Source organism: Nocardia sp. NRRL S-836, from assembly GCF_001279525.1.
Classification (GTDB): Bacteria; Actinomycetota; Actinomycetes; order Mycobacteriales; family Pseudonocardiaceae; genus Lentzea.
In genome coordinates this window covers 1-55,450 of sequence record NZ_LGDY01000094.1, presented here as the reverse complement: position 1 = coordinate 55,450, position 55,450 = coordinate 1, and the positions used below count along the sequence as shown (strand labels likewise).

Sequence of the window (55,450 nt, the reverse complement as noted above, 5' to 3'; positions counted from 1 at the left end):
ACAAGCTGGCCGAGCAGTTCGAGGGCCGCGAGAAGGAGATCGGCGCGGCGTTCCGCTCGCTCACCAAGAAGCTGGTCCGCCAGCGGATCCTGCGCGACCAGGTGCGCATCGACGGCCGCGGTGTCACCGACATCCGCGACCTGGGTGCCGAGGTCGCCGTGATCCCGAGGACGCACGGCTCGGCGCTGTTCGAGCGCGGCGAGACCCAGATCCTGGGTGTCACCACGCTGAACATGCTGCGCATGGAGCAGCAGATCGACTCGCTGTCCCCCGAGACGCACAAGCGCTACCTGCACCACTACAACTTCCCGCCCTACTCGACCGGTGAGACCGGCCGCGTGGGTTCGCCGAAGCGCCGCGAGATCGGCCACGGTGCGCTCGCCGAGCGCGCCCTGATGCCGGTGCTGCCGAAGCGTGACGAGTTCCCGTACGCGATCCGCCAGGTGTCCGAGGCCCTCGGCTCCAACGGTTCGACGTCGATGGGCTCGGTCTGCGCCTCGACCCTGTCGCTGCTCAACGCCGGTGTGCCGCTGAAGGCCCCGGTCTCCGGCATCGCGATGGGCCTCGTCTCGGACGAGGTCGACGGCGAGACCCGCTACGTGGCGCTGACCGACATCCTCGGTGCCGAGGACGCGTTCGGCGACATGGACTTCAAGGTCGCGGGCACCAAGGAGTTCGTGACGGCGCTGCAGCTCGACACGAAGCTCGACGGCATCCCGTCCGAGGTGCTGGCGGCGGCGCTGGGCCAGGCCCGCGACGCGCGCTACACCATCCTGGAGGTCATGGCCGAGGCCATCTCCGACCCGGACGAGATGAGCGCCTTCGCTCCGCGCGTGACGTCGGTCAAGATCCCGACCGACAAGATCGGCGAGGTCATCGGCCCGAAGGGCAAGATGATCAACTCGATCACCGAGCAGACCGGTGCCGACATCTCCATCGAGGACGACGGCACGATCTACGTCGGTGCGGCGGACGGCCCCTCGGCCGAGGCCGCGATCGGCATGATCAACGCGATCGCGAACCCGCAGCTGCCGAAGGTCGGCGAGCGCTTCCTGGGCACCGTGGTGAAGACCGCGGCGTTCGGCGCGTTCGTCTCGCTGCTGCCCGGCAAGGACGGCCTCGTCCACATCTCGAAGCTGGGCAACGGCAAGCGCATCGCGAAGGTGGAGGACGTCGTCAAGGTCGGCGACAAGCTCCGCGTCGAGATCGCCGACATCGACCAGCGCGGCAAGATCAGCCTGGTGGTCGTGAACGAGGACGCCGCCGAGGCGCCCGCGTCCGACGCCGCCGAGGCGCCCGCTGCCACCGAGGCCGCTGAGGCGGCTCCCGCGCAGTGAGTACGACTGACAACAACGTGACGGCCGCGGGTGCATCCACCCGCGGCCGTCCGCGTACTCCAGCGCTGGGGCACCTGCAGAAGCCGGGCAGCACGCGGGTGCTCGAGAACTCGCTGGGGTCCGAGGTGCGGCGCAGCATGCTGCCCTCGGGCCTGCGGGTCATCACCGAGCGCATTCCCGGCGTGCGGTCCGCGTCGGTCGGTCTGTGGGTGCAGGTCGGGTCCCGTGACGAACGGCCCGAGGTCGCGGGTGCCGCGCACTACCTGGAACACCTGCTGTTCAAGGGCACCGCGCGGCGGTCGGCGGCGGCGATCGCGGAGGAGATCGACGCGGTCGGCGGCGAGCTGAACGCGTTCACCGCCAAGGAGCACACGTGCTACTACGCGCACGTCCTGGACGAGGACCTGCCGCTGGCGGTCGACCTCGTGACGGACGTGGTGTTCGAGGCGTTGTGCGCGCCGCGTGACTTCGAGACCGAACGCGGTGTCGTGCTCGAAGAGATCGCGATGCGCGACGACGACCCCGAGGACCTGCTGCACGACGCGTTCATCGAGGCGTTGTTCGGCGGTCACGCGCTCGGGCGTCCCGTGCTGGGCACCGAGAAGTCCATTCAGGACATGGAGCGCGACGCGCTCTACACGTTCTACAAGCGGCGCTACACGTTGCCGCGCATGGTGTTCGCCGTCGCCGGCAACATCGAGCACAACGCCGTCATGCGCCTGGTGCGCAAGGCGGTCGGCGACCGGCTGGCGCGGGAGGGCAGCGCGGTCGCACCTCGCACGGGTCGTGCGCGCATCGCCGACGCGCGCAAGCTGGTGCTGCACACCGACGACACCGAGCAGGCGCACCTGATGCTCGGCATGCGCGGCCTCGACCGCCACGACGAACGCCGCTTCGCGCTGAACGTGCTGAACGCGGCGGTCGGCGGCGGCATGAGCTCGCGGCTGTTCCAGGAGGTCCGCGAACGGCGTGGCCTGGCCTACCAGGTCTACTCGTCGGTCGGCATGTACGCCGACACCGGCACGTTCGCCGTCTACGCGGGCTGCCAGCCGGACCGGCTCGGTGACGTGGCCGGCGTGATCCGCGAGGTGCTCGTGGACGTCGCCCGCGGCGGCCTGTCCGACGCCGAGGTGGCGCGTGGCAAGGGACAGCTGCGCGGCGGCCTGGTGCTGGGCCTGGAGGACACGAGCTCGCGCATGTCGCGGATCGGCAAGTCCGAGCTGAACTACGGCGACCACCTGAGCGTCGAGGCGACGCTCGCGCGGATCGACGCCGTCTCCCCCGAAGAAGTGGCGCTGCTCGCACGTGATCTGCTGCGCCGTCCCGTCGCCGCCGCCGTGGTCGGGCCCTACGATCACGCCGACGATCTGCCGGACCAGGTACACGAGGTGATTGCATGATCCGCGTCGGTGTTCTCGGCGCGCGGGGCCGCATGGGCTCCGAGGTGGTCCGCGCCGTCGAGGCGGCCAAGGACATGGAGGTCGTGGCGGCCATCGACGCCGACGACCCGCTGTCGGCGTTGGTGGACGCGGGCGTGCAGGTCGTCGTCGACTTCACGCACCCCGACGTCGTGATGGGGAACCTGGAGTTCTGCATCGGCGCCGGAATCCACTGCGTGGTCGGCACCTCCGGGTTCGACCAGCCGCGGCTGGACGCCGTCGCGGCGCTGCTCGCGGACAAGCCGGAGGTCGGTGTGCTGATCGCGCCGAACTTCGGCATCGGCGCGGTGCTGCTGATGCGCTTCTCCGAGATCGCGGCCCGCTACTACGAGTCGGCCGAGATCATCGAGCTGCACCACCCGCGCAAGGCCGACGCGCCTTCGGGCACGGCGGCGCACACGGCCCGGCTGATCGCGGCGGCGCGGGAGGGCATGGACCCCATGCCCGACGCGACGACGCAGGAGGAACCGGGCGCGCGCGGTGCCGTCGTCGACGGCGTGCGGGTCCACTCGCTGCGGATCTCCGGGATGATCGCGCACCAGGAGGTCGTGTTCGGTGGCGAGAGCGAGACGCTGACGTTGCGTCAGGACTCGTTGCACCGCACGTCATTCATGCCCGGTGTCGTGCTCGGTGTGCGGGAGATCGTGTCGCGGCCGGGGCTGACGGTCGGACTCGACAAGTACCTGGACCTGTGAAGGTCCGGATCACCGTCGGGCTGCTGATCGCGGCACTGGCGGTCTACTTCGTGCTGCTCGCCGAGCGTGCGGTGGCGTTGCTGCGCACCGGGGACGTCGTCGCGGTGCTGCTCGGCGTCGGCGTGCTGATCCTGCCGCTGCTCGGGGTGTGGCTCGTGTACTCCAACCTGCGGTTCGGGTGGGAGACCGAGAAGATGGCCCGCGAGCTCGACGCCGACGGGCTGCTGCCGGATGTCTCGCACCTGCCGCGGCGGCCGTCCGGGCGGGTGGATCGGGACGCCGCGGACGCGTGGTTCGAGGAACGGCGGGCTGAGGTCGAGGCTTCGCCCGACGACTGGCGGGCTTGGTTCCGGTTGGCTTACGCGTATGACGTGGCGGGGGACCGGGGGCGGGCTCGGGAGACCATGCGGAAGGCGATTCAGCTGCGCGGCTGATCTTGTCGGGGGTGCTGAGTACGTTGTGATGTAGGGGTTCCCGGAACGGGGGGACCCCTGCGTCAGCATGGGCTGGGGGTTGCTGGGCTGCTTGGGACTGCTGGGCTGCGGGGTGCGGGGTGCGGGGAAAGAGCAACGCCTTCGGCGTTTCGGGGGGACTCCGTCCCCCTCGACCCCCTGACAACTGATCAAAGACTGGCCAGCGCCGTGTGTGGGTAGATGGCACGCCTGGTGCTTTGGGCGGCTTGCTGTTGCGTTGGTGCTTGCGTTCGGTGGTCAGTCCCGTCACGAGCAGCACCAGAGGCGGCCACACCAAGGAGGGGACGTCAAGTCCGAAAAGCGTGGACTTGACGTCCCCTCCTTGGCGCGGCAGGGCTTCGCCTGCGGCTCGTGACGGGACTGACCACCGGGCGGTTCGTTCGAAGGACGGCTCGGGCCTGCGGCCCTCGATCACCTGGACAGCCGGGCCTTCGGCCCTCCAATGCGGTTGAGAGTTGGGTCGGTGTGCGTCATTGACAAAAAAGCTTTGAACGTTCAAAGTTGTTTTTGCGATGAGAGACGTGATCTACCTGGATCGGATGGAGCAGGCCGAGACCCTGCTCAAGCCGCAGCGCGTGGAGGTGCTGCGGCAGCTCGCCGCGCCGCGTTCGTGCACCGAGGTTGCCGAGGTGCTCGACCAGACGCCGCAACGCGTGCACTACCACGTGAAGCAGCTGGTCAAGGCCGGGTTGGCCCTGCAGGTGGCCGAGCGGAAGGTGCGGGGGGTGCACGAGGGGCTCTATCAGGCGGTGGCGCGGTCGTACTGGCTGTCGCCGCGTCTGGTGGGGCGGATCGGGAGCAAGGACGAGCTGGCGCTCGGGCACCTGGTGGACCTGGCTGAGCAGGTGCAGGCGGATGTGGCCGCGCTGGACCGGGACATGGAGCTGCCCTCGGTCGGGGTGTCCGGGGAGATCCGGGTGCGGCCGGAGGAGCGGCAGCGGTTTCTCGCCGAGTTGCAGACGACGTTGCAGGACCTGTTCACCCGCTACGGCGGGGCTGAGGGTGACGCGTTCCGGATTGCCCTGGCCTGTTATCCGAAGGGAGACGAACGATGAGCACGGGAGTGGTGCGCGTCCGCACGCGGGCGTCGGTCGAGCGGGTGTGGGAGGCGTTGACGCGGGCCGAGGAGTTGCGCGTGTGGCTGGCCGAGCACGCGGAAGTTGACCTGGAGCAAGGGGTTTACGAGTTCTGGGGGCGGTTCGCGCCGGAAGGGGAGCGTGGGCGGCAGAAGTTGCTGGAGGTCGGCGAGGGCGCGGTGCGGTTCTCGTGGTTCTTGCACGGCACGGACTACACGGTCGGGCTCGGGGTCGAGACCAGGGACGGGGAGACCGTCGTCGCCGTCTCGCAGTCGCCGTACCCGGCGTGGGGTGAGGGCATCACGGACGAGGCGCACGCGGGGGTCGTGCAGACGTTCTGGCCGTTGGTGCTCGCGAACCTGGTCGAGCACGTCGAGGGGCGGCCGGTGTTCGGGTTCTGCGACTTCAGCACGCCGGAGCAGCGGCTCGAGGTGGACATCGCGGCGTCGGCGCGGGAGGTCCTCGACGCGTTGACGGACATGGACAAGTTCCAGCGGTACTTCGGGGCGCGGGCGTCGATCGAGCCGTTCGTCGGCGGGCGGTGGGCGATGGGGAGCTTCGAGGACGAGCCGAACCCCGCGAAGATCCTCTCGCTCGACGAGAGCCGGTTCGCCATCGAGTTCCCGGACGGGATGGTGTCGTCGTGGGAGCTCGCCGAGTCCGGAGGCAAGACGCACCTGACGTTCGTGCAGAGCGGGTTCGACTCCGCGCGGCCGCCGTACGGGTCGTGGATGGGGTGGCTCAGCGGGTTCGCCGACATGCGGCGGATGCTGGAGATCCCGGACTGGAAGCCGATGTGGCACTCCATGGAGCTGCCGGGGCTGCCCGAAGGGGTGCTCGTGCTCGAATGATCGGGTGTCGAACGGCGGGTGAGAGCCAGATCATCCGGCTCTCACCCGTTTGCGCGTGGCTTTGTCCGGTGGACGATCGATATTTTGACCCACGTGCTGCTGGAGACCCGTGTTGCGTTCGCCGCGCTCGTGATCGCCTTCTCGGTGGCGGTGTCGATCGTGTTCGGCTAGAACCAGGCCATGATCAGGCCGGGTGAGGCGCACAGGAAGCTGAACCTGGCGAAGCGACCGACCATGCCGGTGACCACGAACATCAGCGTGGACATCCCGGCCAGGCCGGCGAGGACGCTCGTCGCCATGAACGGCGGCAGGCCGACCAAAGCGCTCAACGCGTGCGTGCCGGCCATCCAGTTCGGGTGTGCCTTGCACTTCACGTGGATCCAGTCGGTCCAGCGGTGCATGCGGGTGCCCTCGCCGAACCAGCGCTGCGCGAGTGACGGCTTGGCGCGCTCCTTCTTCTTGCGGTGCAACCACTTCGGCAGCTGGATGTCGCCGCGCGCCGCGTAGAAGTACAGCAGCTTGCCCAGCACCTGGCCCACGGCCACGACGAGGCCGACGACCCAGAACGGGACGCCGGGCCAGCGCGCGCCGAGACCCACCACCCACGCTTCGACACTGATGAAGGGGAGGATCGCGGAGCCGAGCGCGACCCCGAAGGTGAGGCCAACCAAGCCGAACACCCAGCCGAGGCTACACAGGTCTCAGTGGTCGAGCCGGACCTCGAGAGGGCCGGACATCCGGACCTCGCGCAACGGACGCCCGCCCGCGTCCAGAGTGCGCACCGTGCCGTCGCCCGTCCAGCCCAGTCGCTCGTAGAAGTTCTGCGACGCCTTGTCGGCCTCGGGGATCCACGCGATTCCCCTGGTGGCGCCCGCAGTCACCAGTTCCCGGCACGCTTGCGCGACCAGGCGCGTGCCGTGGCCCCTGCGGCCCCAGCGCGGTTCGATGAGGACGCTGACGAGCGCGGTGGTGGCGGCGTCCTCGGGAAGTGAGCCGTCCGCTTTGGCCACCTCCTCGTCCGGTGCCCTGCTCGCCACGAGGAAACCGACGGTCCACCCGCCCTCGCTCGCCACGAGCACCGATCCACTGTGGACGGCCAGTGACCACGCCTCGTCCGTGTCGAGCGTGCTGAGCACTTCCTCCGGCAGCAGCTGCGCGTAGGCGAGGCGCCAGGTCTCGCGGTGGATGCGGATGATCTCCGGAACGTCGTTCGCGGTGGCGGTGTGCACGCCGGCGTCGGCCATTGCCGCACCTTATCGGCCGTCCGCCGGAGAATTGTCAGGGGTGCGTGGCAGCATCGGGGACGTGCAGAGGATGAGTGCGGACGTCGCCCGCCGGATCGCCCTGGGTGCGCAGGGCTTCACCGACGCGCGGCCGTCGGGGGCCACCCGCAGGCACCTGCAGCGGGTGCTGTCGCGGGTGCAGCTGTTGCAGATCGACTCGGTGAACGTGGCGGTGCGCGCCCACTACATGCCGTTGTTCTCCAGGCTGGGCGCCTACGAGCCGGGGCTGCTGGACGAGGCGGCGTGGACGCACTCGTCACGCAAGCCGCGGCTGCTGGTGGAGACGTGGGCGCACGAGGCGTCGCTGGTGCCGGTCGCCGACTGGCCGCTGTTCCACTCCGGCGCGAAGAAACGCGGCTGGTGGCAGAACTACCAGACGATCCTGGAGCGCTCGCCCCAGCTCGTCGACGAGGTGCTGGCCGCGGTCAAGGAGCTCGGCCCGATCGGTGCGGGCGCGCTGGAGAAGGCGCTGATGGGGGAGCGGGGCCGGGCGAAGGGTCCGTGGTGGGACTGGTCGGAGGTCAAGCGGATCTGCGAGGTGCTGTTCGGGGTCGGCGTGCTGACCACGGGCACCCGGCGCGGTTTCGAACGGCTCTACGACCTCACCGAGCGGGTGATCCCTGCGGACGTGCTGGCGCAGCGGTGGACGGCAGAGGAGGGCGCGCGGGAGCTGGTCACGCGGGCGGCGGTGGCGCTGGGCGTCGCCACGGAGCCGGACCTGCGCGACTACTACCGGCTCGACCCGCGGCGGTCGCAGGCGGCGGTGGCGGCGCTGGCGCAGGACGGCGTGCTGGAACCGGTCGCGGTCGACGGCTGGCGCGGGCCCGCGTACCGGCACGTCGACGCGAAGGCGCCGCGCCGGGTGACCGGGCGGGCGTTGCTGTGCCCGTTCGACCCGCTGATCTGGGAGCGCGCCAGGACCGAGCGGATCTTCGGCTTCCGGTACCGCATCGAGATCTACGTGCCGGAGCCGCGGCGGGTGCACGGGTACTACGTGTTCCCGTTCCTGCTGGACGGCGAGCTGGTGGCGCGGGTGGACCTCAAGGCGGACCGGGCGGCGGGTGTCCTGCGGGTGCAGTCGGCGTTCGCGGAGGAGGGCGTGGACCGGCCACGGGTGGCGGCGGAGCTGGCGGGCGAGCTGGCGCACATGGCGGAGTGGCTGGGGCTGGAGGACGTGCTGGTGATGCCGAAGGGAGATCTGGCCGGCGAGCTGCTCACGGCACAAGGGTGATCTGCGGTGCAACCGTCGTGACGGCCGAGGGCAGCAGCGTCGGACAAGTAGGGACTGACAGATGTTGAAATCTGTCAGTCCAAGGTGCATAGTTGAACTCATCCCGGAGATGAGGAGTTCGTCATGCAAAAGCGTCAGCTCGGCAGCACCGGTCCTGTCGTGTCGGCCATCGGGTTGGGCTGCATGGGCATGTCCAACGTGTACGGGCCGGCCGACCGGGACGAGAGCATCGCGACGATCCACGCCGCCATGGACGCGGAGGTCACGCTGCTCGACACCGGTGACTTCTACGGTCAGGGCCACAACGAGCTGCTGATCCGCGAGGCCATCCAGGGCCGCAGGGACGAGGTGCGGCTCAGCGTCAAGTTCGGTGGCATGAGGGACGCGGCCGGTGCGTTCCTCGGGTTCGACAGCCGGCCGGCGGCGGTCGCCAACTTCCTGGCGTACTCGTTGCAGCGGCTGGGCACCGACCACGTCGACATCTACCGGCCGGCGCGGCTCGACCCGGCCGTGCCGATCGAGGACACCGTCGGTGCGATCGCCGAGCAGATCGAGAAGGGCTGGGTGCGGCACATCGGGCTGTCCGAGGTCGGTGCGGAGACGCTGCGCCGGGCGCACGCCGTGCACCCGATCACGGACCTGCAGATCGAGTACGGCGTGCTCAGCAGGGGCATCGAGGCGGAGATCCTGCCGACGGCCAGGAAACTGGGCATCAGCATCACCGCGTACGGCGTGCTGTCCCGCGGCCTGATCTCGGCCACGCCGAACCTGGAGCTCGCGGCGGGCGACTGGCGCAGCCACACCCCGCGGTTCCAGGGCGACAACCTGACCCACAACCTCGGCCTGGTGGCGAAGCTGAACGAGCTCGCCGGGAAGAAGGGCGTCACCGTCGCCCAGCTCGCCATCGCGTGGGTCGTGGCGCAGGGCGAGAACGTGGTGCCGCTCATCGGCACGACCAAGCGTGCGAGGCTGAGCGAGGCGATCGACGCGCTCGACGTCGAGCTGACCGAGGCGGAACTGCGGGAGATCGACGCCGTCGTCCCGGTCGGGGCCGCGGCGGGCACGCGGTACGCCGCGGAGCAGATGGCGATGCTGGACAGCGAGAGGTGAGGACGTGGCGGAGACGTTGACCGGCGAGGCGATCCTCGTGGCGACCGAAGAGGTGCTGCGCAGGTACGGGCCGGCCAAGGCGACCGTGGTCGACGTCGCCAAGGCGCTCGGGGTGAGCCACGGCAGCGTCTACCGCCACTTCCCGACCAAGGCGGCGTTGCGGGAGGCCGTGACGCGGCGCTGGCTCGACGTGGTGCACGACGAGTTCGAGGCGGGTCTCGACCGGGAGGGCACCGCGGGCGACCGGGTGCGGGCCTGGTTGCAGGCGCTGTTCGAGCAGAAGCGGCGCTCGCACCTGGAGGAACCCGAGCTGTTCGAGACCTTCCAGGTGCTGGTCAGGGAAAGTGACACCATCCCCGCCTACCACGTCGGGAAGATGGTGGGGATCCTCGCGCGCATCATCCGCGCGGGAGTGGAAACCCAGGAGTTCGTGACGGACGACGTCGACGTGACGGCGCAGGCGGTGTGGGACGCGACGGACCGGTTCCACCACCCGTCCCACGCCGGGGAGTGGGGGAATCCTCACATCCAGGCCGAGTTCGACGCGGTCGTCTCCCTGGTCATCGCTGGACTGCGGTACAACCGAGGTCCGAGTACCACAGGCGATGCTTGAGGGTGCGGAGGTGAGCGGTGCCGCCTGACGAGTGGATCGACCTGCTGGGAGCGCCCGAACGGCGCCCGGACCCGGTCGACTGGGACGCGGTCAGGGCACGGGTCGGTACGGCGTTGCCGAGCGACTACGTGCACCTCGCGGAGGCCTACCCGCCGCTGGTGGTCGGTGGCTACGTCCGCATCCTGCACCCCACGGCCCGTGCGGCGTTCATGAACTGGATGGCGCAGGCGCCCAAGATCATGCGGGCGTTGCGGCGCCAGCCGGGCCTGCGGGTGCACCCGGACGAGCCGGGGCTGCTGCCGTGGGGCACGACGCTGAACGGCGACCACTGCCTCTGGTACACCACCGGTGCGCCGGACGAGTGGACCGTCGTGATCACGGACCTGCGGCAGAGCTGGTCCTACCGCGGCAACTTCTCGAGCTTCGTGCGGAAGTTCCTGACCGGGGAGATCCGCTGCCCGGTCTTCCCGGACGACGTCCCCGGCGGCTCGAAGCCCTTCCAGGAGCCCTGACCGACCGCGGTGAAGGTGTCACGCGGGGCCCCGCGTTCCCCTGTGGGCAACGCGGGGCCCTCGCGTGACCGACCGACCCCCCGGTCAGCTCGTGGCGGCGGTCACCAGCGCGGTGCCGCTGCCGGTGCGGCCCGTGACCGTCAGCGCGGCGTCACCCAGCGGCTCCGCGGAGACGTCGAGGTCGCTGCGGGCTCCCCCGGACGTGGACGCCAGGTCGATCCTGGCGAGCGTGCCGGAGCGGACGCCGACGCGGATGTTGCCGGAGCCGGTGCCGAGCTGGATCTCGCCGGCCGCGGCGTCGGCCACGGTCAGGTCACCGCTGCCGGTGCGCACCATGACGTCACCCTGCACCGCGCCCAGCCACACGTCACCGGTGCCGGTGATGAGCACGGCGTTGCCGCCCACCGACGACACCTCGACGTCACCGCTGCCGGTCTTGGCCTTGAGGCGCGCGAGCATCGTGCCGAGGCGGACCGTGCCGGAGCCCGAGTTCACCTTGGCCTCGCCGGTCGCCCGGTCCACGCTGACGTTGCCGGTGCCGGTGTTGAGGTCGACCCGGCCGGCCTCACCGGTCACCGACACGTCGGCGGCACCGGTCTTGGACAGCACGTGCGACCCCGCGGGTGCGGTCACGACGACCGACAGCGGCATCGCGCGCAACGGCAGCGCCTTCGACGACTCGATGCGCAAGCGGTTGCCCAGCAGCTCCACGCGGGCGTCCCGCACGGCCTCCTCCGGCCCGGCGGGCGCGGTGCCCCTGTCGGGGCCGAACTGGCCGCTGACCCAGCTCAGCACGCTGGACAGGCCCTCGGTCCAGGTGTTGCCCGCGCCGGGGTCGTGCCGCACCTCGACGTGCACGCCCGGCTCGTTGACGAGGTGCACCTGCACCCGGCCGCTGAGCAGCGAGACGTCGATCTCCGCGACGCCCGCGAGCTCGAAGCTCTGCTGGCGCACGACGCCGGTCGGTTCGTTCGGTTCGGTCATCCCGCTCACCCCTGCACCCATCCGCGGACGCGCGAGCCCGACCCCTGGCCGCCCTGTCCGCTCGACCCCTTGTGCTGCTGCTTCCAGTGCTCCCGGTGCTTGCCGTGCACCGCTCCGCCCACGGCCTGCTGGATGAACGAGTTCAGCGACACGCCCTGAGCGGCGGCGGCCGCCTCGGCCTTCGACTTGAGCTCGTTGATCATGCGCAGCGTGATGCGGCTGATGTCACCGGTGGCGTCACCGGTGCCGTACTGCGGCGGCACGTCCTGCTGCGGGCCGGGGTCCTGCTCCGGTGCCGATCCGGTGACGACCACCTGGACGTCCCGGCCGGCCAGCCTGACCTCCACGACCTGGCCCTCCAGCGAGGCGGTGACCTCGGCTGCCAGGTCCGACAGTGCGTTCATGATTGCCAGTCGCGCGGCTGGTTCGAGCGCTGCGGACAACGCGGCGGCCGTTCGACGGGTGTTCTCGTCCCCCGCTGATGCGGCCGTCGCCAGGTCCTCGCGCAGTGACGCGATGTACGGCGACAGATCCATGACACCACTATGACGTCACCCATGCTGTCACGCAACCGCCAGTTGGTGTCAGGACTAATGTCGGTGCCATGCCCAGAGTGCGTTTGGTGGCGAAAACCGAGTTCATCCCGCCGGACGACGTGCCGTGGACGACCGACGCGGACGGTGGCGCGGCACTCGTCGAGTTCGCCGGACGGGCCTGCTACCAGTCCTGGGACCGGTCCAACCCCATGACGAACACGAACGCGACGTTCCTGCACCACCTGCTCGACGTCGGGCACCTGGCCGCGTTCGAGCACGGCAGCGCCACGCTCTACCTGACCGAGCTGCCCCGCTCGCTCACCCACGAGCTGATCCGCCACCGGCACTTCTCGTACTCGCAGCTCTCCCAGCGCACCGACCCGACCGACGTGGTCGAGCCCTCGCTGATCGCCGAGAACCCCGAGCTGCACGCGCGGTTCGTCGCGGCCACCGAGGCGAGCCTCAAGGCGTACGAGGACCTCGTGCAGAGCCTGGAGCGGACCGTCAACGGGCGGCGCGCGCGGCAGATCGCACGGTCCGTGCTGCCGAACGCGACCGGCACCGAGATCGTCGTCACGGGCAACTACCGGTCGTGGCGGCACTTCGTGGCCATGCGCGCGACCGAGCACATCAACGTCGAACTGCGCGAACTGGCCGTGGCGTGCCTGCGTGAGCTGACGAAGGCGGCGCCCAACGCGTTCGCCGACTTCGTCATCTCGACACTCCCGGACGGCACGGAGGTTGCTTCCAGCCCGCTCGTCGTTGAAGGCTGACGTCATGAAGCGGCTCATCGTGGACGTCCAGCCGGGCGAGTACACAGTCACCCGTCTGGCGCTTGGCGCCCAGCTCCCCGCCGGGCTGTTCGACCTCACCGGCGTCCTGGTGTCGGTGACCAGGACGCCCGACGAGGTGTCGGTCATCGCGCCGTCGTCGTTCGCGCTGCCCGCCGAGTCCGCCGAGAAGGGCTGGCGGCTGCTCACCGTGCGCGGGCCGCTGGAGTTCACGCTCACCGGCATCATGGCCGCGCTGGCGGGCGAGCTGGCCGCCGCGGGCGTCTCGCTGTTCGCACTGTCCACCTACGACACCGACCACCTGCTGGTGAAGCAGGCGGACCTCGAACGGGCCGTGGTGGCGTTGCGTGCCGCAGGTCACGAACTGGTGGTAGCGCCGGAGGCCTAGGAACCGATCACCTGTTCGGCGGGTCTGAAGTACCGTCAACGCCCTTGGTGCCGTTTCGGTAGGAGAGCACGTTGCACGGACAGGCTGTGGAACCGCGGATCATCGCGGGCAGATACGCCCTGATGGCCGAGCTCGGCCGCGGTGGCATGGGCATCGTGTGGCGCGCACAGGACCGTCACATCGGTCGGTTCGTCGCCATCAAGGAACTGCACCTGCCGGACGGCATCGCGCACGAGGAACGCCGTGTGCTCGAAGAGCGCGCTCTGCGTGAGGCGCGCACCGCGGGCAAGCTCAACGATCCCGCCGTCGTGACGGTGTACGACGCGATCAACGAGAACGGCCTGACGTACATCATCATGGAGCTGGTCGAGGCGGCGACGCTGTCGACGTTGATCAGCACCCACGGCCCGATGCCGCCGAACCAGGTCGTGTCGATCGCGCTGCAGGCGTTGTCCGCGCTGGAGACCGCGCACGCGGCCGGGATCGTGCACCGCGACGTCAAGCCCGGCAACCTGATGGTCCGCCCGGACGGCAAGGTCAAGCTCACCGACTTCGGCATCGCCCAGGCCGTGGACGACCCGCGCCTGACCACCAGCGGCAGCCTCATCGGCTCACCCGCCTACATGGCGCCGGAACGCATCCACGGCCACGAGGCGGGCCCCGCCTCCGACCTGTGGGCGCTCGGCGCGACCCTCTGCTACGCCGTCGAGGGCTGGAGCCCGTTCGAACGCTCCTCCACCGCCTCGACGCTGCACGCGATCATGAGCGAGACCCCGCGGCTGACCCGCGCCACCGGCGTGCTGGGCGCCGTGATCACCGGTCTGCTCATCGCCGACCCGAACGCCCGGCTGTCCGGCCCGCAGGCGCGCGCCATGCTCGCCAGCATCGGCAACCAGCCCACGCCGCCCACCGGCATCCCGCCGGCCGCGACGCAGCAGTACCAGCAGAACGCGGTCGCCGCCGACCCCGCGAAGAAGAAGCGCAACCGCGTCATCGCGCTGGTCTCCGCCGCGGCCATCGCCGTCGCGGCGTTCGTGGGCGGCATCTACGCGCACAGCTGGTTCACCTCGCCCACGAGCAGCGGCACCACCGCGCTGACCTACGGCGAGGGCGGCGAGGTGCCCGTCTTCTCCCTGTACGAGAACTACTGCGGCGTGGGCGACGTCGCGCCCACCAAGCAGCTCGACTCCGACGCCCGCGAGGAGTGCGACAAGCCGCACGACTTCGAGGTGTTCGACGCGATCGACCTGCTGCCCGTGTCGTCGAACCTGCCCGACGCCGCCTATCCGGGCGTGGAGACGTTGAAGGACGTCGGCATCCCGCGCTGCCAGCTCATGCTCGACTCCCAGTGGATCAAGGACGGGTCGAAGCTCAAGATGTCCGTGCTGGTGCCCTCGCAGTCGGCGTGGGAGAAGGAGAAGGGCGGCAGCGCCCAGCGCAAGGTCTTCTGCATCGCCGGCAGCAAGGACGGCAGCAAGCTCGACGGCACCATCAGCGCGAAGAAGGACAGCTGACGGTGAGAAGACGCGTTGTTCCACTCCTGCTGGTCCTCGGCTGTGCGGCCACCATGACGGCGTGCGCGAGCAACGAGGACAAGTTCGTCTCCGAGCTCAAGGCCGCCGGCTTCGCCAACCCCGGCGAGCCCAGCACCGAGAAGGAGAAGAAGTCCAAGAAGGTCGGCAAGCGCACGGTCAAGTCCTCCGAGAAGACCATCGAGGTGGTGGTCCGGGTGAAGGGCTGCGACCTGGAGTTCGCCAAGATCTCCGGCCAGTCCGGCTACTGGCTGGACGAGCTGCACGTCAACGGGCAGGAACCGGACTGGCCGAACTACCCGGAGAACCTCACCCGCGACCAGACCGTCACCCTGCTGGCCGGCAGCTCCGCCAAGCCCGCCGGCTTCACCGGCTGCTACAGGCCCAACGACCCCTGAGCCGCCTGTGGTGCAATGGTGGTGTCGTGCCGATCTCGGCCAGGAGGACAACTGACGTGGGTCTCGCCCGCGACGAACGCAAAGCGCTCGTCGACCTGATGACCGAGCTCGGCCCGGACGCGCCCACGCTGTGCGGCACCTGGTCGACCAAGGACCTCGCCGCGCACCTCGCGATCCGCGAGCGGCGCCCCGACACCGCGCCCGGCATCATGCTGCCGGTGTTCGCGAAGTGGACCGAGAAGGTCCAGCAGGACTACACGCACAAGGCGTGGGGCGAGCTCCTCGACCTCGTGCGCACGCCACCGTTCTGGATCCAGCCGGTCGACGAGCTGATGAACACCGCCGAGTACTTCGTGCACCACGAGGACGTGCGCCGCGCACAGGCCGACTGGGAACCACGCCCGTACGACGCCGCACGGGAACGTGCGCTGTGGAAGGTGCTGCCGTTCACCGCCCGCATGACCTACCGCTCGTCGCCCGACGGTGTGACTTTGGTGCGCCCCGACGGCGCCCACGTCGTGGCCAAGCCGGGCGCGAACGGCGTGGTGATCACGGGTGAGGTGACCGAGCTGGTGATGCTCGCGTTCGGGCGGGACCAGGCCAGGGTGGAATACAGCGGTGATCCCGACGCCGTGGCACGTGTGCGGTCGTTGAACCGAAGTGTGTGACCTCGGGTAACGTTCCGCGCATGTCCGGAAGCCCGTGCGCTGCGCCGAACCGCCCGTTCGGCCGCGTTCTCACCGCCATGGTCACGCCCTTCGACGCGCGTGGCGAGGTCGACCTCGTCAAGGCACAGGAGCTGGCGAAACACCTGGTGGACTCCGGCAACGACGGGCTGGTCGTCAACGGGACCACGGGGGAGAGCCCGACGACCACCGACCGGGAGAAGGCCGCGCTGATCACGGCGGTCGTCGAGGCGGTGGGCGACCGGGCGAGCGTCGTGGCGGGTGCGGGCACCTATGACACGGCGCACAGCATCCACCTCGTGCAGCAGGCCGAGAAGGCCGGCGCGCACGGGGCGCTGGTGGTGACGCCGTACTACTCGCGGCCGCCCCAGGAGGGGTTGCTGGCGCACTTCACGGCCGTGGCGAACGCCGCGGAGCTGCCGATCATGCTCTACGACATCCCGCCGCGCGCGGTGGTGCCGATCGAGGTCGACACGCTCCTGCGGCTCGCGGAGCACCCGCGGATCCTCGCCGTGAAGGACGCGAAGGGCGACCTGCACGCGGGCAGCCGGGTCATCGCCAGCACGGACCTCGCCTACTACTCGGGCGACGACCCGTTGAACCTGCCGTGGCTCTCCGTGGGCGCGGTCGGGTTCGTGAGCGTCATCGGCCACCTCGCCGCCGACCGCCTCCGTGACATGGCCGAGGCCTACGAGAGCGGCGACGTGGCCAGGGCCAAGCAGATCCACGAGTCGCTGCTGCCGCTGCTGCGACCGTTCCGCCGGGTACCCGGCGTCACCTATACGAAGGCTGCGCTGCGCCTGCGCGGACTCGACGTGGGCGATCCACGTCTTCCGCTCGTGCCGGCCGCCGCCGAAGACATCGAGGCCATCGCGGCCGAACTGGGAGTCAACGCGTGACCCAATCGACCGAACTGCCGCCCGCACTGCCGGAAGGCGGCCTCCGCGTCGTCGCACTCGGCGGAATTGGCGAGGTCGGCCGCAACATGACCGTCTTCGAGCACGCCGGACGGCTGCTCGTGGTCGACTGCGGCGTTCTTTTCCCCGAGGACGACCAGCCGGGCGTGGACCTGATCCTGCCCGACTTCCGTGCCATCGAAGACCGTCTCGACGACATCGACGCGATCGTCCTGACGCACGGCCACGAGGACCACATCGGTGCGGTGCCGTTCCTGCTGAAGCTGCGCCCCGACGTGCCCGTGGTCGGTTCGCGCTTCACGCTGGCGCTGCTCGCGGCCAAGTGCAAGGAGCACCGCCAGAACCCGCGCCTGGTCGAGGTGAAGGAAAGCGAACGCCGCTCGTTCGGGCCGTTCGAGCTGGAGTTCTTCGCCGTCAACCACTCGATCCCGGACGCGCTGGCCGTCGCCATCCGCACCGCCGCGGGCCTGGTGCTGCACACCGGTGACATCAAGCTCGACCAGCTGCCGCTGGACGGCCGCCTGACCGACCTCGCCGGCTTCTCGCGGCTGGGCGACGAGGGCGTGGACCTGTTCCTCGTCGACTCGACCAACGCCGAGGTGCCCGGTTTCGTGGTGCCCGAGCGCGAGATCGGCCCGGTGCTGGAGAACGTGATCCGCAAGGCCGACCAGCGCGTCATCGTGGCGTGCTTCGCCTCGCACGTGCACCGCGTCCAGCAGGTCCTCGACGTGGCCGTGCAGTACAAGCGCAAGGTCGCCTTCGTGGGCCGCTCCATGGTCCGCAACATGGGCATCGCGTCCGAGTTGGGCTTCCTGAAGGTGCCGGACGGGCTGTTCGTCGACCTCGACGTCGCGATGCGGATGGACGAGAACGAGGTCCTCTTCGTCTCCACCGGGTCGCAGGGCGAGCCGCTGTCGGCGCTGTCGCGGATGGCACGCGGCGAGCACCGGCAGATCTCGATCCGCGAGGGCGACACGGTGATCCTCGCGTCGTCGCTGATCCCCGGCAACGAGAACGCGGTGTTCAACGTCGTCAACGGCCTGGCCAAGCTCGGCGCGACCGTCGTGCACCAGGGCAACGCCAAGGTCCACGTCTCCGGCCACTCACCGGCCGGTGAGCTGCTGTTCCTCTACAACGCCGTGCGCCCGTCGAACGTGATGCCGGTGCACGGCGAGTGGCGCCACCTGCGCGCGAACGCGGCGCTGGCCGTGGCGACGGGTGTCGCCGAGGACCACGTGGTGATCGCCGAGGACGGCGTCGTCGTGGACCTGGTGGACGGCAAGGCCGCCGTCAGCGGCCGTGTCGTCGTCGGGCACGTGTACGTCGACGGCCTGTCCGTGGGTGACGTCGGCGAGTCGACGCTGTCCGACCGGCTGGTGCTGGGCGAGGGCGGGTTCATCTCGATCTCGGTCGCCATCGACCGGACGACGGGCAGGGCCGTGACGGCGCCGACGATCTCCGGCCGCGGGTTCTCCGACGACCCCAAGGCGCTCGAAGCCGTCGTGCCGCTCGTGGAGATGGAGCTCGCGCGGACCGAGGCGGAGGGCATCACGGACACGCACCGCATCGCGCAGGCCGTCCGGCGCGTGGTGGGACGTTGGGTCGCGGAGGCCTACCGCCGCCGGCCGATGATCGTGCCGACGGTCATCCCGGTGTGAGCGCCGAAGCCGTGACCCTTCTGTGACCTGGGTCCCCCTCGTCCGATAAGGTTTGGTCCCAGACCTTGGACGAGGGGGACGCCCATGGCCGATGTCGTGTTCAACCCACCCGGCAAAGACGACGTCTTCTTGCCGCCGATCTTCACCTGGCACCACCCGTTCGGGGTGCCGTTCGATCTTGAGATCACCAAGCCGATGGTGCTGCTGGTGCTCTCCGTCGTGATCATCACGGTGTTCTTCCTGGCCACGACCAGGAACCTGAAACTCGTGCCGACCAGGTGGCAGTTCGCGGCCGAGTCGGTCTACGACTTCGGGCGCAACACCATCGCACGCGAGCAGATCGGCGCGAAGGAGTTCGCGCCGTACGTGCCGTTGATCGTCAGCATCTTCTGCTTCGTGCTGGTGAACAACCTCTACGGGCTGGTGCCGCTGGTCCAGTTCCCGACGATGACGCACATCGGGTTTCCGGCCGCGGTGGCGTTGATCATCATCTTCCCGCTCTACCACTTCGTGGGCATCAGGAAGTTCGGGCTGCGCGGCTACCTGCGCAACCAGTTCATCATCCCGGACGTGCCGAAGCCGGTGCTGTGGGGCCTGCTGATCCCGACCGAGGTCATCCTCAAGTTCTTCTTCGACCCGGTGAACCTCGCCATCCGGGTGTTCGCGGCGATGTTCGCGGGCCACCTGCTGGTGCTCGTGTTCACGCTCGGCGGCGAGTTCCTGTTGTTGCAGACCAACGTCTGGCTCAAGCCGGTGTCGGTGCTCGGGTTCGCGCTCGCCATCGCGATCGTGTTCCTGGAGGCGTTGATCCAGGTGCTGCAGGCGTACATCTTCGCCACGCTGTCAGCGCACTTCATCGGCCGCGCACTGGCCGAACACCACTGACCGTCAGGGGCGTTGGCACACCAGGTGCAGCGACTCCTCCGGCATGGCGCCGGGGTAGGACGGGGTGAACACCGGCCTGCTCCGGCGCACGACCCGCAGCCCGACCTCGCCGAGGTGCTGCTCGTAGTTCTCCTCGGAGAACGACGACACCACGATCTCCTGACCCATCCACGGCAGGGTCGCCTGCTCGACGTCGAACGCCACGGTGGCCAGGAAGAAGTGCCCGCCGGGACGCAGCCACGTCGACACGCGGCCCAGGACGTCGAGGATCTCGGCCTGCGGCATCTGCAGCAGCGAGAAGACGGCGCAGATCACGTCCCAGGAGCCGGGCGGTGACTCGAAGTCACGGATGTCGATCTTGTGGAACGCCGCGTCCGGGACCTGCTCGGTGGCGAGGTCGACCATGACCGGCGAGACGTCGAGGCCGGTGACCTTCATGCCGGCCTTCGCGAGCGTGCGGGCGACCGGGACACCGGTGCCGCAGCCGATGTCCAGCACGCGCGAGCCCGCGGGCTGCGTCGCTGCGAACCAGGCGAGGGTGCCGTGCAGGGCCGGCTGGTGCGACCAGGCGCGTTGGTATTCCAGTCCCAGCGTGTCGAACACCTCGGCCGCGTTCATCTCCGCCCCCTCATTTCGGCCCAATCCACCTGTTGTGAAGTGTGGAGAAGGCCTCTGCACGGACTCTGGATGGCCTCTGGACGAAATCTGACGGTAGGTTGCTAGGTGACTGCGGACAGCGACGAAGTGAGACAAAGGGTGCAGAACGAGTTGCGCGTCAGCCTGCTGGGCGCGCTCGCGGCGACGGTGGACGGCCAGGAGCTCACCCTCGGACCACCGAGGCAGCGAGCGGTGCTGGCGGTGCTCGCGTTGCGCGCCAACCACGTCGTCTCCCGCAGCGAGCTGATCGACGCGGTCTGGGGCGACGACCCACCGGCCAGCGCGGACAACGGCATCCACACCTACGTGGCCGGCCTGCGCCGGCTCTTCGAACCGGATCGGGCCTCGCGCGCACCCAGCTCGGTGCTGCTCTCCACGGACGCCGGGTACCTGTTGCGCCTGCCGTCCGACGCGAGCGACGTCGCGCTGTTCCGCACCCACCTGGACGATGCCGGGCGATTACGCCACAACCCCACGGCCGCTGTCAGCGCGTTCGACGCCGCGCTGGGGTTGTGGCGTGGCGTCGCACTGGACGGCGTGCCGGGACCGTTCGCCGCGGTGGAACGCGCGCGCCTGGCCGAACTGCGGCTCACGGCCGTGGAGCAGCGCGCCGCACTGATGTTGTCCGTGGGGCGTGAGACCGAGGTGGCCGCGGAGCTGACGACGCTGGTCAGTGCGCACCCGCTGCGGGAGAGGCTGCACGGCCTGCTCATGTCGGCCCTGTACCGCGCCGGACGGCAAGCCGAGGCGTTGGCCGTCTACACGGACCTCCGCCGGCTCCTGATCGAGGAGCTCGGCATCGAACCCGGCCCCGAACTGCGCCAGCTGCACGAGCAACTGCTGGTCGGCGGCCACGAACCCCAGCCGGAGCCCGCGGCCCCGGTGCTGGTACCGGTCCAGCTGCCGCACGGGATCCGCGACTTCACCGGCCGAGCCAAGGAGCTCGCGAAGCTCGCCGAGGTCGTGCCGCACGACCACTCCCCGGTGCTCGTCGCGATCACCGGCACCGGCGGCGTCGGCAAGACCGCCCTCGCCGTGCGGTTCGCCCACCAGGTCGCGTCCCGCTTCCCCGACGGCCAGCTGCACGTCGACCTGCGCGGCTTCGACGCCTCCGCACCGCCCGTCCAGCCCTCCGCCGCGTTGCACCAGCTGCTGCAGAGCCTCGGCGTGCCGGCCGAACGCGTCCCGGAGGACCTGTCGGCGAAGTCAGCGCTGTACCGCAGCGTGCTGGCCGGCAAGCGCGTGCTGGTGCTGCTGGACAACGCCCGCCTGGCCGAACAGGTCCGCCCGCTGCTGCCCGGCCGCTCGTCGTCGATGGTGCTGGTGACCTCGCGCAACCACCTCGGCGGCCTCGTCGCCCGCGACGGCGCGCACTCCGTGACGCTGTCGACGCTGACCCGCGACGAAGCCCTGGCCCTGCTCACCTCCGCGGTGGGCCCCGACCGCGTCGCCGCCGAACCCGACGCGGCCGCCCGCCTGGTCGAACTGTGCGGCCACCTGCCCCTGGCCGTGCGCATCGCGGCCGAACGCGTCGTCACCCGCCCGCACCTGACCCTGGCCGACCTGGCGAACGACCTCGCCGACGAACGCGACCGCCTCAACGTCCTCGCGACCGGCGACGACGAGGACACCGCCGTCCGTGCCGCGTTCTCGTGGTCCTACCTGGCCCTGAAACCCGACGCGGCAAGGATGTTCCGCCTCATCGGCCTGCACCCCGGCGCCGAGATCAGCCTCGCCGCGGCCGCCGCACTGGCCGGCGCACCCGAACCCCGCGCGCGCACCCTGCTCGACGTGCTGGCCGGCGGCCACATGCTGGAGGAGGTCGCCCGCGGCCGCTACCGCCTGCACGACCTGCTCCGCCTGTACGCCACCGAACTCAGCGCCACCGAGGAGTCCGCCGACGGCCGCGCCGAGGCCGTGACCCGCCTGCTGCGCTGGTACGCCGACACCGCGAACGCCGCCGGCCTCGTCATCGCCCCGCCCGACCACCCGTCGTTCCTGCTACCCCCACCGTCCACTCAGGACTTCACCTCGCACGACGATGCCTTCGCCTGGTGCCGCACCGAATCGGCGAACCTCCTCGCCGTCACCCGCCTCGCCGAGGACGAACACTCCCCGGCAGCCTGGCAAATCCCGGTAGCCCTGTGGAACTACTTCATCGTCTCCAGCGCACTGGACGAGTGGACCCGCACCTACCGCATCGCCGAACGCGCCGCCGCCACCGACGGCAACCAGGCCGCCCGCGCCTGGGCCATCCACGGCCAGGCCCTGGCCGCCTGCCGCGGCCAGCGCTTCGCCGACGCCCTGGAACTCTTCGACCGCGCACTGGCGATCCGCCGCGCCATCCCCGACCCCGTGGGCGCCGCGTGGAGCCTCACCGGCCTGGGCATGGCCTACGGCGGCCTGCGCCAGTTCGACCTCGCCGTGGACCGCTTCAGCGAGGCCCTGCACCAGCACGCCGCGGTCGGCTCGTGGTTCGGCGAGGGCGGCACCCGGCTGTTCCTGAGCGACATCCTGCGCTCCGCCGGCCAATACTCGGCTTCTCTCGAATCCGCCCGGACAGCATTCGAGATCATGGACTCGCACGGCGCCATGCACGGCAAAGCGATGGCGTTGGTGAGCATCGGGTGGGCGCAGCTCAAACTCGGCGCGCGCATCGAGTCACGCGAGTCGTTCCGGCATGCGCTGGAGTTCCTGCGGGTGCTGGGGGATCGGAAGAGCCTCGCCGAGGCGTTGCACGGGATGGGGGAGACGAGCCTCGGGCAGCCGGAGGTGGCGCGGATGCACCTGCTGGAGGCTTTGACGATCTACGAGGATTACGATCATCCGTTGACCGCCGAGGTTCGGGCGCGGTTGCACGAGCTGGCTTAGCTGGGTGGGGCGTGGGTTTCCCGCGTTGGTTTGGCGAGTCTTGGTGGGGCGTGGGTGCGCGCGTCGGCTTGGCGGGGTTTCGGCGGGCCGTGGTTGTGTGCCGGCTTGGCGGATTTCGGTGGATCGTGATTGCGCGTGCCGGCCAAGCGGTTTCAACGGGGCGGCTTCCTAGACCGGTTTGGCGAAGTCGCGCAGCGGTTTGCGCGGATCAGCGGGGCGAAGTCGCGGCGGCGGTTGCGTGATTGGCCGCGCCGAACCGTGCGGGGTCGCGCGGATCGGCGTGCGGAACCTCTTGCACGGTCACATGGCCGGTCGCGCAACCCAGGCGAGCCGACCGAACCGGAGTAGAAATGCGGCGTGCATTTCGTAGAAGTCGGCACGGGAATCCCGGTGCTCGCAATCCACGGCTGGACCCCTGACCACCGGCTGATGCTCGGCTGCCTGGAACCGGTGTTCGCGGCGCGGCCCGGCTACCGGCGGCTGTACCCGGACCTGCCCGGCATGGGCAGGTCGCCGGCGGGTGACGTGGCCTCGGCGGACGACCTGCTTGCCGCGCTTGAACAGTTCGTCGACGCGCAGATCGGCTCCGAGCCGTTCCTGGTGGTGGGGCAGTCGTACGGCGGCTACCTCGCGCGGGCGTTGGCGCATCGGCGGCCGGGGCAGGTGTCGGGGCTGGCGTTGTCGTGTCCGGTGGGCAAGTTCCTGCGGCGGTCCGAGAGCACGGTGCCGGAGTTGGAGGTGCGGTGGCCGGATGCCGGGGTCGAGGAGCTGGATCCGGTGCTGGTCGAGGAGTTCGTGCCGATGGCCGTGGTGCAGACGCCCGAGGTGGCACGGCGGTTCGCCGACGAGGTGCTGGTGGGGTTGCAGGTCGCGGATCTCGCGGCGATGGAGCGGGTGCAGCGGCGGTGGGACCTGAGCGAGGGGCCGGAGCTGGGGGTGTTCGAGCGGCCGGCGTTGTTCCTCACCGGGCGGCAGGACAACATCACGGGGTACGCGGATGTCTACGCGTTGTTGCCGCACTATCCCCATGCCTCCTTTGCCGTGCTGGATTGTGCGGGGCACAACCTGCAGATCGAGCAGCCGGTGTTGTTCGGTGCGCTGGTCGGGGAGTGGCTTGATCGGGTTGAGCGGGAGGGCCGGAACGGGAGGACTGAGCGGGAGGGGTGAGCGGTGTCGGGCTTGCGGTCGGGTTGGCTGGCTCGCGCGCTTCCATATACGCAGGCGAGCGAAGGCGTGGATCCGGACAAAGGTCACCCGTTCGGGTACGGGCGGTCGGCAGGTGCTCTGGTGTTGCCATGACCTGACTGACGAGGGCACGGGCAGATCAGGACAAGCGTCACCCGATCGTGTGGGACGGGTGCGGTGGGCAGGCGGAGGCGGGGCAGTAGGGGAGATCCCTGATGCGCGGTCCGCGATAAGTAGGCAACCTACATGTCATGGCGAAGCGCGCGAGGACTTTGGTGGTGTGGCTGCACGTCGTGACGTCGGTCGGCTGGCTCAGCCAGGCCGTGGCGTTGCTGGCGCTGAACCTCTACGGCATGAAGACGGGCGACGTCAGCGCGTTCCGGATGGCGCGGGTGCTCGACCACCACGTGCTCGCGTTCATGGGGGCGGCCAGCGCGTTCACCGGCATGATGCTCAGCGCCACGACGCCGTGGGGGTACTTCCGGCACTGGTGGGTCATGGGGAAGTTCGTGATCACCGTCGGGCAGCTCTACGTCGGCATCTTCATCCTCAGCGACAACCTGGCCGCGGCCGCGGAAGGGCGGGTCACGCCGTGGTTGCCGGTCGGGACGGCGTGCATGATCGGTGCGTTCTCGTTCCAGGTGTGGCTCAGCGTCGCGAAGCCGTGGGGGCGCACGCCGTGGGCGGACCCGAAGGTCAAGTTGCCCACGGCGAGTGCGAAGGCGTTCGTGCTGGCGTTGGTCGTTCCGGTGGCCGACTTCGCGGTCGGCGTCTACACGGGTAGTCCCGCGCCGTTCCTGATGTTGGTCACCGTGATCGCCTACTCGGTCAGGCGGGCCGCCAAGGGGAGGAACCGGTTGTCGGGCGGGTTGGGTCGTGGAAGCGAGGGGCGTCCGGTTCGTCCAGGCGCAGCGGCACCAGGTTCTCGGTGATCGCGCGCATGATGCGTTCGTGGGCGCGGCGGGCGTCGCCCGCCCTGTCCGCCGACAGGTCGCGCAGTTCCACCGGCTTGCCGAAGTGGACCTTGAAGGTCGGGCGTTTGCGGACGGCCGACAGCCACGACGTCAGGTACGGCAGCAGGTCCTTCCAGCTGTTCACGTGCAGGTTGCCCCAGTACACGGCCTCGTGTGCGCCCCACTGGCTGATGGGGATCACCGGGATGTCGCCGCCCAACGCCATACGTGCCACGCCGGTCTTGCCGCGCTCCGGCCACATGCCGGGGTCGAGAGTGATCTTGCCCTCGGGGTAGACGGCGATCGGATCGCCACCCTTCTGCAGTGCCTCCACCGCGCGGTGCATGGCCTCGCCGACGTTCGCGGACGCGCGGTCGACGCGGAGGTGGCCGCACGCCTTCAGGGCCGGGCCCATGACCGGGGCGTCGAGCAGGCCGCCGGCGAGCATGAAGCGCGGGTTGATCCCGACCTTGCGGCACGCCGCGATCAGCACGAACGGGTCGAGGTTGCCGATGTGGTTGGAGGCGAGCAGCAACGGCTTGCCGAGCAGCTCGGGTGGAATGTCACCGGAGACCTCGAGCTTCCCGGTGAGCGCGACGAGCCCGCGGTCGATCGACATGAGCACGCGCCAGAAGAGCGGTGTGGACACGCGGGGCAGCGTACGGCGTGTCGGAACGACACAGTGCACGATCCGGTGAACCATGGGATTTCGCGCGCGTCCCAGTTGCGAACGAGGCTGGTGAGACGCAAGGGACTACCTTATACACATGGCCGGGCGTACAGGGACTTCGAGAAAGACCACGTCACGCGGCAAAGCACCAGCCAAGCCGCGGGCGCGATCCACCGCGTCCAGAAAGCCCGCTCCACGCAAGAGCGGCGGCGTTATCAGCGCCGTGTGGGGTGGGCTGGGACGTGGTGTCGGTGGTGTCGTGCGCACCGTCAGCCGTACCAAGGACCTCGATCCCGAGCATCGCCGCGACGGGCTCGGACTGCTGCTGATCGCGCTCGCGTTCGTGACGGGCACCGGTGTGTGGTGGCAGGCGGGCGGGCCCGTCGGCCAGTGGGTGGACGTCGCCGTGCGCAGCTCCGTCGGGTTCCCCGCGGTGATCGTGCCGGTCGTGTTGCTGGGCATCGGCGTCACGTTGATGCGCACGGACCCGATGCCCGACGCACGGCCGCGGCTCATCATCGGCTCGTTGCTGATGATGATCGGCGTGCTCGGCATGTTCCACCTCATCGGCGGCCTGCCGATGGACCCGATCGAACGCCGCGACGCCGGTGGGGCGCTCGGTTATCTGGCCGGTGGGTTCCTCGCGCAGGGCCTCACGTCGTGGGTGGCGGGGCCGCTGCTGTTCCTGATCTTCGGCTACGGGCTGCTGGTCGTGACGCACACGCCGATCCGCCAGGCGCCCGAACGGATCCGGTCGCTGCTGCACCCGCGGCCGCGGACCGACGAGTTCGATGCCGTCGACGAGGAGGCCGAGGAAGAGCCGAAGCCGGTCAAGCTGCGGCGCCCGTCGCGCCGGCGCCAGGCCGCCGTGCCCGTGGAGGAGCAGCCGCAGGCCGAGCTGCCGGTGGACGAGCCGGAACCGGCGCCCAGGCCCGTGCCGAAGGAGCCGAAAGAGCCGAAGAAGGCCGCTGCCGCCGCTCCGGAGATGGCCGTGCGCGCCGTCGAGGGCGACTACCAGCTGCCGCCGCCGAACATCCTCAAGGACGGCGACGCGCCCAAGGCCCGCAGCAAGGCCAACGACCAGATGATCGAGGCCATCACCGGGGTGCTGGACCAGTTCTCGATCGACGCCCAGGTCACCGGCTTCACGCGCGGCCCGACGGTCACGCGGTACGAGGTCGAGCTCGGCCCCGGCGTGAAGGTCGAGAAGATCACCGCGCTGACCAAGAACATCGCCTACGCGGTCGCCACCGACAACGTCCGGCTGCTCGCGCCGATCCCCGGCAAGTCCGCGGTCGGCATCGAGGTCCCCAACAGCGACCGCGAGATGGTGCGGCTCGGCGACGTGCTGCGCGCGCCGTCGACGTTGAAGGACACGCACCCGATGGTGATCGGCCTCGGCAAGGACATCGAGGGCCACATGGTCACCGCGAACCTGACCAAGATGCCGCACCTGCTGGTCGCGGGCTCCACGGGTTCCGGTAAGTCGTCGTTCGTCAACTCGATGCTGGTCTCCCTGCTGTCGCGTGCGACGCCGGACGAGGTCCGGATGATCCTGATCGACCCGAAGATGGTCGAGCTGACGCCGTACGAGGGCATCCCGCACCTGATCACGCCGATCATCACGCAGCCGAAGAAGGCCGCGGCGGCCCTGGCGTGGCTGGTCGAGGAGATGGAACAGCGCTACCAGGACATGCAGGTCAACCGGGTGCGCCACATCGACGACTTCAACCGCAAGGTCAAGACCGGTGAGATCGCCGCGCCGCCCGGATCCGAACGCGTCTACCGCCCGTACCCGTACATCATGGCGATCGTCGACGAGCTCGCCGACCTCATGATGACCGCGCCGCGCGACGTGGAAGACGCCATCGTGCGCATCACGCAGAAAGCGCGCGCGGCGGGCATCCACCTCGTGCTGGCGACGCAGCGCCCGTCCGTCGACGTCGTGACCGGCCTGATCAAGACGAACGTGCCGTCACGACTGGCGTTCGCCACGTCGTCGCTCACCGACTCGCGGGTCATCCTCGACCAGCCGGGTGCCGAGAAGCTGATCGGCATGGGCGACGGGCTCTACCTGCCGATGGGTGCCGGCAAGCCGGTGCGCATCCAGGGCGCGTTCGTGGGGGACGAGGAGATCTCCCAGATCGTCGACTTCACGAAGAACCAGGCGCAGCCCGAGTACACCGACGGCGTCACGGCGGCCAAGGCCGGCGAGAAGAAGGAGATCGACGCCGACATCGGCGACGACCTGGAGCTGCTCGTCCAGGCCACGGAGCTGATCGTGACGTCGCAGTTCGGCTCGACGTCGATGCTGCAGCGCAAGCTGCGGGTCGGCTTCGCGAAAGCCGGTCGGCTCATGGACCTCCTGGAGACGCGGGGCGTGGTCGGGCCGTCCGAGGGCTCGAAGGCACGTGAGGTGCTGATCAAGCCGGACGAGCTGGAGTCGGTGATCTACCTGATGCGTGGTGGCGGACCGGCCGACGACGACTAGTCGGTGTTCTGCGGATCTTTTGCATGATCGTGTGCAGATGATGGTGTGTGGTCGGACGTGGTGAGCTGACAAGGCCTGGGCTGCGATCTCGCCGTTGCTGCCCGCGCAGAGCGGGCAGCGCGGTGGCCGGTGGCGCAGCCACCGGCAGGTGATCAACGCGATCCTGTGGAAGGAACGCACCGGCGCCCCGTTGGCGTGACCTGCCCGGACGGTGTGCGTCCTGAGCGGCGGTGACCGAAGGTCCGTCTGGAGCAATCTCGGTCGAGATGCCCCTCGGGACGACCCACGGCCTGCACCATGTGCTCACAGGCAACACGCGGAGCGGAGTGTTCGTGGCACCGGAACCAGGCAAGACCATCCGATTCACGATGGGTCACGTCCTGGAGGTGATCAGCGGCCCAGTGGTGACGGGCAACAAGAGCGCCATGCACTCGTTCACCCTCGAACGCCCCGACCAGGGCATTCGCACTGTCCGGCTCGTCTGCCCCACCTGCGGGCAGAACTTCCTGCTGGAACTCCGCAGCGCCGCGGCGGTCACGGCACGCCGGCGGAAGTTGCTCGCCGCCTCGATCGTGGTGGCGCTGCTGGTCGTCGGCGCGACGCAGGCGCCGTTCTTCTCTCCGTTCGTCAAGGCACTGATCGTCGTACTGCTCGGCTTGTTCGTCGCACTGCCGATGTTTCTGACCTCGTTCTCCTCCAAGGGCCACAGCGGCTTCCGCGCGGTCGACGCCGAGGGCAAGGTCGTGCGCGACCACACCGGCCACCGAGTGGAATGACACGCCACTGAACGGCCGCGGTGCCGGTACCGAAGCAGCTGATGCCGACGCCCGCGTTGCCCGCGTTCGGGCGGCACGCTCGCGTCCTGGACCACCAGGAGCGTCCCGGGCGGTCCTGGACGCGGATCGGCCAGGGCCAGTTCCCCGTCCACCAAGGCAAGGGTGATCTGGTGAGGCCCTGTCCTGTGGATCTTCACCGGAGGTGAAGGACGATGCAGGCCAAGATGATCTCGGCTCGGTGATAGGCGGCTCGTTGGGCGAACCTGGTTGCCAGGCCGCGGAACTGCTTGAGGCGGTTGAAGCAGCGCTCGACCACGTTGCGCATCTTGTGAAGATCCGCGCCGAAAGCCGGTGACCTGCCGCCGGCCGAGCCCTTGGTTTTGCGGCGGGCGATCTGGTCGACGCGTTCGGGGCACCGTCACCCGCGAACCGCCAGCCGACCGGTGTCGTGGGGTGCGGCCGGGTCTGCTCGATCGTGTTCAGCGACAGGAGTAACTCCCGCTCGGTGCCGCATTCGGGGCACTCCGCGCCGCCCGGTCCCGACGCGTACCAGAACGGCCAGCCGCCGATCTTGGTCACCTCCGCGACGTCCGGCCAGCCGTCGCGGGAGACGCCTTCCGGTGTCTCGTGCTTCGTCGGGTACTCGACTGCCCTGCGCGGGGTGAGCACGCACGGGCGGGCGCGGTGCATCGGTTCGACCAGCGCGGGCTCGGGCGGGGTGGTCAGCGCCGACGTGACCGCCGCCGAGTCGCGCCACACCAGGCGGACGGACGGCCTGCCCGGGGCTTCGGGCGGTGCGGTAGTGGTTCGAGGTGGTGCGGTGGTCATGGTCGGTCCCCCCGGACGCAGGATTCCCCGGGTTGGGAACCCTGCGTCCGACCGTACTCAGGGGGTCTGACAATCCCAGGCGCTCTACCTCAGGCCCGCCTCCTGCAGGGTGGCGGCGGTCGACGAGCCGGTGCCACCGAACTGGCGCACGGCCGCGTAGTACACGTCCGCGGTGCGGTTGCAGCTCCAGCTGCCGGCGCAGATGCCGTACATGTCGGACTTGAAGCGGTTGTCGATGCGCAGCCGGTTCTCCTCGCTGAACCGCGACTGCCGCTTGAAGTTGCGGTAGCCGAAGTCGTGGCGGTGGCAGGCGGGCAGGAACTTGAAGCCGAACGGCTTGTCCGGCGAGTACGAGCAGCCGTCCGACGACCAGTCGAGCTCACCGGCGTAGGGCTGCTGGGCGCGCAGTGTCGTGAACTGGCTGAGGGTCTTCGTGAAAACGTAGTCGTCGGTCACCGCGACGACGTCCACGGCCTGGGCCGGGACGCCGGTGAAGATCAGGGCCAGGGACGCCGCGGCGCCCACGAACGCCGAGCGCAGGGTCTTCGACATGGCGAGCTCCTCGGTGTGTGAGCGGGGTCTCGCTTTGTTGTAGCTGGTGATCGGGCGTCTTTGGTAGACACGATGCGGTGAACGTCAGATGAGCAGGTGACCGCATGCGATCGCGGTGGCCACGCGGAGGTCTCGCGGTAAGCCCAACGAGTGAAGAACCTCGTTGTCCGCTACGCCGCCGAGCAGGTAGCCGCCGAGTTTCTGCTGTGCCAGGCGGAGGCAGATGTTCTGGGCCGCCGCGCCGGCCTCGACCAGGCCGAACCGGCCGGCGCGTTCGCCGTACTTCGCGAAGACCTCGGCATCGGCCAGCACCAGCACGATCGTGAGCGGCGGGACGTCCGGCGTGCCGAGGATCTCGGGGAGGTTCGCGGGTGCCGCGCGGATGTCCTGCAGCGCGTGGCGGGCGATGTCGTACCGGACCGCGCGGCCGCCGACGAAGGCGTAGCAGCGCAACGGGTTCAGCCCGCCCGCCGACGGAAAGCTCGCGTCGCCCAGCGCCCCGAGGACCGTGCCGAGCTCCTTGCGGCTCAACGGGGTCGTGGCGAACTCACGGGTGCTGCGCCGGTCGCGGAACAGGCGTTGCAGGCGGTCGGACGGCCTGGGCAACGGCTGCGGCACGCTCGGCAGCTCCAGCGGGTCGACCAGTGGCGGCCGCGGGCGGAAGTCGCGCAGCTGGTCGCCGAGGCGCCGCTGGTGCAGCGGCGAGAACCGGCTCGCCGCCCAGAAGTCGTCGAACGTCACGGCTCACCCCAGCGGATGCGGTGCGGGATTCGGGAACACGCCGGGGGAAGCGTGCGGGTAGCGCCAGGCCACGTCACGGGTGCGGCCGTCGAGGTGCGGCCAGCGGTGGTCCGAGTGCAGGGGCGCGAGGTCGGGGGACAGCACGCGGACGCAGTGCAGTCCCACGGCCGACAGCTCCGGCGTGGTCAGCTCGCGGTAGGCGAGCCGGACACCGGCGGTGTCGAGCGCGTGCACCAGTTCGGTCAGTTCCGCCGCGGCACCAACGGTTTCCGAGCCGGCGGGCGGCTCGGTCACGGCGCCGTTCCACCACGGCAGCGCGTGCCACTCGGCGGGGCGGGTGGCGTAGTAGGCGGCGTGCCGGTCGAAGTCCGTGGCCTCCTCGACCGGCGCGGCACCGTTGCGCGCCAGCCACACCTCGATGAACACCGTGCCCTGCACCCACTCCTCGTACGCCTTGCGCAACGCGTCCTCGGTCCGCGCCCGGCACGCCAGGCCGAGCGTCGGGCGCGGCCGGCCGGCGACCGGCAGCGAGCCCATCACGGCGATCACCGGGTGCGGGCTGTAGGCGGGCGTGAGGTCGAAGGCCTGCGCACCGTGCGGCAGTTCCACCGCGATCCGGTGCGGTGCCAGGGAATGCAGCCAGGTGATCGTGAAGGCGTCCCGTTCGACCAGCTCCTGCGTGGCCCGCAGCAACGCGCTCGTGGCCGACGGCCCGGCCGCGAGACCGGAGGAGGTCGCGGGCAGCCCGTAGGACACGTCCAGCGCCACCAGCCCGGCGGGCACGCGGATGGGCTCGTTGCCCGGCAACGTCCATGCCCGCGTGTACTTCGTGTCGACGTATCCCTTGCGGTAGCGGTAGTTCCCGTGCACACGTTGCTCGACCGTGTGCAGGCTGAAGTGTTCCAACGGCCAGCACGGCCCGTCGGTCACGACCTCCAGCCGTGCGCGCGCGGCCGCATGCCGTTCCAACGCTTCCGCAACGGCCGCAACGCGATCCGTGCCGCCCGACGTGCCACCGGTGCCGAACGGCTCCGGCACCGCCGCCCAGCCCTTGAGGTCCACATCGGACAGGCTGTGCGGCACGGGTTGGAGCTGCGCCACCACGCCCTGCCGCCAGCCGACAGCCCGTTCGACCAGCGCTTCGGCGACCGTCTTCACGCCTTCCTCCGATAACGGCGGAGGAGGTGGTAGCCGAAGCCGAGCGCGCCGGCGACGTAGAGGATCGAGGCGACCGCGACGTTCGTGGCCGCGGCGACCACCCCCAGCAGCGGGACCGCGACGAACGGCTCCGCGCACCACAGCAGCGCCCAGCCGAACAGCCGCACCGCACTGGCCCACGGCTTCGGCGACCGCGCGAGGAACCCGGACGCGACCGCCCAGGCCAGCGCCACGCCGAACCCGCCGACCCACCACGCCCAGTGCAGGTCGAGGCTCTCGCCCATAGTCACGAAAGGCAGCGCCACGACCAGCAGCGGGTAGATCGCAGCGGGTGCGACGAGCGCGCCGCGCGGCCGTTCGAGCTCTTCGGTGTCCCGGCGGAGGGCCTCGGGGATCTGGACCGCCGCACCGACCGAGGAAACCGCGCAACAGCAACAACAACAGCAACACGTGGGCGTCGCCGCGGTGGTCGCGGCCGCTCCGGGTGAGAACTGGTCAGGTAACCGAACCGCTGTGGTCATGTGTCCCCCAAGGCAAAGTGACGCGCCCGGACCCCACCTCCGGGCAGATCTCGCAGCCGGCGGCGGGCAGCACGCTCTCGCGGGTCGTCGTGAACTCGTCGAGGTCGACCGTCACGACCGCGTCGAGCAGCGCCAGCGAGCCGCCGCGGATGTTCGCGATCGCCTGCCGCGCAAGCGAAAGCGGGAACTCGTACCGCAGTGCCCCCGGCTGGGGAGGCGGCGGTGGATCGCCCCACCGCCGCCCCGTCCGCACCGCGAGGCACGCCAGGCACGCACCGGTGCCGGGTACCACGAACGGCCCGAGCGCGACGGTGTGGTGGTAGGCGAGGTCGAGCAGCAGGTGCGGGACCCGCGTCTCACGCGCCACCTCCACCAGGTCGAGCAACGTGCCCGTGGTCCGCACGACGAGCAGCAGCTCCGGCTCGTCGTCGTGCGGCAACTGCTCCACCAGCCCGGCGGGTGCCGCGCCGACGATCCGCGTGCCGGTCCTCACCGGCGTCGCGGGGTCGGCGGGCAACCCGGCCGGGCGGAGAGCGCCCAGGTTCCTCAGCTGGGCCAGGTGCCGGCGAACCGGTTCCCCCAACCGGTTCTCGTCGACCGTCCGAGCCAGACCCCTCAGCACCGGCTCGAACAGTCCGGCCAGCGCCACGGCCGTAGCCCTGGGCAGGTCGGGAATCAGGTACGCGAGGTCGGCCCCGGCGTACACGACGAGTCCTTCGTCCCTCACCTGCGCGTGCCACGCGGGATCAGCGACCAGGTTCATCCTCGTCCCCCCTCAGCAGGAAGTTCTCGATCTCCTGCTCGCTCGGCAGGTCACCGGCCGGGTCGACGATGTTCTCGGCTATCGGCGGCAACGGCTGCTCGGCCCACGCGGGCTGGAAGTCGTCGCTGGGCAGCAGCCCGTGCCGCGACGCGAACTCCTCCGCCGCGTCGCGGATGGACTCCCTGAGCGTGCCGACCACGGCCGTCTCCGCCGTGAACGTCAGCTCGACCAGCAGCGCCCGCACGTTCTCCAGCTGGTTGTCGTCACCGGCCTTGCGCGCGAGCTCCGGCCAGAACTGCTGCTCGAACAACCGCACGAAGTCCGCGGCGATCGCGTCCGTGGCCGTGCGGAGCCTGGTGAAGCTGTCCATGACGTCGTCGCTGGGCACCCGCAGCCCCGCCAGCCTGCCGCCCGCCTCCAGCGCCCACCGGCGCGCGTGCGGCCAGCCGTACTTCCAGCGGACGAGACCCAGCCGCATTGCCCGGAGGAGGAGACGCGGCTGGACCTCACCCATGGGCACGAGGTGCTTGATGTCGCGCACCTTGATCCGCACCCAGTCGTCCGGCCCTTCGGTTTCACCCATGCCGAGGACCGTCGCGACGCTTTCGCCCTTCTCGCGCGCGGTGATCAGCTCAGCGATCGCGGGCAGCGAGAACCCCCGCTGCTGCAACCGCTGCACCAGCGTCAGCCGCTCGACGTGCGAGGCGTCGTAGTACGCCACGCGCCCCTGCCGTCTCGGCGCGTGCAGCACACCCTTCGTCTGGTACATGCGAATGGTGCTGCTGGGGAGCGCGACACGGGCAGCGAGCTCGTCGATGGTGAGCGATTCGGGCACAGCTGCGATCCTGGCCCCGCGCCGTTCTGCGAGTCAAGACTCTTCGAGTATTCACTCGAAGAGTTACAGCTCCAGGAGCATCCGGCTGTTGCCCAGCGTGTTCGGCTTCACGTAGCTGAGGTCGAGAAACTCGGCGACACCCTCGTCCACCGACCGCATGATCTCCTCGTAGACCTCGGGGCTCACCGGGGTGCCCTCGATCTCCACGAAACCGTGCTTGCCGAAGAACCGCGTCTCGAACGTGAGCACGAAGATCCGGGCCAGCTGCAGCTCCCGCGCGGTCGCGATGAGCTGCGCCACGATCCGGTGGCCCACGCCCCTGCCCAGCGCCATGGGGGAAACGGCGACGGAACGGATCTCGGCCAGGTCCTCCCACATCACGTGCAGGGCACCGCAGCCGAGCAGCTCGCCGTCCTCTTCGGCCACCCAGAACTCCTGGACCGCCTCGTACAGCGTGACCAGGGGTTTGGTGAGCAGGACCTTGCCCGCGTACCCGTCGATCAACGCCTTCATGGCGCGCACGTCGCTGGTGCGGGCGCGCCGCACGACTACCCCACTGGTCACGATCGTCAAGTATGGGCCGCGCCCTCGCCGGGGTTCTCGTCCGGTGCGGGATCCGGGGGCGGCGGGTCGGGCAGGGAGCGGCCGGAGGCGTCGAGCAGCAGGCGGAGCATCTCCACGTAGTGCTCGCGCTGGTCCTTGGACCGGGTGGCGAGCGCGTGCTCGACCACTTTCTCCTCCAGGCCGGCACGGCGGCGGGCGGGCGCGGACCGCACCCAGTCGCGGAGCGTCTGCGCGAGCCCCACCCACACACGCCGGGTGACCAGCGCGAACGTCAGCAGCAGCGCGGGTACCGCGTACCCCGACCTCAACGCCTCGACGAGCACGTGCGGCAGAGTGCACGCGGGGAAGCAGCGAGAAGTGGACAAATTGTGGATACGTGACACGCGGGGGCGTGGCCTGGCCTCCCGGCAGCGCGATTCCAGCGCAGGCACCCGGGGCGGTTACCCTGAGCGCCGTGTCTTCTCCCACCACTCCGCGACGCGTGTCGCTGCTGACCCTGGGCTGTGCCCGCAACGAGGTCGACTCCGAAGAGCTCGCCGGACGGCTCGGCGAGGGCGGCTGGGAGCTGGTGGACGAGGGCGCCGACGTCGTCGTCGTCAACACGTGCGGGTTCGTCGAGCAGGCCAAGAAGGACTCGGTCGACACGTTGCTCGCCGCGTCCGACACCGGGGCGAAGGTCGTCGCGGTCGGGTGCATGGCCGAGCGGTACGGCAAGGAGCTCGCCGACAGCCTTCCCGAGGCCGCGGCGGTCCTGGGGTTCGACCAGTACAACGACCTGGCCGAGCGGCTCAACGACGTGCTGCACGGCAAGCAGGTCGAGTCGCACGTGCCGGTGGACCGGCGGACGTTGCTGCCGATCACGCCGGTCAAGCGGCAGGAGGCCACCAGGGACGTGCAGGTTCCCGGGCACGGCTGGGGGCCGACGAAGGTCCAGCGGCGCCGGCTCGACGACGCGCCCGTCGCGCCGCTGAAGATCGCGTCCGGCTGTGACCGGCGGTGCTCGTTCTGCGCCATCCCGAGCTTCCGCGGCGCGTTCGTGTCGCGGCACCCGGACGAGGTCGTGGCCGAGGCGATGTGGCTGGCCGAGAACGGCGTGAAGGAGCTGTTCCTCGTCAGCGAGAACTCGACGAGCTACGGCAAGGACCTGCCGCGTGAGCAGGGGGCCCTCGAACAGCTCCTCCCGCGCCTCGCGTCCATCCCCGGCGTCGAGCGGGTGCGGGTGAGCTACCTGCAGCCCGCCGAGACCAAGCCGAGCCTCGTGGCCGCCATCGCGAAGACGGACAAGGTCGCGAACTACTTCGACATGTCCTTCCAGCACTCCAGCGAGAACGTGCTGCGGCGGATGCGGCGCTTCGGCGACACCGACAGCTTCCTCAAGCTCGTGTGGCAGATCCGCGAGCACGCGCCCGAGGCGGGCATCCGCAGCAACTTCATCGTGGGCTTCCCCGGTGAGACCGAGGACGACCTGCGGGAGCTGGAGCGCTTCCTCACCGAGGCGCGCCTGGACGCGGTCGGCATCTTCGGCTACTCCGACGAGGACGGCACCGAGGCGGAGAACCTCGGCGGCAAGCTCGACGCCGACACCATCGCCGAGCGGGTCACCCGGATCGGCAACCTCGTCGAGGAGCTCACCAGCCAGCGCGCGGAGGACCGGGTCGGCACCGAGGTCGTCGTGCTGGTCGAGCACGAGGAGGACGACGAGAGCGACTGCGTGGGGCGCGCCGAGCACCAGGCGCCCGAGGTCGACGGCGAGTGCATCGTGCTCGACGCCGAGGGTCTCCAGCGCGGTGACCTGGTCCGCTGCCGCGTCGTCGACTCCGAGGGCGTCGACCTCGTGGTCGAGCCGATCGAGGTCATCGCGACATGACCGAGGCCAGGAAGGTCCCGCTGCTCAACGTCGCCAACATCCTGACGATGGCGCGGCTGGCACTCGTCCCGGTCTTCCTGTTCTCCCTGTTCGAAGCGGGCGGCTTCGACACGACGTGGCGGCTGATCGCGTTCGGCATCTTCGCCGTCGCGAGCTTCACCGACCACATCGACGGCACGCTCGCGCGCAAGCACGGCCTGATCACCGACTTCGGCAAGATCGCCGACCCGATCGCGGACAAGGCGCTCACCGGGTCGGCGCTGGTCGGCCTGAGCATGCTCGACGTGCTGCCGTGGTGGATCACGATCACCATCGCGGTGCGCGAGGTGGGTGTGACGCTGCTGCGGTTCTGGGTGATCCGCTACGGCGTCATCCCGGCCAGCCGCGGCGGCAAGGCCAAGACGCTGGCGCAGGTCATCGCCATCGGGCTGTTCGTGCTCCCGCAGAACGACGTGCTGGAGCTCATCGCGTGGATGATCATGGCCGTCGCACTGGTCCTGACCGTGGTGACGGGAATCGATTACGTCATCCGGGCGTTCAAGTTGAAGGCAAGGGCAGGTCGGGCCGTCGCATGACGAACGTGGTCGAGCTGCTGAAGGCAAGGAACGAGACCGTTGCCACGGCCGAGTCGCTGACCGCGGGTCTGCTGTGCGCGACGATCGTCGACACACCGGGGGCGAGTGCCGTGGTCCGCGGTGGGTTGATCGTCTACGCCACCGAGCTCAAGCACGAGCTCGCGGGCGTGGACCAGCAGTTGCTCGACGAGCACGGGGCCGTGCACCCCGACGTGGCCGCACAACTGGCCGAAGGTGCCCGGAAACGGTGCAAAGCGGACTGGGGGATCGGGCTCACCGGCGTCGCCGGACCTGATCCACAGGACGGAGTCGCTCCAGGAACGGTCCACATCGGCTTGAGCGGGCCTGGAGTGTCCACAGTGCGGACAATCACTGTGAGTGGCGACCGGAAAGCGGTCCGTTCCACCGCCGTGGAGAAAGCCCTGGTCCTGCTGTCGGACCACCTGCTGGGCACGGATGACGGGAACAAACGATGACCAACCGTTCGTTCGCCCTTGGCGGACGTGTTCGGAAGTCACTGCCCGTTGTCGGTGTCGATCGGTAACGTAGGGACACGGCCGGCCGGAAGGAGGCGCGCGATGACCGTGCTGCTACGCGAGGCGATCGGTGATCGACTTCGCCATGCCCGCACCAACCAACGCCGCACGCTGCGCGAGGTCTCTCGGACCGCCCGCGTGAGCCTGGGGTACCTGTCCGAGGTGGAGCGCGGCCGCAAAGAGGCGTCCAGCGAGCTCCTCGCGGCCATCTGTGAAGCATTGGACCTGCCGCTGTCCGAGCTGCTGCACCACGTCGCCTCCGACATCGGCGCCGTCCAGCAGACGCCGGACACGGTGCCGGACACCGTTCCCAACGGTCGTGCGGAGCGCGGCAAGCTGGAGGGTGGCCGGGTGCTCCCGACCACGCTGTCGGACGACCTGTCCGACCTGCGCCTGCAGCCGATGCTCAGCCACCGCCTCACCAGCAAGATCGGCGAGCCGCCCAAGGCCGTCGTCGCTGCGTAGAACCCCCAAGTCGGACCGGCCCCGCTCCCCTCACGGTGAGCGGGGCCGCTGGCATGTGCGCGTGCTGAGAACCCGCTGAGACGCCGTGTGGCCGCCGCCACGTGACTCGCTGCAACAACACCGGGGCCTCACACGTTCAACTGACAACGACCACCGCCGGTTGAACGTGAGACAACGGCTTGGCCACAGCGGGTGGGGTCACCGCGTCCCGGGACGCGGGTGCGGGCAGGATTGCACGTCGTCAGGCGTGTTCTCCTAAGTCCCGGGGTGGGTCAGGGTGTTCCCGGATATCTCCCCGTGTCGGTGGATACCCCGGCGCACAATTGAGACGATGGATCCAACACCGGCACCGAGAAGGCAGGCGTAGGAGATGGCCAGTCCGTTCGTGAAGTTCTGGAAGTACCTGATGGCATCGTTCTCGTCCAAGATCGACGAGCACGCTGACCCGAAGGTGCAGATCCAGCAGGCCATCGAGGAGGCGCAGCGTCAGCACCAGGCGCTCTCTCAGCAGGCCGCGGCCGTGATCGGCAACCAGCGGCAGCTGGAGATGAAGCTGAACCGCCAGCTCGGCGACGTGGAGAAGCTGCAGGCCTCCGCGCGCCAGGCGCTCGTGCTCGCCGACGAGGCGCGCTCGAAGGGCGACGAGCAGAAGGCGCAGCAGTTCGAGAACGCCGCGCAGGGCTTCGCCACCCAGCTCGTCACCGCCGAGCAGGGCATCGAGGACCTCAAGACGCTGCACGACCAGTCGCTGCAGGCGGCCGCGCAGGCCAAGCAGGCCGTCGAGCGCAACTCGATGATGCTGCAGCAGAAGCTGGCCGAGCGCACGAAGCTGCTCAGCCAGCTGGAGCAGGCGAAGATGCAGGAGCAGGTCTCCGCGTCGCTGACCCAGATGAGCGAGCTCGCGGCGCCCGGCAACGTGCCGTCGCTGGAAGAGGTCCGCGACAAGATCGAGAAGCGCTACGCGACCGCGATCGGTTCCGCCGAGCTCGCCCAGAACTCGGTCCAGGGCCGCATGCTGGAGGTGCAGGCCTCGACCACGCAGCTCGCCGGCTCGTCGCGCCTGGAGCAGATCCGCGCGTCCATGCACGGCGGTCAGGCGAACACGCCGCCGCAGGTGACGGCGGGCAACAGCGCCGCGGCGCAGATCCAGGCCGAGATCGCGCAGCGCGTGCAGCAGGAGCAGAAGACCACGCAGCAGCAGGTCCCGCCGGCTCAGCACTGAGCGGGGCAGGAGGAGTCAGCAGGTGATCATGGAGCCCTGGAGAAACCGTCCCAACAACGAGATCGTCCGCAAGGTCGTCAACGAGTTGGGTGTGTCGCTCCAGGGCCACCCGCTGGCCGAGCAGGCGCGGTACCGCATCCAGAAGTGGAACGACCCGATCGCCAAGCTGGAACGCAAGCGCAAGCGCACCAGCGCCGTGCTGACGTTCTGGGCGATCCTGATCACCATGCTCGGCACGCTGGCCGTCTTCGGCTTCACCGGCGTGCTGGGCACCTGGGCCGCCGTCGCCGGCACGATCGGTGCGGCCGTGCCCGCCGTTCTCGCCGTGCGCAGCGGCTTCAAGCTGCGCGAGCTCGGCGCGGCCCGGCAGCGGCTGGCCCTGAGCCCGCCGCCACCGCCCCGGCCGCCGCTGCCCGCGCACATCTCCGCCGCGCGGGTGCCGATGGAGAAGCTGCACGGCGCCGAGGACACGATGTCCGAGCTGTTGAAGCAGCTCGACTCGCCGGCGCTCACGTCGTTGCCGACCGAGTCCGTCCAGCACGCCCGGCAGACCGCCCAGGAGGCGTCCGCTGCCATCCGCGCGGTGTCCGCGCAGCTGCAGGCCGTCGAACGGGCCCGCGACACCGCGCCGCACCTGGAACGCGGGGCGCTGGTCGAGGGCGTCCGGGTGTTGCGGATCCAGCTGGCCGACGGCGTGGACCGCTACTGCGCGCTGGTGGCGGCCGCCGGACAGGCGCTCGCGGCGAGCACCGCCTTCCAGAACCCGCGCTCCGTGCTGGACGACGCCACCGACCACATGGCCGGCCTTGCCTCGGCGATGCGCGACGTCTCAGGCTATTCAGCGCGCTGATCGTCACCCTGAGTGACCACGTACGGCTATCGGCGTGGAAAGCTAGAGATATTTGCGGCAATCGTGTGATTATCAGACCGTTATCTAGCCGTGGTCACTACATGGCGTGGCAGGATTCCGGGGCCGGGCAGCGGGAAGTCCGGCTGGGTTGCCGGGAGGCAGTGCGTTGGCGTTGTGGACCGTGCACGGGGACGGTCGGATCACCGACAGTGAGACCGTCGCACCGCAGGAGCGGGCGAGCTGGCTGCTCACCATGGGGTTCGGCGTGCAGCACCTGGTCGCCATGTTCGGCGCGACGGTGCTCGTACCCACCGCCACCGGTCTTCCCGTCGCCACCACGCTGCTGTTCTCCGGCCTCGGCACGCTGCTGTTCCTGCTGATCACCAAGAACCGCGTCCCCAGCTACCTCGGCTCGTCCTTCGCGTTCGTCGCACCGCTGGTCGCGGCCCGCGAACAGGGCATCGCCGCCCAGCTCGGCGGTGTGGTCGCCGCCGGACTGCTCGTGATCGTCGTCGGCATCGCGGTCAAGGCGCTCGGCGTGCGGCTGCTGGAGTCGGTCATGCCGCCGGTCGTCAGCGGCGCCGTCGTGGTCATCATCGGCCTGAACCTCTCGCACCAGGCCACCTCGCACTTCGCGGAGCAGCCGGTGCTGGCCGCGATCACGACCGGCGTGATCCTGCTGGCCGGTGTGCTCGCGCGCGGGCTGCTGTTCCGGTTCTCGGTGCTGGTCGGGTTCGTCGGCGTGTGGGTCGGCGGCGTGCTGTCCGGTGCGGTGCCGTCCGGGAAGTTCGCGGAGCTGCGCGACGCGGACTGGGTGGGGCTGCCGCAGCTGCACCAGCCGGAGCTGCGCCCGTCCGTCGTGCTGCTGATGCTGCCGGTGGTGATCGTCCTGGTCGCCGAGGTCGTCGGGCACGTCAAGGCGGTGGCCGCGCTGACCGGCCGCAACCTCGACGGCAGCGCGGGCGACGCGATCATCGCGAACGGCCTGTCCACGGCGTTGTCGGGCCTGGGCGGTGGCGTCGGCACGACGACGTACTCCGAGAACATCGGCGTCATGGCCGTGACCCGCGTCTACACGACAGCGGCGTTCGCGTTCGCCGGTGGGTTCGCCGTGCTGCTCGCGTTCTCCCCGAAGGCCATCGCGCTGTTCGGCACCATCCCGCCCGGTGTGCTGGGCGGGTGCACGCTGGTGCTCTACGGCCTGATCGTGCTCATCGGCGTGCGGATCTGGATGGACCGCGGCGTCGACCTCACCAACCCGGTCAACGCCATGGTCGGCGGGGCCGCGCTGGTCGCCGGTGTCGGCGACCTGACCATCGAGATCGGGTCGCTGCGGATGGGCGGCCTGGTGTGGGGATCGCTGCTGGTCGTGATCCTGCACCCGGTGATGCGCTGGCTACGCGCCGCCCGGCGTGCGTAGCGCCCGGTTGATCCGGCTCACGAGGCCGGGACCCTCGTAGATGAAGCCGGTGTAGAGCTGCACGAGGCTCGCCCCCGCGTCGATCATGCGCTGGGCGTCGTCCGGCGACGCGATGCCGCCCACGCCGATGACCGGCAGCTCGCTGTGCCGCGTGATGAACCGGACCACGTCGTTCGCGCGCCGGGTGAGGGGCCGGCCGCTCAGACCGCCCGTCTCGCCCCTGTGCGGGCTCTGGAGGCCCTCGCGGCCCAGGGTGGTGTTCGTGGCGATGAGGCCCTTGATGCCGTGGTCCACGCACACCTGGATGACCTCCGCGATCGCGTCGTCGGTGAGGTCCGGCGCGATCTTGACGAGCATCGGCTTCTCGGTCGCCCGCGTCATCGCCTGCACGAGCTCGGTGAGCGCGCCCTTGTCCTGCAGGCTGCGCAGGCCGGGCGTGTTGGGCGAGCTGACGTTGATCGCGTAGTAGTCGCCGTGGTCCTGCAGGGCGCTCAGCGAGTTCAGGTAGTCCTGCACGGCGTGCTCGACCGGTGTGACCTTCGACTTGCCCAGGCTGATGCCCAGCGGCGCCCTCAGGGTGGTCTTGTCGAGCTTCTCCGCGAGCGCGCGCGCTCCGGCGTTGTTGAAGCCCATCCGGTTGATGATCGCCTCGTCCTCGCGCAGGCGGAACAGCCGCGGCTTCGGGTTGCCCGGCTGCGCGTGCCACGTGACGGTGCCGACCTCGACGAACCCGAAGCCCAGCGCGGCCCACGCCGGCAGCGCCCGCCCGTCCTTGTCAAGACCGGCGGCGAGGCCGACCGGGTTGGGGAAGCGGACGCCGAACACGGTCCGCGGGTTGTTCTGGCCGCGCGCGAACCGCGCGAGCGGGCTCAGCCCGGCCATGACGGCCAGCGTGGTCTCGTGGACCCGCTCCGCGTCGCCGCCGTGCATGTTGAACAACGCCCTGCGAACCACCTGCTTGTACACCACGCGCACACCCTATAACGGCAGCTCAGGGCGGACTTGTGGGCCTCGTCGCCGGTCAGGACGGCTTGGGCACCTTCACGGTCGCCTGCTCGTCGAGCGGCACGGCCGGCCTGGACAGGAACCGCACCGGCAACGACCGCAGCCCGCGGCTGCCCAGCGACACCCGCCAGCCCAGCGGCTGCGCGGTGTCCAGCGCGATGCCCGCGCAGCGCGAGAGCAGCGTCCGGAACGCGACCTCGCCCTCCAGCCTGGCCATCGGCGCACCGAGGCAGAAGTGCATGCCGTGCCCGAACGCCAGGTGCTGCCGGTCGGCCCGCTCGATGTTGAGCTGGTCCGCGCGCGGGTAGCGGACGGTGTCGCGGTCGGCGGAGGCCAGCGACAGCAGCACCACGTCACCGGCCTGGATCTGCACGCCGCCGATGGTCAGCGGCCGCGTGGCGAAGCGCAGCAGGTGCGAGGTGGGGCCGTCGAACCGCAGGAGCTCCTCGACGGCGCCGGGCAGCAGCGACGACGACCGTTGCAGCAGCTCCAGCTGTTCGGGGTGGCGCAGCAACGCCAGCACGCCGTTGCCGACGAGGTCCACCGCGGTCGTGTACCCGGCCACGAGCAGCAGGAACGCCAGCGAGGCCAGCTCGCGCCCGGTCAGCGCGGCCGGGCCGGTGGCACGGGCGAGCGCGCCGATGAGGTCGTCGTCGCCGGAGGTCCGCTTGTGCGCCACCAGGTCCTGCAGGTAGCCGGAGGCCTCCGCACGAGCGGAGACCGCGTCACCGTCGGCGAGCCCGGTCACGACGTCCGCCCAGTACCGGAAGTTCTCCTGGTCGACGGCCGGCACCCCGAGCAGCTCCATCAGCAGGGTGATCGGCAGTGGCGCGGCGAAGTCGGAGACCAGGTCGCAGCGCCCGGCGTCGACGAAGGCGTCCACCAGCGACGCCGCCAGCTGCTCGGCGCGGGGGCGCAGCGCGGCGATGCGGCGCGGGGTGAGCTCGCTCGACACCGCCCGGCGCAGGCGCGTGTGGTCGGGGGCGTCGCTGTTCATCATGTGGTCTGACAGGTCGCCGAACCACCACGACGCGAAGTGCGGGTGCCCGCGCAGGGGCTCGGCGAGGGCGGAGCCGTGTGAGGACAGCAGGGGGTTGTCCAGTGCGGCCCGCACGTCGGGATAGCGGGTCACGAGCCACATGGGCACGCCGAAGTTCTCGACCCGGTGCACGGGACCGGCTTCACGCAGGCTGGTCAGCACCGAGTACGGGTCGTCGGTGAAGCCCGGGCGCAACGCATCCAGATTTACCGCCATGTCCAAGGACACGGCCACGGAAGCGCTGCGGTTCAACCGGACTGGCATTTGGGGCAGAAATACACGAATCTGCCGTCCAACTCGCCCGAACGGACCCTCGTGCGGCAGCGCAGGCACGGCCGGCCCGTGCGTTCGAAGACGTAGTGCTGCACGCGCAGGTCGCCCGTGGTCGTCTGCTCCGGCCGCCACTGGTTGGCCTGCAGCAGCTTCCGTGACAGCGCGACCGCCCGTGCGGGGTTCACGGCCGACACCGGTGCCGTCGGCAGAACGCCCATCAGGAAACACACCTCAGCGCGGTAGAGGTTGCCGACACCGGCCATGACGCGCTGGTCGAGCAGTGCGATCCCGACCGGCCGCTCGGGGTCCGCGGTCAGCCGCCGGACGGCCTCGTCGGCGTCGAAGTCCGGTGAGAGCAGATCAGGCCCGAGATGGGAGATGAGCTCGCCTTCACGTGCGGTCGGGAGGAGCTCCAGGTCGTGCAGCGCGAACCCGATGGCCTGCCGGTCGTCGACCTCGAACACCGCGCGGGCCTGGTGCCCAGGACGCTTCCAGCGCTCGCCGGGCCGGTACAGGTGCCACGCGCCGTCCATCCGGAAGTGGCTGCGCAGGCTGTTGCCGTCGGAGAAGCGGGTGAACATGTGCTTGCCGTAGGTGTGCACGCCGAGGACGTCGAGCCCGGCCAGGTCCACCGCGGCGAACCTGGGGTGTCGAAGCTCACCGCGCAGCAGCGTCTTCCCGGCCAGGGCCTCGTTCATCCGGTGGCCGGCCAGGAAGACGGTGTCGCCCTCAGGCATCCACCGCCTCTTGGATCTCGTCGTCGTCGAAGTCGTGGTGGACCGCGCGGCGGCGGCTGCGGGAGATGCGCTGGATGCGGGCCAGCAGCAGGTTGAACGCCAGCGCCACCTCACGCGCGCCCGGCGTGCCCCACTCGTGGATCGGCATGCACGCGCCTTGGGCCTGCTGCACCGCGAGCCGGTCAGGTAAGGCCACCGGCATCACCAGCGGGCCGAAGATGTCGCGCAGCTCCTCGATGCGGAACTGGTGCTCGTGCGAGCGCGGCCGCACCCGGTTCACCACGACGCCCAGCGGCTGCAGGTCGGCGTTGTTGCTCTCGCGCTCGTTCTGCACCGCCTCGAACGCCCGCTGCACACCGGCCACGGCGAACATCGTCGGCTCGGTGACCAGCAACGCGCGGTCGGCCGCGACCAGGGCGGACCGGGTCAGCTGGCCCAGCGAGGGCGGGCAGTCGAGCAGCACGAGCTGGTAGGGGAACTCGTCGTACATGTCGCGCAACGTGCGCAACGCGTCTTTGAGCCGGTGCAGGCGCGACTCGTTCGGATCGGGGTGGTTGAGCAGCTCGGCGTCCTCCGACCCGGACAGCACGTCGATGCCGTCACCCCACCTGCTGGGGCGGATCGCCTGTTCCAGGTTCTCCTCGGACGGGTCCTGCAGGACGTCGTAGATGCTCGCCTTGGACTCCTCTGGCTCCAGCGTCGACGTGGCGTTGCACTGCGGATCGAGGTCGATCACCAGAGTGCGGACACCACGGCGGAGGGCGGCAGAGGCCAGGCCGAGCACCACCGTCGTCTTGCCGACGCCTCCCTTGAGGCTGAGCACGGACACCGTATGCACAGACCTACTCTAGGGTCTCCTACGCTGTGTGCCATGCGACCGGACGCCGTACAGAGGGTGCTCGACGCCGAACTGACCGCTGTACGCGAGCGCAGGGGCGGCGAACCACCCCGTGTGCTCGACGTCGGCGGCGGTAGCGGTGTGTGGGCCGTGCCACTCGCCGCGGCGGGCTGCGTCGTCACGGTCGTGGAGCCCTCACCGAACGCGCTGGCCACGCTGCACACCCGTGCGCGCGAGGCCGGTGTGACGATCAACGCGGTGCAGGGCGACACCGACTCGCTGGGCGTTCCCGCCGGTGAGGCTGACCTGGTGCTCGCGCACGGGCTGCTGGAGATCGTGGACGACGCCGGTGCGGCGCTGACGGCGCTGGCCGCCGCGGTGACGCCGGGCGGCGCGGTGTCGGTGCTGGTGGCGAACAGGTTCGCGGCCATCCTGCACCGGGCGATCGCGGGCCGTATCGTCGACGCGCGCCGGCTGCTGGACGACGACGCGGGCCAGCTGGCGGGCACGCGTGACCCGCTGCAGCGCCGGTTCGACGTGGCCGGCCTGGAGAAACTGGTGCTCGAAGCCGGTCTTTCCGTCGAGTTGCTGCAGGGCCACGGCGTGGTGTCCGACCTCGTTCCCGGCGTCGTGCTGGACTCGAACCCGGGCGCGGCCGACGCACTGGCCGAGCTCGAACTGGCCGCTGCCACGCGGTCACCGCTGCGAGACGTGGCCGCCCGGTTGCACGTGCTCGCCCGCCGCACTCACTGAGTGTTTGCTTTCGGGACGAATGTTGTCCACGTGAGTGGTCCCAAACGACGTCGCGGCGAAAGATGTAGGCTCCGCCAGTCGACGTAGGGACCCGCGCCATGGAGAGTTCCGACCTGCTGGCCTCGCTGGTGAACGAGGCCGTCGCGGGTGACCGGCATGCCGTCGAACGGCTGCTGGCCTCCGTACGCCCGCTCGTGACCCGGTACTGCCGGGCGCGCGTCGGGCACGGTGAACGGGCGTACGCGTCGGCCGACGACGTGGCCCAGGAGGTCTGCCTGGCCGTGCTGACCTCGCTGCCCACCTACCGCGAACAGGGCAGGCCGTTCCTCGCGTTCGTCTACGGCATCGCCTCGCACAAGGTGGCGGACGCGCACCGGGCCTCGGCCCGCAACCGCGCCGAACCGGTCGCCGAGGTGCCGGACGGGCCGTCGACCACCGCCGACCCGGAGCAGAGCGCGCTGCTCGGGTCGATGTCGGCGCGGCTGGGGCAGCTGCTGCGGTCGCTGCCGGACAAGCAGCGCGAGATCCTGCTGCTGCGCGTCGTGGTCGGCATGACCGCGGAGGAGACGGCGGAGGCGGTCGGCTCGACGCCGGGCGCGGTGCGGGTGGCGCAGCACCGGGCACTCGCGAAGCTGCGGTCGTCGGTGGGGGTCGAGGAGCTGATTTGACCGGCGCCTTCTACGACGGGCTGGCCGGCACGTACGACCTGATGTTCCCGGACTGGGACGCGTCGATGGCCCGTCAGGCGGCGCAGCTGACCCGTTTCGTACCGGCTGGAGCGCGCGTTCTGGACTGCGCGTGCGGCATCGGTACGCAGGCGATCGGCCTGGGGATGCGCGGGTACTCCGTCGTCGGTGCGGACCTCTCGCCCGTGGCGGCTCATCGGGCCGGTGTCGAGGCTTCCGCGCGTGGGGTTTCCCTGCCCGTTGTCGCGGCGGACATGCGTTCGCTGCCGTTCGCGTCTGGTTCCTTCGACGTCGTTGTCTCGTTGGACAATGCGCTGCCGCATCTGCTGACCCCGGATGACGTGCTTGCCGCGTTGCGGGAGATGCGCCGTGTGCTGCGGCCGGGTGGCCGGTTGGTTCTGTCGACACGTGACTACGACGCATTGCGCGTGGATCGGCCGGTGTCCACTCCTCCGTCCGTGGGGCCCGGTCGGGTCGTGTGGTTCCAGCTGTGGCACTGGGATGGCGACCAGTACGAGCTGGAGATGTTCCAGCTGCACGAAGCCGACTCGTGGCGCGTCGTGGTGGGCAAGGCACGATATTGGGCTATTACCCGTGATGAACTCACCGATTTGGCGGAACGGGCAGGTTTCGGTCCCGCTCGTTGGTTCCTCTCCGCGTTTTACCAACCGCTCATGGTTGCTCCAAACGGGTGACGTTCGAAATTGATCCCTACTTTCCGCATAAGGAGTGACGCGGGGCACGCGTCTCCTCTGCGGGACTTCGAGAGGGGACACTCGGATGGAGAGTTCGGCTTTACCCGCGGACGTGGTCAACCTGGCGGTCCACGGCGACCGCAGGGCCGTTGACCAGCTGCTTCGCTACCTGCGCCCGCTGGTGGTGAAGTACTGCCGCGCGCGCGTGGGGCGTTCCGCGACGACCGCGGACGACGTCGCACAGGACGTCTGCCTGGCCGTGCTGACGGCGCTGCCGAAGTACCGCGAGCAGGGCCGGCCCTTCCTGGCGTTCGTCTACGGCATCGCGGCCCACAAGGTCGCCGACGCCCACCGCGCGCTCGGCCGCAACCGCGCGGAGCCGATGGCCGACGTGCCGGACCAGGTCTCGCGCAGCGTCGGACCCGAGGACTTCGCCCTCCAGGGCGAGCTGAACGGCGCCATGGGGGAGCTGCTGCGCCGCCTGCCGGAAAAGCAACGCGAGATCCTTGTGCTGCGCGTGGTGGTGGGCCTGTCGGCCGAAGAGACGGCCGAGGCCGTCGGGTCGACCCCCGGCGCCGTGCGCGTGGCCCAGCACCGCGCCCTGGGCCGGCTGCGCAGGGAGATCGCCGAGGCCAGCGTCCTGATCTGATGGGGAGCGCAGAGACGGCCGACGAGCACGTCGCCGCCGCACTGGCCGGCGACGACGGCGCCGTGGCGAAGCTGCTGGCGGCGATCAGGCCGATGATCGTCCGCTACTGCCGCTCGCGGGTACGTGCGTTCGCATCGGCAGACGACGTCGCACAAGAGGTGTGCCTGGCCGTCCTGACAGCGCTGCCCTCCTACCGCGACCAGGGACGCCCCTTCCTGGCCTTCGTCTACGGCATCGCCTCGCACAAGGTGGCCGACGCCCACCGCGCCGCCGCACGCGACCGCTCCGACCCGACCTCCGACCTGCCCGAGTCGGCCGACCGCACGGCCGGACCCGAACAGCGGGCGATGGACAGCGACCTGTCGCGGCGCATGGCCCGGCTGCTCGAGGTGCTGCCGGAGAAGCAGCGGGAGATCGTGCGGCTGCGCGTGGTGGTGGGGCTGTCGGCCGAGGAGACGGCGGAGGCGGTCGGCTCGACGCCGGGCGCCGTGCGGGTGGCCCAGCACCGGGCGCTGGCGCGGCTGCGCAGGGAGATCGACTCGGCCGGCGAGTGACCGGCGTTTGCTTTCGCGACTGTTTGTGACTCGTTGGGCCGGCTGCGTGGGATGGGTGCTCCCAAACGACATCTCCATTGGCAAAGGCACCAACACGCCGTCGCCTACGTAGGGACCCGGTGAATGGGGCGAACCCCAGAAGCAGCGCATGAGCGCGAACTGAGCGAGCCTCTGCTCTCAGTGGCAGACGTGGCGCGCTACTTCAGTTCTCTCGAAGCCGACCGGCTCCGCATGGACGACCTGCTCGTCCAGCACTTCCGTGAGGCGGGTTGTGACGGTCCGGTCTGGCTTGCCTTCCTCGACAAGCTTCTCGCCTACGGTCTCGAGATCGTTACCAACCTCGTGAAGTCCGGCGCGATGTTCGCCAGGTGTGACAGGCGTGAACGTTCGGTGGCGCGTCAGGAGGTACCTCTCCACGAGGCGGAGGACCTCGCGAGCGAAGCCGTGCTGGAGGGGTTCGGCCTGTTCCGCGACAAGGGCATCCTCGGTGGCCGGTGGTCCATCGAGCGCGGACCGTTGAAGGAGTACTTCGTCAACGCTTGCGTGCTGGCTTTCCCCAACGTCTACCGCAGGTGGCGCACCAGCAACAACGCCTGGCACGAACGGCATCTGCTCGACGCGTGGACACGCCTCGAACACGTCGCGGCCACCGGAGGACTGGAAGACGCGGTCATGGCCCGAGAGGCGGTGGACGCCCTGTTCGCCGAGCTCAGCGAAGACCGGCGAACGCTCCTCTTCCTGAAGGACCAGAACTACTCGCATGCCGAGATCGGGGAGTTCATGCGGATCTCGCCGCGCGCGGTCGAGGGGAAGCTGCGGCGTGCGAAAGAGGCTGCCCGCGAGGCGTCGAAGGGAGGTCGGTGACCACCATGGAGTTCTCAGCAGGTCTGCACCGCAAGGTTCCGGAAGCCGCCGTGTCGAACACCTCGGTCGGTGATGCCGCGTCCGAACAGCTGGCGAGCCGTGCGCGCGGTCCGAGGCTCGAAGCGTTGCTCGAACGCGCGAAAGCCGGCGGGCCGGCCGAACCGGTCGAAGCGCCCTCGGCCTCTTACGTGGCCCGCCGGCCGGACACCTTGGACGCGTATGTGGCTGAAGCCATCGCCGGTGATCGCCGTGCGGTGAACCGGCTGCTCGCCTCAATCCGGCCTCTGGTCGTGCGCTATTGCCGCGCGCGTGTGGGTCGTTCCGCGACCACAGCGGACGACGTCGCGCAGGACGTGTGCGTGGCCGTGCTGACCGCCTTGCCGTCGTACCGCGAACAAGGACGCCCGTTCCTCGCGTTCGTTTACGGCATCGCGGCTCACAAGGTCGTCGATGCGCATCGTGCGGCGGCTCGCAACCGTGCGGAACCTGTACCCGAGCTACCGGAAGCGACCGATGGCGGCGCCGGACCGGAACAACAGACGTTGCAGGGCGAACTCTCCAACCGAATGGGGCTTCTGCTGCGGGTCCTGCCGGAGAAACAGCGGGAGATCCTCGTTCTGCGGGTCGTGGTGGGGCTGTCGGCGGAGGAGACCGCGGAAGCGGTGGGGTCGACGCCGGGTGCGGTGCGGGTGGCACAGCACCGGGCACTGACGCGGCTGCGCAAGGAGATCGCGGCCCAGGAGGCGGTCAGGTGATCCGGCTCAACAACCGGTCCGCGTCGCTGGCCGTCCTGTCGCCGTTGGCGGCGTCGATGTACGTGGCCGGCATGCCCTGGTACGCGTGCGTTCTGCTGGGTGCGTTGGGCATGAGCGCATACGGCGTGCGTCATTACCTGCTCTACCGCCTAGGCAGCAAGGCGCTCGACAAGGCGGCCGTCGAGTGCGTTCCGGAGGTGATGCAGGCGTTGGCGGCCGAGCTCAACGACGCTCGGCCGTCGACGCCGAAGAAGATCCGCCGTCAGTGACGCCAGCGGGTGACGTTCGCGATGCCCTGCGGACTTGCGTCCTTGTACCGCTCCATCTCACCCCGCCGGACGTCCACGATCGTGCCCGCCAGCTCCCTGCCGAACGCTTCGGTCAGCACGGTGTCCTTCTCGAACTCCTCCACGGCCTCCCGCAGCGAGGTCGGCAGCCGTTGCGTGCCGTCGAGCAGCGCCGGATCGACGTTGAGGCCCTCCGGCAGGGTCGCGGTGGTCGCCAAGCCGTCCAGCCCGGCCGCGATCACGCCCGCCACGACCAGGTACGGGTTGGCGGTGAGGTCGAAGCACTTGACCTCCAGGTTGTCGCGGATGAGCCGGAGCGCGGTCTCGCGGTTCTCCTCGCCCCACGCGGCGAACGGTGCGGCCCACGTGTGCGGCACGAGCCTGAGGTAGCTCGCGAGAGAGGGGCAGCCGATGGCGCACAACGCGCGGATGTGGTGGAGGACGCCCGCGGTGAACTGCCGGGCCTCGTCGCCGAAGCCGTCGAACAGGTTCGTGCCGTCGCGCCAGATGCTGAGGTGGAGGTGGCCGCCGTTGCCGACGCCGCCGTTGACGACCTTCGGCGAGAACGACGGGCGCATGCCGTGGCGGATCGTGACGGCGCGGATGGTCTCCCTGACCAGCACGGCCGTGTCCGCTGCCGCGAGCGGTGCCTCGGGCGCGGTGGAGACCTCGAACTGGCCGGCGCCGTACTCGGGGTGGAACTGCAGCACCTCGACATCCTGCTGGTCGAGGGCGTTGAGCAGGTCGACGCAGTAGTCGGAGAGCTCGACCTGGCGGGCGTGCCCGTAGGCGGAACCGGTCGTCGCGGGGACCCAGTCGTCGGTGCCCGGCTTGCCGACGCACCACTCGATCTCGAACCCGGCCTTCGCGGTGAGGCCGTGGGCGGCGAGTTGTTGTTGTGCTTTCCGTGCCTGTAGCCGCTGGTCCAACGGGTACGGGACGCCGCTCTGGTAGTGGCGGTCGGCCGGCGCCCACGCCCAGCCGGGCTGGCCGGTGAGGACCGTGAGGCGGTCGAGGTCGGGGTGCAGGCGCAGGTCGCCGACCGGGCCGCCGGCGAACCGGCCCTGGATGATCCAGTCGTCGAACAGGAACACGTCGAACACCGGTGAGGCGCCCACGCCGTGTGCTGCCGCGTGCGCCAGCCTGCGCAAAGGCACGGACTTGGTGCGTGTGATGCCGCTGTTGTCCACCCAGGTGAGTGCCACAACGGTCACGTTGCGGGCGTTGAGCCCATCGAAGAGCTCCGTTGCGCGGTCGAACCGCTGGTCCCGTTCCGCAGAGTCCACGATCCTCAGCGTATGGGCATCCTGCCGTTCGTCGCCGAACTCGGCCTGATCGATCACCACTGCCACGGCGTGTTGCGCGTGGACAGCACACGCGACGAGTTCGAGTCGTTGTTGTTGGAGGCCGGCGGGGTCTCGCCGCTGGGCGGGACGTTCTTCGACTCGGCGGTCGGGTTCGCGGTGCGGCGGTGGTGTGCGCCGTTGCTCGACCTGCCGTCGCACGCCCCCGCGCAGGAGTACCTCGAACGGCGCAATTCGCTGCACATCACCGAGGTGTCGCGCACGTTCCTGATGGCGTCGGGGATCCACACGTTCCTCGTGGACGGCGGGTTCCAGGCGGACCGGCTGCTGCCGGGTGACGAGCTGGCGTCGCTGGCGGGGGCGGTGGCGCACGACGTCGTGCGGCTGGAGCACCTGGCCGAGCGGCTGCGCGGGGAGGTGTCGCCGGTGGAGTTCGTGGACGCGGTGCGGCGGGAGCTGGCGTCGGGGACGGCTGTCGGGGCGAAGTCCGTTGCGGCGTACCGGATCGGGCTCGGGTTGCCGGCCGAGCGGCCCTCGGACGCCGACGTCGTGCGGGCGGTGGAGGCGTGGACGGGGCGGCTGGCCGACCCGGTGGTGATCTCGTTCCTGGTGTGGGAGGCGTTGGACGCCCGGCTGCCGTTGCAGTTCCACGTCGGATACGGCGACTCGGACGCGGATCTGTCGTTGGGGGATCCGTTGTTGTTGACGCCGTTCCTGCGCGCGACGGCTTCGCTGGGCGTGCCGGTGTTGTTGTTGCACAACTACCCGTTCCATCGGCAGGCGGGCTACCTCGCGCAGGTGTTCCCGCACGTGTTCTGCGACCTCGGGCTGGCGACGCACGGGCTGGGGCACCAGGCGCCACGGGTGTTCGCGGAGGCGCTGGAGATCGTGCCGTACGGGAAGTTCCTGTTCTCGACCGACGCGTTCGGGTTGCCGGAGCTGTACTACCTCGGTGCGCTGCTGTTCCGGCAGGCGTTGTCCGACTTCCTGGCCGACGGGCTGCGCCGTGACGCGTTCCTGGAGGAGGACGCTCACCGGATCGCGCGACTCATCGCGTCGGAGAACGCTGCCCGTGTGTACCGGTTGTAAGATGTTCGAACAGGGGTTCGAGAGGGGTGTTCATGGGTCGCAGTGCGAACCTGCCACGCGGCCTGCGTGAGCGCTTTCGCGCGCGCGACGGTGTCTGGCCCGATGACACGGGCTGCCGGATGCTCCACGTGGACATGGACGCCTTCTACGCGTCAGTCGAGATCCGTGAACGTCCCGAGCTCGCCTCCGTGCCCGTCGTCGTCGGTGGTGTCGGTGGCCGCGGTGTGGTGTGTTCGGCCAACTACCTCGCACGCGAGTACGGCGTGCGTTCGGCGATGCCCACCGCTCACGCGCGCCGTCTCGCGCCGCACGCGGTGTACCTGCCGCCGCAGTTCGACCTCTACCAGGAGGTGTCGCGCGGGGTCATGTCGATCTTCCGCGACATCACGCCGCTGGTGGAGCCGCTGTCGCTGGACGAGGCCTTCCTGGACGTCGGCGGGGCGCTGCGGCGGCTCGGGATGACCCCTGGCGGCGTGGGGGAGCTGATCCGGTCGCGGGTGTTCGAGGCGCACGGCGTGACGTGTTCCGTGGGGGTGGCGCCGACGAAGTTCCTCGCGAAGCTGTCGTCCGGGATGTGCAAGCCGGACGGGATGATGGTCATCCCGGCGGACTCGACGCTCGAGTTCCTGCACCCGTTGCCGGTCGGTGCGCTGTGGGGAGTGGGGGAGAAGACCGCCGCGCGCCTGTCGCAGCTGGGGCTGGAGACCGTCGGTGACGTCGCCGCGATGCCGTTGCCCACGTTGCGCCGCAAGATCGGCGTGGCGCTGGCGGAACACCTCTTCGCGTTGTCGCGCGGCGTGGACGACCGTGCCGTGGTGCCCGAGTCGCGGGAGAAGTCGATCGGCGCCGAGGAGACGTTCGAGGTCGACCACCTCGACCGCGGGGTGCTCCGCCGCGAGCTGTTGCGACTGTCCGAGCGCACCGCGGGTTCGTTGCGCGCCAAGGGACTGCACGGCCGCACCGTCTCCATCAAGGTCAGGTTCGCCGACTTCACGACGATCACGCGCTCCCGCACGCTGCCCCTCGCGACCGACGTGACGCAGGAGATCTACCGCACCGCCGTCGAGCTGCTCGACACCCAGGTGCCCCCTGGCGCGGTCCGCCTCATCGGTGTCCGCATCGAGGGACTTGACAACTCCGACTCCGCCCACCAACTGATCTTCGACGCCCCCGAGAACGGCTGGCGCGAAGCCGACCAAGCCGCCGACCAGGCCCGTTCCCGCTTCGGCTCGCTCGCCATCCGCCCGGCCTCGCTGCTCGGCAAAGATCCACAAAGGACCGCGGAGTTCGAACCGAAGCCCGAGTGATCGCGACCTGTCCACAACCCGCGAGTAATCCACAGCTCCCCGGAACCCCGTGGCACCAGGCACCGCCTACAAGGCAACCTCAACCCCATGCGCCACCCCATCGACCTGGAAGCCCTCCACATCCTGTTCCGCCACCGCATCGCGCCGGTAGCGGCACTGATCCACATCGGACTCACCGGCACGATCATCGACCAGCGCTGCCGCCACGGCACCCCCTGGCAACGCCTCCTGCCGGGCATCCTCCTGCTCAGCAAGGAAAAACCCACCCGTGAGCAGTGGCTCCAGGCCGCCCTGCTCTACGTCGGCGACCAGGGCATGGTCACCGGTTTCGACGCCCTGTACCTCCACGGCCTGAAGTCGGCCCCGGTCCCGTCCACGGTCCACCTGCTCACGCCACGCCACTCCCGCGCCATCAGCTTCGGCCCCCTGAACCTGATGCGCACCGACCACATCCCCGCACCGGTGGTCCGCCGCGGCTTCTACACCGCCCCACTGGCCCGTGCCACCATCGACGCGGTCCGCTGCACCAAGTCCATCTCCGACACCCAGGCCATCCTCGAAGAGGCCGCCCACCTCGTCGGCCTCCACGCCCTGCGCACCGAACTGGCCTTCGCCCCACGCAAAGGCACCGCCCTGGCCCGCAAACTCCTCGGCGACTCCCCAGCCCGCCAACTGGAACACGCCGTGATGGCCCGCCCCACCCCTCACACCCCTTCCCGC

60 protein-coding genes and 2 pseudogenes (1 of these 62 cut by a window edge) are annotated in these 55,450 nt (G+C 69.9%); 42 read left to right on the top strand and 20 right to left on the bottom strand.

The genetic code is table 11. From position 1 onward, the window contains the following. From ADL03_RS17130 to ADL03_RS17105, 6 genes are all read left to right on the top strand, one after another. Positions 1–1,337 carry the 3' portion of a polyribonucleotide nucleotidyltransferase gene (locus ADL03_RS17130; RefSeq protein ID WP_053734463.1) on the top strand. It extends 913 nt beyond the left edge of the window, so 1,337 of the gene's 2,250 nt are visible here — the last part of the coding sequence; the start codon falls outside the window, past its left edge; it ends in the stop codon at positions 1,335–1,337. Between the two features lie 137 nt (positions 1,338–1,474). After that, positions 1,475–2,737 carry a pitrilysin family protein gene (locus ADL03_RS17125; protein WP_197288413.1) on the top strand — a complete coding sequence of 421 codons (1,263 nt, stop codon included), beginning with the start codon at positions 1,475–1,477 and terminating at the stop codon, positions 2,735–2,737. After that, on the top strand, positions 2,734–3,471 hold the full coding sequence (dapB, locus tag ADL03_RS17120; RefSeq protein ID WP_053734462.1) for a 4-hydroxy-tetrahydrodipicolinate reductase: 738 nt from the start codon (positions 2,734–2,736) through the stop codon (positions 3,469–3,471). The genes ADL03_RS17125 and dapB overlap by 4 nt, the downstream gene beginning before the upstream one ends. Continuing rightward, positions 3,468–3,905, top strand: coding sequence for a hypothetical protein (locus tag ADL03_RS17115; protein WP_053734461.1), 438 nt, complete (start codon positions 3,468–3,470; stop codon positions 3,903–3,905). Before dapB ends, ADL03_RS17115 begins: the two co-directional genes overlap by 4 nt. Positions 3,906–4,456: 551 nt before the next feature. Next, a complete protein-coding gene (locus ADL03_RS17110; protein WP_053734460.1) occupies positions 4,457–4,999 on the top strand; it encodes a helix-turn-helix domain-containing protein in 543 nt (180 codons plus the stop codon). Next, entirely contained in the window at positions 4,996–5,871 is an 876-nt protein-coding gene (locus tag ADL03_RS17105; protein ID WP_053734459.1) for an SRPBCC family protein, read from the top strand. Before ADL03_RS17110 ends, ADL03_RS17105 begins: the two co-directional genes overlap by 4 nt. A 167-nt stretch (positions 5,872–6,038) precedes the next feature. Here the strand turns inward: ADL03_RS17105 and ADL03_RS17100 are convergent, their stop codons facing one another. Together ADL03_RS17100 and ADL03_RS17095 are read right to left on the bottom strand one after the other, a co-directional pair. After that, entirely contained in the window at positions 6,039–6,551 is a 513-nt protein-coding gene (locus ADL03_RS17100) for a hypothetical protein (protein WP_063798613.1), read from the bottom strand. A gap of 21 nt (positions 6,552–6,572) precedes the next feature. Further along, complete coding sequence (locus ADL03_RS17095; protein WP_053734458.1) at positions 6,573–7,115, bottom strand: GNAT family N-acetyltransferase; 543 nt, start codon at positions 7,113–7,115, stop codon at positions 6,573–6,575. 61 nt (positions 7,116–7,176) lie between these two features. On the opposite strand from ADL03_RS17095, the gene ADL03_RS17090 reads away from it, so the two are divergent. From ADL03_RS17090 to ADL03_RS17075, 4 genes are all read left to right on the top strand, one after another. Then, positions 7,177–8,385, top strand: a complete 1,209-nt coding sequence (locus ADL03_RS17090) for a winged helix-turn-helix domain-containing protein (RefSeq protein ID WP_197288397.1) — start codon at positions 7,177–7,179, stop codon at positions 8,383–8,385. Between the two features lie 123 nt (positions 8,386–8,508). Then, positions 8,509–9,495, top strand: a complete 987-nt coding sequence (locus ADL03_RS17085; RefSeq protein WP_053734457.1) for an aldo/keto reductase — start codon at positions 8,509–8,511, stop codon at positions 9,493–9,495. A gap of 4 nt (positions 9,496–9,499) precedes the next feature. Then, entirely contained in the window at positions 9,500–10,108 is a 609-nt protein-coding gene (locus tag ADL03_RS17080) for a TetR family transcriptional regulator (RefSeq protein WP_053734456.1), read from the top strand. Between the two features lie 17 nt (positions 10,109–10,125). Beyond that, positions 10,126–10,620, top strand: coding sequence for a hypothetical protein (locus tag ADL03_RS17075; RefSeq protein WP_053734455.1), 495 nt, complete (start codon positions 10,126–10,128; stop codon positions 10,618–10,620). 84 nt (positions 10,621–10,704) lie between these two features. On the opposite strand, the gene ADL03_RS17070 is transcribed toward ADL03_RS17075, so the two are convergent. Together ADL03_RS17070 and ADL03_RS17065 are read right to left on the bottom strand one after the other, a co-directional pair. Then, a complete protein-coding gene (locus ADL03_RS17070; protein WP_053734454.1) occupies positions 10,705–11,604 on the bottom strand; it encodes a DUF4097 family beta strand repeat-containing protein in 900 nt (299 codons plus the stop codon). Between the two features lie 5 nt (positions 11,605–11,609). After that, positions 11,610–12,140, bottom strand: a complete 531-nt coding sequence (locus ADL03_RS17065) for a toxin-antitoxin system HicB family antitoxin (RefSeq protein ID WP_053734453.1) — start codon at positions 12,138–12,140, stop codon at positions 11,610–11,612. A gap of 68 nt (positions 12,141–12,208) precedes the next feature. On the opposite strand from ADL03_RS17065, the gene thyX reads away from it, so the two are divergent. From thyX to atpB, 8 genes are all read left to right on the top strand, one after another. Next, the gene (gene thyX / locus ADL03_RS17060) at positions 12,209–12,913 is read left to right on the top strand and encodes an FAD-dependent thymidylate synthase (RefSeq protein ID WP_053734452.1); all 705 of its coding nucleotides are present in this window, start codon (positions 12,209–12,211) and stop codon (positions 12,911–12,913) included. A gap of 4 nt (positions 12,914–12,917) precedes the next feature. Next, positions 12,918–13,319 (top strand): ACT domain-containing protein, encoded by a 402-nt coding sequence (locus ADL03_RS17055; protein ID WP_053734451.1) that lies wholly within the window; start codon positions 12,918–12,920, stop codon positions 13,317–13,319. Positions 13,320–13,390: 71 nt separating this feature from the next. Continuing rightward, positions 13,391–14,833: a serine/threonine-protein kinase gene (locus ADL03_RS17050; protein WP_053734450.1), complete on the top strand. Its 1,443-nt coding sequence runs from the start codon at positions 13,391–13,393 to the stop codon at positions 14,831–14,833. Between the two features lie 2 nt (positions 14,834–14,835). Beyond that, positions 14,836–15,249 (top strand): hypothetical protein, encoded by a 414-nt coding sequence (locus tag ADL03_RS17045; protein WP_157528828.1) that lies wholly within the window; start codon positions 14,836–14,838, stop codon positions 15,247–15,249. 56 nt (positions 15,250–15,305) lie between these two features. Next, positions 15,306–15,917 carry a TIGR03085 family metal-binding protein gene (locus ADL03_RS17040; protein ID WP_053734448.1) on the top strand — a complete coding sequence of 204 codons (612 nt, stop codon included), beginning with the start codon at positions 15,306–15,308 and terminating at the stop codon, positions 15,915–15,917. Between the two features lie 20 nt (positions 15,918–15,937). Beyond that, positions 15,938–16,834, top strand: coding sequence for a 4-hydroxy-tetrahydrodipicolinate synthase (dapA, locus tag ADL03_RS17035; protein WP_053734447.1), 897 nt, complete (start codon positions 15,938–15,940; stop codon positions 16,832–16,834). Continuing rightward, positions 16,831–18,510, top strand: coding sequence for a ribonuclease J (locus ADL03_RS17030; protein ID WP_053734446.1), 1,680 nt, complete (start codon positions 16,831–16,833; stop codon positions 18,508–18,510). Before dapA ends, ADL03_RS17030 begins: the two co-directional genes overlap by 4 nt. An 84-nt stretch (positions 18,511–18,594) precedes the next feature. Next, a complete protein-coding gene (gene atpB, locus ADL03_RS17025) occupies positions 18,595–19,395 on the top strand; it encodes a F0F1 ATP synthase subunit A (RefSeq protein ID WP_053734445.1) in 801 nt (266 codons plus the stop codon). A 3-nt stretch (positions 19,396–19,398) separates the two neighbouring features. On the opposite strand, the gene ADL03_RS17020 is transcribed toward atpB, so the two are convergent. Then, a complete protein-coding gene (locus ADL03_RS17020; protein ID WP_053734444.1) occupies positions 19,399–20,013 on the bottom strand; it encodes a bifunctional 2-polyprenyl-6-hydroxyphenol methylase/3-demethylubiquinol 3-O-methyltransferase UbiG in 615 nt (204 codons plus the stop codon). 138 nt (positions 20,014–20,151) lie between these two features. Between ADL03_RS17020 and ADL03_RS17015 the strand changes: the two genes are divergently transcribed. The 3 genes from ADL03_RS17015 (at position 20,152) to ADL03_RS17005 (ending at position 25,040) form a co-directional block, all read left to right on the top strand. Then, positions 20,152–22,923: a BTAD domain-containing putative transcriptional regulator gene (locus ADL03_RS17015; protein WP_053734443.1), complete on the top strand. Its 2,772-nt coding sequence runs from the start codon at positions 20,152–20,154 to the stop codon at positions 22,921–22,923. Between the two features lie 357 nt (positions 22,924–23,280). After that, the gene (locus ADL03_RS17010; RefSeq protein ID WP_053734442.1) at positions 23,281–24,090 is read left to right on the top strand and encodes an alpha/beta fold hydrolase; all 810 of its coding nucleotides are present in this window, start codon (positions 23,281–23,283) and stop codon (positions 24,088–24,090) included. 269 nt (positions 24,091–24,359) lie between these two features. Then, positions 24,360–25,040: a hypothetical protein gene (locus ADL03_RS17005; protein WP_197288396.1), complete on the top strand. Its 681-nt coding sequence runs from the start codon at positions 24,360–24,362 to the stop codon at positions 25,038–25,040. Here ADL03_RS17005 and ADL03_RS17000 read toward each other — a convergent pair. Next, positions 24,937–25,710, bottom strand: coding sequence for a 1-acyl-sn-glycerol-3-phosphate acyltransferase (locus ADL03_RS17000; protein ID WP_197288395.1), 774 nt, complete (start codon positions 25,708–25,710; stop codon positions 24,937–24,939). The two genes, ADL03_RS17005 and ADL03_RS17000, sit on opposite strands and share 104 nt — an antisense overlap. A 118-nt stretch (positions 25,711–25,828) precedes the next feature. Between ADL03_RS17000 and ADL03_RS16995 the strand changes: the two genes are divergently transcribed. From ADL03_RS16995 to ADL03_RS16990, 3 genes and pseudogenes are all read left to right on the top strand, one after another. Then, positions 25,829–28,222, top strand: a complete 2,394-nt coding sequence (locus tag ADL03_RS16995) for a DNA translocase FtsK (protein ID WP_053734441.1) — start codon at positions 25,829–25,831, stop codon at positions 28,220–28,222. 79 nt (positions 28,223–28,301) lie between these two features. After that, positions 28,302–28,421, top strand: a pseudogene (locus tag ADL03_RS45495) (IS5 family transposase); the annotation flags it as partial. Positions 28,422–28,554: 133 nt separating this feature from the next. Further along, the gene (locus ADL03_RS16990) at positions 28,555–28,998 is read left to right on the top strand and encodes a hypothetical protein (protein ID WP_157528826.1); all 444 of its coding nucleotides are present in this window, start codon (positions 28,555–28,557) and stop codon (positions 28,996–28,998) included. A gap of 193 nt (positions 28,999–29,191) precedes the next feature. On the opposite strand, the gene ADL03_RS50810 is transcribed toward ADL03_RS16990, so the two are convergent. The 9 genes from ADL03_RS50810 to ADL03_RS16945 all read right to left on the bottom strand — a co-directional run bounded on the left by ADL03_RS50810 (position 29,192) and on the right by ADL03_RS16945 (position 35,283). Then, positions 29,192–29,323, bottom strand: a complete 132-nt coding sequence (locus ADL03_RS50810) for a transposase family protein (protein WP_369808984.1) — start codon at positions 29,321–29,323, stop codon at positions 29,192–29,194. 587 nt (positions 29,324–29,910) lie between these two features. After that, complete coding sequence (locus ADL03_RS16980; protein ID WP_053734438.1) at positions 29,911–30,378, bottom strand: phospholipase; 468 nt, start codon at positions 30,376–30,378, stop codon at positions 29,911–29,913. Between the two features lie 84 nt (positions 30,379–30,462). Beyond that, entirely contained in the window at positions 30,463–31,119 is a 657-nt protein-coding gene (locus ADL03_RS16975) for a nitroreductase family protein (protein ID WP_053734437.1), read from the bottom strand. A 3-nt stretch (positions 31,120–31,122) separates the two neighbouring features. Next, a complete protein-coding gene (locus ADL03_RS16970; RefSeq protein ID WP_053734436.1) occupies positions 31,123–32,277 on the bottom strand; it encodes a YcaO-like family protein in 1,155 nt (384 codons plus the stop codon). Next, positions 32,274–32,798: a hypothetical protein gene (locus tag ADL03_RS48450; protein WP_197288393.1), complete on the bottom strand. Its 525-nt coding sequence runs from the start codon at positions 32,796–32,798 to the stop codon at positions 32,274–32,276. Before ADL03_RS48450 ends, ADL03_RS16970 begins: the two co-directional genes overlap by 4 nt. Then, positions 32,773–33,561 (bottom strand): hypothetical protein, encoded by a 789-nt coding sequence (locus tag ADL03_RS16960; protein ID WP_053734434.1) that lies wholly within the window; start codon positions 33,559–33,561, stop codon positions 32,773–32,775. Before ADL03_RS16960 ends, ADL03_RS48450 begins: the two co-directional genes overlap by 26 nt. Next, a complete protein-coding gene (locus ADL03_RS16955) occupies positions 33,545–34,396 on the bottom strand; it encodes a MerR family transcriptional regulator (RefSeq protein WP_231641954.1) in 852 nt (283 codons plus the stop codon). The genes ADL03_RS16960 and ADL03_RS16955 overlap by 17 nt, the downstream gene beginning before the upstream one ends. 63 nt (positions 34,397–34,459) lie before the next feature. Continuing rightward, positions 34,460–34,909, bottom strand: coding sequence for an amino-acid N-acetyltransferase (locus ADL03_RS16950; RefSeq protein WP_231641969.1), 450 nt, complete (start codon positions 34,907–34,909; stop codon positions 34,460–34,462). Between the two features lie 56 nt (positions 34,910–34,965). Then, positions 34,966–35,283: a hypothetical protein gene (locus ADL03_RS16945; protein ID WP_053734431.1), complete on the bottom strand. Its 318-nt coding sequence runs from the start codon at positions 35,281–35,283 to the stop codon at positions 34,966–34,968. Between the two features lie 131 nt (positions 35,284–35,414). Here ADL03_RS16945 and rimO point away from each other — a divergent pair, with 131 nt between their 5' ends. The 7 genes from rimO (at position 35,415) to ADL03_RS16910 (ending at position 41,895) form a co-directional block, all read left to right on the top strand. Further along, positions 35,415–36,827 (top strand): 30S ribosomal protein S12 methylthiotransferase RimO, encoded by a 1,413-nt coding sequence (rimO, locus tag ADL03_RS16940; RefSeq protein ID WP_231641952.1) that lies wholly within the window; start codon positions 35,415–35,417, stop codon positions 36,825–36,827. Then, positions 36,824–37,402: a CDP-diacylglycerol--glycerol-3-phosphate 3-phosphatidyltransferase gene (gene pgsA / locus ADL03_RS16935; RefSeq protein ID WP_053734430.1), complete on the top strand. Its 579-nt coding sequence runs from the start codon at positions 36,824–36,826 to the stop codon at positions 37,400–37,402. Before rimO ends, pgsA begins: the two co-directional genes overlap by 4 nt. Beyond that, positions 37,399–37,878 (top strand): CinA family protein, encoded by a 480-nt coding sequence (locus tag ADL03_RS16930; protein ID WP_053734429.1) that lies wholly within the window; start codon positions 37,399–37,401, stop codon positions 37,876–37,878. Before pgsA ends, ADL03_RS16930 begins: the two co-directional genes overlap by 4 nt. 102 nt (positions 37,879–37,980) lie before the next feature. Continuing rightward, the gene (locus ADL03_RS49635) at positions 37,981–38,403 is read left to right on the top strand and encodes a helix-turn-helix domain-containing protein (protein ID WP_053734428.1); all 423 of its coding nucleotides are present in this window, start codon (positions 37,981–37,983) and stop codon (positions 38,401–38,403) included. A 370-nt stretch (positions 38,404–38,773) separates the two neighbouring features. After that, positions 38,774–39,625 carry a PspA/IM30 family protein gene (locus tag ADL03_RS16920; protein ID WP_053734427.1) on the top strand — a complete coding sequence of 284 codons (852 nt, stop codon included), beginning with the start codon at positions 38,774–38,776 and terminating at the stop codon, positions 39,623–39,625. Between the two features lie 28 nt (positions 39,626–39,653). Then, complete coding sequence (locus ADL03_RS16915) at positions 39,654–40,475, top strand: hypothetical protein (protein WP_053734563.1); 822 nt, start codon at positions 39,654–39,656, stop codon at positions 40,473–40,475. 172 nt (positions 40,476–40,647) lie between these two features. Continuing rightward, the gene (locus ADL03_RS16910) at positions 40,648–41,895 is read left to right on the top strand and encodes a uracil-xanthine permease family protein (protein WP_369808987.1); all 1,248 of its coding nucleotides are present in this window, start codon (positions 40,648–40,650) and stop codon (positions 41,893–41,895) included. On the opposite strand, the gene ADL03_RS16905 is transcribed toward ADL03_RS16910, so the two are convergent. The 4 genes from ADL03_RS16905 to ADL03_RS16890 are packed head-to-tail and all read right to left on the bottom strand — an operon-like array spanning position 41,872 to position 45,787. Further along, positions 41,872–42,864, bottom strand: a complete 993-nt coding sequence (locus ADL03_RS16905; RefSeq protein WP_053734562.1) for a quinone-dependent dihydroorotate dehydrogenase — start codon at positions 42,862–42,864, stop codon at positions 41,872–41,874. The two genes, ADL03_RS16910 and ADL03_RS16905, sit on opposite strands and share 24 nt — an antisense overlap. A gap of 52 nt (positions 42,865–42,916) precedes the next feature. After that, positions 42,917–44,134, bottom strand: coding sequence for a cytochrome P450 (locus ADL03_RS16900; RefSeq protein WP_053734425.1), 1,218 nt, complete (start codon positions 44,132–44,134; stop codon positions 42,917–42,919). Between the two features lie 53 nt (positions 44,135–44,187). Next, positions 44,188–44,949 carry a DNA-formamidopyrimidine glycosylase family protein gene (locus ADL03_RS16895; RefSeq protein ID WP_053734424.1) on the bottom strand — a complete coding sequence of 254 codons (762 nt, stop codon included), beginning with the start codon at positions 44,947–44,949 and terminating at the stop codon, positions 44,188–44,190. Beyond that, positions 44,942–45,787, bottom strand: a complete 846-nt coding sequence (locus tag ADL03_RS16890) for a ParA family protein (protein ID WP_053734423.1) — start codon at positions 45,785–45,787, stop codon at positions 44,942–44,944. The genes ADL03_RS16895 and ADL03_RS16890 overlap by 8 nt, the downstream gene beginning before the upstream one ends. Before the next feature lie 33 nt (positions 45,788–45,820). On the opposite strand from ADL03_RS16890, the gene ADL03_RS16885 reads away from it, so the two are divergent. The 8 genes from ADL03_RS16885 (at position 45,821) to ADL03_RS16850 (ending at position 51,012) form a co-directional block, all read left to right on the top strand. Beyond that, positions 45,821–46,540, top strand: coding sequence for a bifunctional 2-polyprenyl-6-hydroxyphenol methylase/3-demethylubiquinol 3-O-methyltransferase UbiG (locus ADL03_RS16885; protein WP_053734422.1), 720 nt, complete (start codon positions 45,821–45,823; stop codon positions 46,538–46,540). A gap of 98 nt (positions 46,541–46,638) precedes the next feature. Next, positions 46,639–47,208 carry a sigma-70 family RNA polymerase sigma factor gene (locus ADL03_RS16880; RefSeq protein WP_053734421.1) on the top strand — a complete coding sequence of 190 codons (570 nt, stop codon included), beginning with the start codon at positions 46,639–46,641 and terminating at the stop codon, positions 47,206–47,208. Then, positions 47,205–47,921, top strand: coding sequence for a bifunctional 2-polyprenyl-6-hydroxyphenol methylase/3-demethylubiquinol 3-O-methyltransferase UbiG (locus ADL03_RS16875; RefSeq protein WP_197288391.1), 717 nt, complete (start codon positions 47,205–47,207; stop codon positions 47,919–47,921). The genes ADL03_RS16880 and ADL03_RS16875 overlap by 4 nt, the downstream gene beginning before the upstream one ends. Before the next feature lie 85 nt (positions 47,922–48,006). Further along, entirely contained in the window at positions 48,007–48,570 is a 564-nt protein-coding gene (locus ADL03_RS16870; protein WP_053734420.1) for a sigma-70 family RNA polymerase sigma factor, read from the top strand. Further along, on the top strand, positions 48,570–49,124 hold the full coding sequence (gene shbA, locus ADL03_RS16865) for an RNA polymerase sigma factor ShbA (RefSeq protein WP_053734419.1): 555 nt from the start codon (positions 48,570–48,572) through the stop codon (positions 49,122–49,124). Before ADL03_RS16870 ends, shbA begins: the two co-directional genes overlap by 1 nt. 189 nt (positions 49,125–49,313) lie before the next feature. Continuing rightward, positions 49,314–49,988 carry an RNA polymerase sigma factor gene (locus tag ADL03_RS16860; RefSeq protein WP_197288390.1) on the top strand — a complete coding sequence of 225 codons (675 nt, stop codon included), beginning with the start codon at positions 49,314–49,316 and terminating at the stop codon, positions 49,986–49,988. Between the two features lie 188 nt (positions 49,989–50,176). Then, positions 50,177–50,743 (top strand): sigma-70 family RNA polymerase sigma factor, encoded by a 567-nt coding sequence (locus ADL03_RS16855; protein ID WP_053734560.1) that lies wholly within the window; start codon positions 50,177–50,179, stop codon positions 50,741–50,743. Then, on the top strand, positions 50,740–51,012 hold the full coding sequence (locus ADL03_RS16850) for a hypothetical protein (protein WP_053734417.1): 273 nt from the start codon (positions 50,740–50,742) through the stop codon (positions 51,010–51,012). Before ADL03_RS16855 ends, ADL03_RS16850 begins: the two co-directional genes overlap by 4 nt. Here ADL03_RS16850 and ADL03_RS16845 read toward each other — a convergent pair. Beyond that, on the bottom strand, positions 51,006–52,316 hold the full coding sequence (locus ADL03_RS16845) for a glutamine synthetase (RefSeq protein ID WP_053734559.1): 1,311 nt from the start codon (positions 52,314–52,316) through the stop codon (positions 51,006–51,008). The two genes, ADL03_RS16850 and ADL03_RS16845, sit on opposite strands and share 7 nt — an antisense overlap. A gap of 12 nt (positions 52,317–52,328) precedes the next feature. On the opposite strand from ADL03_RS16845, the gene ADL03_RS16840 reads away from it, so the two are divergent. From ADL03_RS16840 to ADL03_RS16830, 3 genes and pseudogenes are all read left to right on the top strand, one after another. Further along, positions 52,329–53,423, top strand: a complete 1,095-nt coding sequence (locus tag ADL03_RS16840) for an amidohydrolase family protein (protein ID WP_053734416.1) — start codon at positions 52,329–52,331, stop codon at positions 53,421–53,423. Positions 53,424–53,455: 32 nt separating this feature from the next. Beyond that, on the top strand, positions 53,456–54,730 hold the full coding sequence (locus tag ADL03_RS16835; RefSeq protein ID WP_053734558.1) for a DNA polymerase IV: 1,275 nt from the start codon (positions 53,456–53,458) through the stop codon (positions 54,728–54,730). A gap of 87 nt (positions 54,731–54,817) precedes the next feature. Then, positions 54,818–55,450: pseudogene (locus tag ADL03_RS16830) on the top strand (hypothetical protein); the annotation flags it as partial.

Excerpts from the sequence above, each read along its gene's own strand:
- ADL03_RS17125 (WP_197288413.1), top strand. The coding sequence starts at position 1,475 with ATGCTGCCCTCGGGCCTGCGGGTCATCACCGAGCGCATTCCCGGCGTG.
- dapB (WP_053734462.1), top strand. The coding sequence starts at position 2,734 with ATGATCCGCGTCGGTGTTCTCGGCGCGCGGGGCCGCATGGGCTCCGAG.
- ADL03_RS17110 (WP_053734460.1), top strand. The coding sequence starts at position 4,457 with ATGAGAGACGTGATCTACCTGGATCGGATGGAGCAGGCCGAGACCCTG.
- ADL03_RS17105 (WP_053734459.1), top strand. The coding sequence starts at position 4,996 with ATGAGCACGGGAGTGGTGCGCGTCCGCACGCGGGCGTCGGTCGAGCGG.
- ADL03_RS17095 (WP_053734458.1), bottom strand. The coding sequence starts at position 7,115 with ATGGCCGACGCCGGCGTGCACACCGCCACCGCGAACGACGTTCCGGAG.
- ADL03_RS17085 (WP_053734457.1), top strand. The coding sequence starts at position 8,509 with ATGCAAAAGCGTCAGCTCGGCAGCACCGGTCCTGTCGTGTCGGCCATC.
- ADL03_RS17070 (WP_053734454.1), bottom strand. The coding sequence starts at position 11,604 with ATGACCGAACCGAACGAACCGACCGGCGTCGTGCGCCAGCAGAGCTTC.
- ADL03_RS17065 (WP_053734453.1), bottom strand. The coding sequence starts at position 12,140 with ATGGATCTGTCGCCGTACATCGCGTCACTGCGCGAGGACCTGGCGACG.
- thyX (WP_053734452.1), top strand. The coding sequence starts at position 12,209 with ATGCCCAGAGTGCGTTTGGTGGCGAAAACCGAGTTCATCCCGCCGGAC.
- ADL03_RS17055 (WP_053734451.1), top strand. The coding sequence starts at position 12,918 with ATGAAGCGGCTCATCGTGGACGTCCAGCCGGGCGAGTACACAGTCACC.
- dapA (WP_053734447.1), top strand. The coding sequence starts at position 15,938 with ATGTCCGGAAGCCCGTGCGCTGCGCCGAACCGCCCGTTCGGCCGCGTT.
- atpB (WP_053734445.1), top strand. The coding sequence starts at position 18,595 with ATGGCCGATGTCGTGTTCAACCCACCCGGCAAAGACGACGTCTTCTTG.
- ADL03_RS17020 (WP_053734444.1), bottom strand. The coding sequence starts at position 20,013 with ATGAACGCGGCCGAGGTGTTCGACACGCTGGGACTGGAATACCAACGC.
- ADL03_RS17005 (WP_197288396.1), top strand. The coding sequence starts at position 24,360 with ATGGCGAAGCGCGCGAGGACTTTGGTGGTGTGGCTGCACGTCGTGACG.
- ADL03_RS16995 (WP_053734441.1), top strand. The coding sequence starts at position 25,829 with ATGGCCGGGCGTACAGGGACTTCGAGAAAGACCACGTCACGCGGCAAA.
- ADL03_RS50810 (WP_369808984.1), bottom strand. The coding sequence starts at position 29,323 with ATGCGCAACGTGGTCGAGCGCTGCTTCAACCGCCTCAAGCAGTTCCGC.
- ADL03_RS16980 (WP_053734438.1), bottom strand. The coding sequence starts at position 30,378 with ATGTCGAAGACCCTGCGCTCGGCGTTCGTGGGCGCCGCGGCGTCCCTG.
- ADL03_RS48450 (WP_197288393.1), bottom strand. The coding sequence starts at position 32,798 with ATGACCACAGCGGTTCGGTTACCTGACCAGTTCTCACCCGGAGCGGCC.
- ADL03_RS16960 (WP_053734434.1), bottom strand. The coding sequence starts at position 33,561 with ATGAACCTGGTCGCTGATCCCGCGTGGCACGCGCAGGTGAGGGACGAA.
- ADL03_RS16950 (WP_231641969.1), bottom strand. The coding sequence starts at position 34,909 with ATGAAGGCGTTGATCGACGGGTACGCGGGCAAGGTCCTGCTCACCAAA.
- pgsA (WP_053734430.1), top strand. The coding sequence starts at position 36,824 with ATGACCGAGGCCAGGAAGGTCCCGCTGCTCAACGTCGCCAACATCCTG.
- ADL03_RS16930 (WP_053734429.1), top strand. The coding sequence starts at position 37,399 with ATGACGAACGTGGTCGAGCTGCTGAAGGCAAGGAACGAGACCGTTGCC.
- ADL03_RS49635 (WP_053734428.1), top strand. The coding sequence starts at position 37,981 with ATGACCGTGCTGCTACGCGAGGCGATCGGTGATCGACTTCGCCATGCC.
- ADL03_RS16920 (WP_053734427.1), top strand. The coding sequence starts at position 38,774 with ATGGCCAGTCCGTTCGTGAAGTTCTGGAAGTACCTGATGGCATCGTTC.
- ADL03_RS16915 (WP_053734563.1), top strand. The coding sequence starts at position 39,654 with ATGGAGCCCTGGAGAAACCGTCCCAACAACGAGATCGTCCGCAAGGTC.
- ADL03_RS16895 (WP_053734424.1), bottom strand. The coding sequence starts at position 44,949 with ATGCCTGAGGGCGACACCGTCTTCCTGGCCGGCCACCGGATGAACGAG.
- ADL03_RS16885 (WP_053734422.1), top strand. The coding sequence starts at position 45,821 with ATGCGACCGGACGCCGTACAGAGGGTGCTCGACGCCGAACTGACCGCT.
- ADL03_RS16880 (WP_053734421.1), top strand. The coding sequence starts at position 46,639 with ATGGAGAGTTCCGACCTGCTGGCCTCGCTGGTGAACGAGGCCGTCGCG.
- ADL03_RS16870 (WP_053734420.1), top strand. The coding sequence starts at position 48,007 with ATGGAGAGTTCGGCTTTACCCGCGGACGTGGTCAACCTGGCGGTCCAC.
- shbA (WP_053734419.1), top strand. The coding sequence starts at position 48,570 with ATGGGGAGCGCAGAGACGGCCGACGAGCACGTCGCCGCCGCACTGGCC.
- ADL03_RS16840 (WP_053734416.1), top strand. The coding sequence starts at position 52,329 with ATGGGCATCCTGCCGTTCGTCGCCGAACTCGGCCTGATCGATCACCAC.
- ADL03_RS16835 (WP_053734558.1), top strand. The coding sequence starts at position 53,456 with ATGGGTCGCAGTGCGAACCTGCCACGCGGCCTGCGTGAGCGCTTTCGC.